At 41.4% G+C, this 54140-nt stretch carries 57 protein-coding genes, 1 riboswitch and 1 other annotated feature; of the genes, 51 read left to right on the plus strand and 6 right to left on the minus strand.

Translation table 11 applies throughout. From position 1 onward, the window contains the following. From rpoD to AB5754_RS05190, 12 genes are all read left to right on the plus strand, one after another. Window positions 1-896, plus strand: an 896-nt coding sequence (gene rpoD, locus AB5754_RS05135) for an RNA polymerase sigma factor RpoD (RefSeq protein ID WP_368259496.1), incomplete at its 5' end; no start/stop codon positions are given. Window positions 897-1264: 368 nt separating this feature from the next. Beyond that, the gene (locus AB5754_RS05140; RefSeq protein ID WP_368252317.1) at window positions 1265-3352 is read left to right on the plus strand and encodes a cell division site-positioning protein MapZ family protein; all 2088 of its coding nucleotides are present in this window, start codon (window positions 1265-1267) and stop codon (window positions 3350-3352) included. Window positions 3353-3517: 165 nt separating this feature from the next. After that, window positions 3518-4171, plus strand: coding sequence for an AzlC family ABC transporter permease (locus AB5754_RS05145; protein WP_368252322.1), 654 nt, complete (start codon window positions 3518-3520; stop codon window positions 4169-4171). Further along, the gene (locus AB5754_RS05150; protein ID WP_368252316.1) at window positions 4168-4491 is read left to right on the plus strand and encodes an AzlD domain-containing protein; all 324 of its coding nucleotides are present in this window, start codon (window positions 4168-4170) and stop codon (window positions 4489-4491) included. The genes AB5754_RS05145 and AB5754_RS05150 overlap by 4 nt, the downstream gene beginning before the upstream one ends. 31 nt (window positions 4492-4522) lie before the next feature. After that, window positions 4523-5380, plus strand: a complete 858-nt coding sequence (locus tag AB5754_RS05155; RefSeq protein ID WP_368259497.1) for a S1 RNA-binding domain-containing protein — start codon at window positions 4523-4525, stop codon at window positions 5378-5380. 109 nt (window positions 5381-5489) lie between these two features. Next, window positions 5490-5951 (plus strand): Fur family transcriptional regulator, encoded by a 462-nt coding sequence (locus AB5754_RS05160; RefSeq protein ID WP_311833425.1) that lies wholly within the window; start codon window positions 5490-5492, stop codon window positions 5949-5951. A 198-nt stretch (window positions 5952-6149) separates the two neighbouring features. After that, entirely contained in the window at window positions 6150-7040 is an 891-nt protein-coding gene (gene xerD / locus AB5754_RS05165) for a site-specific tyrosine recombinase XerD (RefSeq protein WP_368251519.1), read from the plus strand. Window positions 7041-7055: 15 nt separating this feature from the next. Next, window positions 7056-7820 carry a segregation/condensation protein A gene (locus AB5754_RS05170; protein WP_368251518.1) on the plus strand — a complete coding sequence of 255 codons (765 nt, stop codon included), beginning with the start codon at window positions 7056-7058 and terminating at the stop codon, window positions 7818-7820. Next, window positions 7804-8436, plus strand: a complete 633-nt coding sequence (gene scpB, locus AB5754_RS05175) for an SMC-Scp complex subunit ScpB (RefSeq protein WP_368251517.1) — start codon at window positions 7804-7806, stop codon at window positions 8434-8436. Before AB5754_RS05170 ends, scpB begins: the two co-directional genes overlap by 17 nt. After that, window positions 8436-9152 carry a pseudouridine synthase gene (locus AB5754_RS05180; protein WP_368251516.1) on the plus strand — a complete coding sequence of 239 codons (717 nt, stop codon included), beginning with the start codon at window positions 8436-8438 and terminating at the stop codon, window positions 9150-9152. The genes scpB and AB5754_RS05180 overlap by 1 nt, the downstream gene beginning before the upstream one ends. Before the next feature lie 62 nt (window positions 9153-9214). Continuing rightward, a riboswitch (FMN riboswitch) is annotated at window positions 9215-9334 on the plus strand. A gap of 148 nt (window positions 9335-9482) precedes the next feature. Beyond that, window positions 9483-10079 (plus strand): ECF transporter S component, encoded by a 597-nt coding sequence (locus AB5754_RS05185; RefSeq protein WP_311833430.1) that lies wholly within the window; start codon window positions 9483-9485, stop codon window positions 10077-10079. A 235-nt stretch (window positions 10080-10314) separates the two neighbouring features. Then, window positions 10315-11658, plus strand: a complete 1344-nt coding sequence (locus AB5754_RS05190) for a M20 family metallopeptidase (RefSeq protein WP_368251515.1) — start codon at window positions 10315-10317, stop codon at window positions 11656-11658. Between the two features lie 76 nt (window positions 11659-11734). Here AB5754_RS05190 and AB5754_RS05195 read toward each other — a convergent pair whose 3' ends face one another. After that, window positions 11735-11959 (minus strand): ferredoxin, encoded by a 225-nt coding sequence (locus AB5754_RS05195; protein ID WP_311833432.1) that lies wholly within the window; start codon window positions 11957-11959, stop codon window positions 11735-11737. Window positions 11960-11987: 28 nt separating this feature from the next. On the opposite strand from AB5754_RS05195, the gene AB5754_RS05200 reads away from it, so the two are divergent. The 15 genes from AB5754_RS05200 to AB5754_RS05270 all read left to right on the plus strand — a co-directional run bounded on the left by AB5754_RS05200 (window position 11988) and on the right by AB5754_RS05270 (window position 29218). Beyond that, a complete protein-coding gene (locus tag AB5754_RS05200; protein WP_368251514.1) occupies window positions 11988-12998 on the plus strand; it encodes a helix-turn-helix domain-containing protein in 1011 nt (336 codons plus the stop codon). Then, window positions 12989-14371, plus strand: a complete 1383-nt coding sequence (locus AB5754_RS05205; protein ID WP_368251513.1) for an ATP-dependent DNA helicase RecQ — start codon at window positions 12989-12991, stop codon at window positions 14369-14371. Before AB5754_RS05200 ends, AB5754_RS05205 begins: the two co-directional genes overlap by 10 nt. Before the next feature lie 84 nt (window positions 14372-14455). Further along, window positions 14456-15124 (plus strand): SAG1386/EF1546 family surface-associated protein, encoded by a 669-nt coding sequence (locus tag AB5754_RS05210; RefSeq protein WP_368251512.1) that lies wholly within the window; start codon window positions 14456-14458, stop codon window positions 15122-15124. A 123-nt stretch (window positions 15125-15247) separates the two neighbouring features. Continuing rightward, complete coding sequence (gene cmk, locus AB5754_RS05215; protein ID WP_311833436.1) at window positions 15248-15919, plus strand: (d)CMP kinase; 672 nt, start codon at window positions 15248-15250, stop codon at window positions 15917-15919. 173 nt (window positions 15920-16092) lie between these two features. Beyond that, window positions 16093-17310 carry a 30S ribosomal protein S1 gene (gene rpsA / locus AB5754_RS05220; RefSeq protein ID WP_368251511.1) on the plus strand — a complete coding sequence of 406 codons (1218 nt, stop codon included), beginning with the start codon at window positions 16093-16095 and terminating at the stop codon, window positions 17308-17310. 144 nt (window positions 17311-17454) lie between these two features. Next, complete coding sequence (gene der, locus AB5754_RS05225) at window positions 17455-18765, plus strand: ribosome biogenesis GTPase Der (RefSeq protein ID WP_311833438.1); 1311 nt, start codon at window positions 17455-17457, stop codon at window positions 18763-18765. Window positions 18766-19095: 330 nt separating this feature from the next. Further along, window positions 19096-19371 (plus strand): HU family DNA-binding protein, encoded by a 276-nt coding sequence (locus AB5754_RS05230; RefSeq protein ID WP_311833439.1) that lies wholly within the window; start codon window positions 19096-19098, stop codon window positions 19369-19371. A gap of 558 nt (window positions 19372-19929) precedes the next feature. Next, window positions 19930-21612 carry a dihydroxy-acid dehydratase gene (gene ilvD / locus AB5754_RS05235; protein WP_311833440.1) on the plus strand — a complete coding sequence of 561 codons (1683 nt, stop codon included), beginning with the start codon at window positions 19930-19932 and terminating at the stop codon, window positions 21610-21612. A 36-nt stretch (window positions 21613-21648) separates the two neighbouring features. Beyond that, entirely contained in the window at window positions 21649-23352 is a 1704-nt protein-coding gene (gene ilvB, locus AB5754_RS05240) for a biosynthetic-type acetolactate synthase large subunit (RefSeq protein WP_368251510.1), read from the plus strand. Then, on the plus strand, window positions 23353-23829 hold the full coding sequence (ilvN, locus tag AB5754_RS05245) for an acetolactate synthase small subunit (RefSeq protein WP_311833442.1): 477 nt from the start codon (window positions 23353-23355) through the stop codon (window positions 23827-23829). It abuts the gene before it with no gap. A gap of 53 nt (window positions 23830-23882) precedes the next feature. Next, window positions 23883-24878: a ketol-acid reductoisomerase gene (gene ilvC, locus AB5754_RS05250; protein WP_368251509.1), complete on the plus strand. Its 996-nt coding sequence runs from the start codon at window positions 23883-23885 to the stop codon at window positions 24876-24878. Between the two features lie 25 nt (window positions 24879-24903). After that, window positions 24904-26160 (plus strand): threonine ammonia-lyase IlvA, encoded by a 1257-nt coding sequence (gene ilvA / locus AB5754_RS05255; RefSeq protein ID WP_368251508.1) that lies wholly within the window; start codon window positions 24904-24906, stop codon window positions 26158-26160. 170 nt (window positions 26161-26330) lie between these two features. Continuing rightward, a complete protein-coding gene (locus tag AB5754_RS05260; RefSeq protein ID WP_368259498.1) occupies window positions 26331-27374 on the plus strand; it encodes a hypothetical protein in 1044 nt (347 codons plus the stop codon). Between the two features lie 2 nt (window positions 27375-27376). Beyond that, window positions 27377-28633, plus strand: a complete 1257-nt coding sequence (locus AB5754_RS05265; protein ID WP_368251506.1) for a tetratricopeptide repeat protein — start codon at window positions 27377-27379, stop codon at window positions 28631-28633. A 24-nt stretch (window positions 28634-28657) separates the two neighbouring features. Further along, a complete protein-coding gene (locus AB5754_RS05270; protein WP_368251505.1) occupies window positions 28658-29218 on the plus strand; it encodes a ReoY family proteolytic degradation factor in 561 nt (186 codons plus the stop codon). Between the two features lie 176 nt (window positions 29219-29394). On the opposite strand, the gene AB5754_RS05275 is transcribed toward AB5754_RS05270, so the two are convergent. Next, window positions 29395-30300 (minus strand): YitT family protein, encoded by a 906-nt coding sequence (locus tag AB5754_RS05275; protein ID WP_311833448.1) that lies wholly within the window; start codon window positions 30298-30300, stop codon window positions 29395-29397. 173 nt (window positions 30301-30473) lie between these two features. Between AB5754_RS05275 and AB5754_RS05280 the strand changes: the two genes are divergently transcribed. The 5 genes from AB5754_RS05280 (at window position 30474) to rpmG (ending at window position 33377) form a co-directional block, all read left to right on the plus strand. After that, entirely contained in the window at window positions 30474-30809 is a 336-nt protein-coding gene (locus AB5754_RS05280) for a nucleotide pyrophosphohydrolase (RefSeq protein WP_311833752.1), read from the plus strand. Further along, window positions 30806-32017 carry a CCA tRNA nucleotidyltransferase gene (locus AB5754_RS05285; protein WP_368251504.1) on the plus strand — a complete coding sequence of 404 codons (1212 nt, stop codon included), beginning with the start codon at window positions 30806-30808 and terminating at the stop codon, window positions 32015-32017. The genes AB5754_RS05280 and AB5754_RS05285 overlap by 4 nt, the downstream gene beginning before the upstream one ends. Beyond that, complete coding sequence (locus tag AB5754_RS05290) at window positions 32017-32379, plus strand: thioesterase family protein (RefSeq protein WP_368251503.1); 363 nt, start codon at window positions 32017-32019, stop codon at window positions 32377-32379. Before AB5754_RS05285 ends, AB5754_RS05290 begins: the two co-directional genes overlap by 1 nt. 85 nt (window positions 32380-32464) lie before the next feature. Beyond that, entirely contained in the window at window positions 32465-32920 is a 456-nt protein-coding gene (locus tag AB5754_RS05295) for a hypothetical protein (protein WP_368251502.1), read from the plus strand. Window positions 32921-33227: 307 nt separating this feature from the next. Beyond that, entirely contained in the window at window positions 33228-33377 is a 150-nt protein-coding gene (rpmG, locus tag AB5754_RS05300) for a 50S ribosomal protein L33 (protein WP_010753318.1), read from the plus strand. A 223-nt stretch (window positions 33378-33600) separates the two neighbouring features. On the opposite strand, the gene AB5754_RS05305 is transcribed toward rpmG, so the two are convergent. Then, entirely contained in the window at window positions 33601-34527 is a 927-nt protein-coding gene (locus AB5754_RS05305; protein WP_368251501.1) for an ABC transporter substrate-binding protein, read from the minus strand. A gap of 172 nt (window positions 34528-34699) precedes the next feature. Between AB5754_RS05305 and AB5754_RS05310 the strand changes: the two genes are divergently transcribed. The 8 genes from AB5754_RS05310 to AB5754_RS05345 all read left to right on the plus strand — a co-directional run bounded on the left by AB5754_RS05310 (window position 34700) and on the right by AB5754_RS05345 (window position 40484). Continuing rightward, window positions 34700-35497, plus strand: coding sequence for an ABC transporter ATP-binding protein (locus AB5754_RS05310; RefSeq protein ID WP_368251500.1), 798 nt, complete (start codon window positions 34700-34702; stop codon window positions 35495-35497). Next, window positions 35497-36486 (plus strand): FecCD family ABC transporter permease, encoded by a 990-nt coding sequence (locus AB5754_RS05315; protein ID WP_368251499.1) that lies wholly within the window; start codon window positions 35497-35499, stop codon window positions 36484-36486. The genes AB5754_RS05310 and AB5754_RS05315 overlap by 1 nt, the downstream gene beginning before the upstream one ends. Next, on the plus strand, window positions 36486-37457 hold the full coding sequence (locus AB5754_RS05320) for a FecCD family ABC transporter permease (protein ID WP_368251498.1): 972 nt from the start codon (window positions 36486-36488) through the stop codon (window positions 37455-37457). The genes AB5754_RS05315 and AB5754_RS05320 overlap by 1 nt, the downstream gene beginning before the upstream one ends. Window positions 37458-37537: 80 nt before the next feature. Next, complete coding sequence (locus AB5754_RS05325) at window positions 37538-38098, plus strand: 5-formyltetrahydrofolate cyclo-ligase (protein ID WP_368251497.1); 561 nt, start codon at window positions 37538-37540, stop codon at window positions 38096-38098. Next, a complete protein-coding gene (locus tag AB5754_RS05330) occupies window positions 38099-38797 on the plus strand; it encodes a rhomboid family intramembrane serine protease (protein WP_311833457.1) in 699 nt (232 codons plus the stop codon). It abuts the gene before it with no gap. 18 nt (window positions 38798-38815) lie between these two features. Then, window positions 38816-39031 carry a YqgQ family protein gene (locus tag AB5754_RS05335; RefSeq protein WP_311833458.1) on the plus strand — a complete coding sequence of 72 codons (216 nt, stop codon included), beginning with the start codon at window positions 38816-38818 and terminating at the stop codon, window positions 39029-39031. A gap of 26 nt (window positions 39032-39057) precedes the next feature. After that, complete coding sequence (locus AB5754_RS05340) at window positions 39058-40020, plus strand: ROK family glucokinase (RefSeq protein ID WP_368259499.1); 963 nt, start codon at window positions 39058-39060, stop codon at window positions 40018-40020. Window positions 40021-40073: 53 nt separating this feature from the next. After that, window positions 40074-40484, plus strand: coding sequence for a rhodanese-like domain-containing protein (locus tag AB5754_RS05345; RefSeq protein WP_311833460.1), 411 nt, complete (start codon window positions 40074-40076; stop codon window positions 40482-40484). Window positions 40485-40645: 161 nt separating this feature from the next. On the opposite strand, the gene AB5754_RS05350 is transcribed toward AB5754_RS05345, so the two are convergent. Next, window positions 40646-40813 (minus strand): DUF3042 family protein, encoded by a 168-nt coding sequence (locus AB5754_RS05350; protein ID WP_311833461.1) that lies wholly within the window; start codon window positions 40811-40813, stop codon window positions 40646-40648. Between the two features lie 195 nt (window positions 40814-41008). Here AB5754_RS05350 and AB5754_RS05355 point away from each other — a divergent pair, with 195 nt between their 5' ends. From AB5754_RS05355 to argS, 11 genes are all read left to right on the plus strand, one after another. Next, window positions 41009-42172, plus strand: a complete 1164-nt coding sequence (locus AB5754_RS05355; RefSeq protein WP_368251495.1) for a galactokinase — start codon at window positions 41009-41011, stop codon at window positions 42170-42172. Window positions 42173-42210: 38 nt separating this feature from the next. Then, on the plus strand, window positions 42211-43200 hold the full coding sequence (galE, locus tag AB5754_RS05360; protein ID WP_368251494.1) for a UDP-glucose 4-epimerase GalE: 990 nt from the start codon (window positions 42211-42213) through the stop codon (window positions 43198-43200). 11 nt (window positions 43201-43211) lie between these two features. Next, window positions 43212-44693: a UDP-glucose--hexose-1-phosphate uridylyltransferase gene (galT, locus tag AB5754_RS05365; protein ID WP_368251493.1), complete on the plus strand. Its 1482-nt coding sequence runs from the start codon at window positions 43212-43214 to the stop codon at window positions 44691-44693. 16 nt (window positions 44694-44709) lie between these two features. Then, a complete protein-coding gene (locus AB5754_RS05370; RefSeq protein ID WP_311833465.1) occupies window positions 44710-45693 on the plus strand; it encodes a LacI family DNA-binding transcriptional regulator in 984 nt (327 codons plus the stop codon). A 105-nt stretch (window positions 45694-45798) separates the two neighbouring features. Further along, the gene (gene tsaB / locus AB5754_RS05375; RefSeq protein WP_368251492.1) at window positions 45799-46518 is read left to right on the plus strand and encodes a tRNA (adenosine(37)-N6)-threonylcarbamoyltransferase complex dimerization subunit type 1 TsaB; all 720 of its coding nucleotides are present in this window, start codon (window positions 45799-45801) and stop codon (window positions 46516-46518) included. Beyond that, window positions 46502-47044: a ribosomal protein S18-alanine N-acetyltransferase gene (rimI, locus tag AB5754_RS05380; RefSeq protein WP_368251491.1), complete on the plus strand. Its 543-nt coding sequence runs from the start codon at window positions 46502-46504 to the stop codon at window positions 47042-47044. The genes tsaB and rimI (AB5754_RS05380) overlap by 17 nt, the downstream gene beginning before the upstream one ends. Continuing rightward, window positions 47034-47498: a ribosomal protein S18-alanine N-acetyltransferase gene (gene rimI / locus AB5754_RS05385; RefSeq protein WP_368251490.1), complete on the plus strand. Its 465-nt coding sequence runs from the start codon at window positions 47034-47036 to the stop codon at window positions 47496-47498. Before rimI (AB5754_RS05380) ends, rimI (AB5754_RS05385) begins: the two co-directional genes overlap by 11 nt. A 14-nt stretch (window positions 47499-47512) precedes the next feature. Beyond that, window positions 47513-48529 (plus strand): tRNA (adenosine(37)-N6)-threonylcarbamoyltransferase complex transferase subunit TsaD, encoded by a 1017-nt coding sequence (tsaD, locus tag AB5754_RS05390; protein WP_311833469.1) that lies wholly within the window; start codon window positions 47513-47515, stop codon window positions 48527-48529. 110 nt (window positions 48530-48639) lie between these two features. Further along, window positions 48640-49860, plus strand: a complete 1221-nt coding sequence (gene arcA / locus AB5754_RS05395) for an arginine deiminase (RefSeq protein WP_368251489.1) — start codon at window positions 48640-48642, stop codon at window positions 49858-49860. Window positions 49861-49917: 57 nt separating this feature from the next. Then, entirely contained in the window at window positions 49918-50934 is a 1017-nt protein-coding gene (gene argF / locus AB5754_RS05400; RefSeq protein ID WP_368251488.1) for an ornithine carbamoyltransferase, read from the plus strand. Window positions 50935-50997: 63 nt separating this feature from the next. Further along, window positions 50998-51187: a binding site (T-box leader), on the plus strand. Between the two features lie 94 nt (window positions 51188-51281). Continuing rightward, window positions 51282-52973 (plus strand): arginine--tRNA ligase, encoded by a 1692-nt coding sequence (gene argS / locus AB5754_RS05405; protein WP_368251487.1) that lies wholly within the window; start codon window positions 51282-51284, stop codon window positions 52971-52973. 344 nt (window positions 52974-53317) lie between these two features. On the opposite strand, the gene AB5754_RS05410 is transcribed toward argS, so the two are convergent. Continuing rightward, window positions 53318-53530, minus strand: coding sequence for a hypothetical protein (locus AB5754_RS05410; RefSeq protein ID WP_368251486.1), 213 nt, complete (start codon window positions 53528-53530; stop codon window positions 53318-53320). A 23-nt stretch (window positions 53531-53553) separates the two neighbouring features. Beyond that, window positions 53554-54024, minus strand: coding sequence for an arginine repressor (locus tag AB5754_RS05415; protein WP_368251485.1), 471 nt, complete (start codon window positions 54022-54024; stop codon window positions 53554-53556). Between the last annotated feature and the right edge of the window lie 116 nt (window positions 54025-54140).

Here is a 54140-nt window from a genome sequence, read left to right on the forward strand (position 1 = left end):
GTTTAAAGAGCAATGAGAAAAAAGCCGAACAAGCCAAGCAAGAAGATCTTTCTGCCCCAACCGGTGTGAAAATCAATGATCCTGTGCGGATGTATCTAAAAGAAATCGGTCGGGTACCACTATTGACCGCTGAAGAAGAAGTCGCTTTGGCATTGAAGATTGAAGAAGGCGACCAAGAAGCAAAACAACGTCTAGCGGAAGCCAACTTACGTCTGGTTGTTAGTATTGCCAAACGTTATGTGGGACGAGGCATGCAATTCTTGGATTTAATCCAAGAAGGAAATATGGGGCTAATGAAAGCCGTGGAAAAATTTGATTACCGCAAAGGATTCAAATTCTCCACTTATGCTACTTGGTGGATTCGGCAAGCAATCACTCGGGCGATTGCCGACCAAGCTCGAACCATTCGAATTCCTGTGCATATGGTGGAAACCATTAACAAATTAATTCGAATTCAACGACAATTATTACAAGATTTAGGACGGGAACCAACGCCAGAAGAAATCGGTGCGGAAATGGATTTACCAACAGAAAAAGTTCGGGAAATCTTGAAAATCGCTCAAGAACCAGTTTCATTGGAAACACCAATTGGGGAAGAAGACGATTCTCATTTAGGAGACTTCATTGAAGACCAAGAAGCCACCAGCCCCGCTGATCACGCGGCATATGAATTGTTGAAAGAACAATTGGAAGATGTTTTGGACACTTTAACGGATCGTGAAGAAAACGTCTTGCGCTTGCGTTTTGGTTTAGACGACGGTCGGACGCGTACGTTAGAAGAAGTAGGGAAAGTCTTTGGGGTTACCAGAGAACGGATTCGACAAATCGAAGCGAAAGCCTTGCGGAAATTACGCCATCCATCTCGTTCAAAACAATTGAAAGATTTCTTAGAATAACAGATAAGCGCTGGCCAACTTGGTCAGCGTTTTTTGTAGACTTGATATTACGATGTTGGACTTTATAAACTAGCCTTATTCGATTAAGTCAAAGTCGACTTCTGATAAAGAGAATCATGTGTCAGTTTTGCCTTAATTCTCGAAAGGGTAACGAGTTTGTTCTGCCTTTCTTATGGGGCAATGATTTTTTGCCTGTTTCTTTAATTTAAGGAAATCGTAACCTTCCTAATATTGGCGAACTCCTGAGATTGTGATAGATTTACTGTTAGGTATGTTCAATTAGCTAACGACAGTTCTGTTATAATGGTAAGAGCGTTTGGCTAATACTTGAGGAAAACCTCGGTAGAATTAATGAAGGAGCAATCGATTTGATAAATACGTGTCCTCATTGTGGCTTTGAGCCATTAAATGGAAAACTAGTTTGTCCTCGCTGTGGTCAAGAAATCGAGGAAAATATCGCCCATAAATTACAAGATATTGATGAAAAAAATCGGAAAAATAATGATTCCATCGCTTGGAATGAATTTCAAAATGTCTCTTTAGGTGCTTTGATGAATCATTTGGAAAACAATTCGGATGAAAACAAGACTGACCTCAAAAAAGTTGTAGCCGATGAAGATGCTAGTAAAATAGAAGCAACTAAAACGGAAGAAATCACCGCAGAAGCTGTCTCTAAATCCGTTCATTCCTCTGAATCAGCAGACGAGTTAGCGGACAATCCGATTCTCTCGGCATATATTAAACGTCACAAAGAAGGCAAAGAAGAAGGGCCTAGTCTAGAAGAATTGGTGGCGGCTCAACAAGTTGCTGAGAAAAACATGGATTCAGAATCAAGTGAAGCGAAGACGGTAGAATTGGAAGCAGAGGAATTAGAGGAATTAGAGGAATTAGAGGAAACAGAGCATCTCGATGAAGAAGCTCGAGATAATACAATTGATTCCGATATACCAGAGCCAGTGGTAGAACCACAAGGACAAGCAACTTCTGAAGTGTCGACCGATTTTGAGGAAGAGCTACCTGAAGAATTGGTAAGTGAAGAGCTTCTCGTATCTGATTCCAAAGACCCATTGATTTCTGTGGAAGAAGAACCAACCAGTGAAGCAAAAGATTTACCTGTCAGTGAAAGTGCTGAAAATAATCTTAAAGAAGGAGAATCAGCTAGCTCTGATCTTGAAAAAGTAGCTGAGATGCAACCCGCTACAATCGCCGAAGAAATGCCAGCAGAATTGGCTAGTCCAGTTGAAGAAGTAGAGTCAGTTCCTGAGCCTGTAACAACTGCTTCAGAAGAAAAGAGCTTTGAAGCTGAACCAGCTGTATCAAAACCTAAAACAAGTCGCAAGAAGTGGCCGATTGCATTAGCTGCTGCTGTTTTATTAACAGGCGGGGGAAGTGCTTATGCCTATCACCAACATCAAGAAGTTCAAGCGCAAAAACAAGCTCAGGCTGAATTAAATGCTGAAATTAAAGACCTTCAAAAAGAAGTTGATGCTTTATACTTGGATGAAAACAAAGAGTATTTGAAAGCAGGCATTACCACTGAAGAAGTCAAAAAAACGATGGACAAAGTGACGGACTTAGGAGCTAATGAAGAAACAAAAGAACTCAAGGCAGAACTTGTTGACATTGAAGAAAAACTCGATTTGCAAAATCAAGTCAATGCACTTTTTGTAAAACCGGTTATTTCTGGGGATCAATTAGCAAAAGATGTATCGCTAGCTTCCCAAGAGGCGATTACATTAAAAGTGAGTGGTCCTGATTCTTTTGATCAATTATTGGCCCAAGGTGTGCAAAATGCCAAAGAACAGTTAGATCAGTTGAATAATGCCCAGGCGGCGGTAACAGCTTTAATCAAAGACGGCAAAGCAATTGCGAACCCTAAAGAAGTAGACTACCAAGCAGCGCAAAAGCTAGTGACAGCCTTAGTAGCTAGTGATGAAAAAACAGAACTGAGCGATAAACTGAAGCTGGTGGAAACAAAAATTAACGAAAACAAAGCTGCTGAAAAAGCAGCTCAAGAAAAAGCGGCTGCCGAGAAAGCTGCAGCAGAAAAGGCTGCCCAAGAAAAAGCGGCCCAACAAAATAGCACAAGCGCCAACAGTAGTTTACCGGCAGAAGCTTCACCAAATATGCAGACAAACTCTGCAAATCAACCAATTTTAGCCAATGATGCCGCTGATATTGCGGATACCGGAAATCCGGCTTGGACTTGGAATAGCGGGGTTTTGGACAAAGTACTCGCTACTTGTATCCAGCGGGGCTATATTGTAGCAGGTGGCTATAAGCTTGAACCTGTCCGTATTGAAAATGGCGAAGGCTACTATAATTTGTATGCTACTACGAATAAAGCACCGCTAACCGCAAACTATAAAGACAGTGATTTACCTTTGTATTTGGTGACCATTAATTGTAAAACAGGTTATTTCCGTGGTAATGGCAACGACCATACCATTCGTTAATCGGTATTTATAAGGATATTTTCTGAAAAATTCAAAAATTTTCTTGTGACCCCCTCTTTTTTTCGATATGATGATTTCAATCACACGAAAAAAGGGGGTTGCTTTTTGGAGTCAACTGTAGGGTATAGGAGTTTTCGTGAAGGAGTACAGGCTTGTATTCCCACTATGATGGGTTATTTAGGCATTGGTTTTGCAGCAGGTGTGGTGGAAAAAGGTGTGGGCTTATCATTGGTCCAAATTACCGCGTTGTCCTTATTGGTTTATGCAGGCAGCGGGCAATTTATTATTTGTGGTTTAATTGCTTTACAGGCACCGATTCCTTCCATTATTGTAACGGTTTTTTTGGTGAATTTTCGCCATTTACTGATGAGTTTATCGGTAGTTCCTTATTTTCGTAGCCGTGGGTTGTTAACTACCATAGGCATCGGTACCTTGTTAACGGATGAATCTTATGGGGTGTTGACTACTGCTTTACAAGCTGGCGAAAAAGTGTCTACTGCTTGGTGTCACGGACTAAATGTAGCGGCTTATAGCGTTTGGTTAGTAGCCAATCTTTTAGGAGGCTTATTAGGCCAATTCATCCCAAACCCAGAACGTTTTGGATTGGATTTTGCTTTAACTGCCATGTTTTTGGGGCTATGGCTTTTTCAAGTTCAACTCCCATTAAAAAAACGTCCGAGACAAAGTTTTCGCATTTTATTGGCGGTTGTCGTCACCTTACTTCTGTGTATGCATCTTTTTTCTGGCGAAGTTGCGGTGATTGCCGCAACTTTAGTCGGGTGTCTAGTAGGCGTTTTAACTGAAGGAGGGAAGTCATGAGTAATCAGCAATTTTTTCTATTGGTGGCTGGTTGTGCAATCGTGACTTGGATTCCTCGAGTTTTACCCTTTGTCCTTGCCAGTCGTTTGGTGTTTCCAGAAAAGGTCAATCAGTTTTTAAATTATTTGCCATTGTGTATTTTGACGGCTTTGTTAGTACAAAGCTTGTTGGTCTTTCACCAAGGGCAGTGGCCGTTAATTAAAGTACCTGAATTACTAGCGTGTTTGCCTGCTTTAGTGGTAGGCTATTATACGAAAGACTTGATGAAGATTGTGATTGTAGGCGTTGTGACCATTGCTTTGTTGCGTCTTGTTATGTAGAATGTGGGCATTAGCCCTTGGAGGAAAAGAAATGAATCAATTATTAGCAACTGTATTTACTGGTTTAATCACCGATGAAAATGAAAGTCATTATTTTGTACAAAAAAATGGCTTTACTTTTCGTTTAGCTAAGACAGAAGGAACCAAAGAATTAGGGGAAGCTGTGGAAGGCTTTGGCTATGTGAATCAAAAACAAGAACTAGCCTTTACTACAGCGATTCCTAAAAGTCGTCAAGGTCATTACGCTTTTGCCACAGTAATTGAAACGCGCCGGGACTTAGGTGCCTTTGTGGATATTGGCTTACCGGATAAAGACATTGCCGTCTCCTTAGATGAACTACCAACCATGCGAGAATTATGGCCTAAAAAAGGAGATCGCTTAATGGTGGCCTTACGAGTCGATTCAAAAGATCGGATTTGGGGAACATTAGCAGATGAAAAGATTTTTCGTTCGCTTAGCCGCTTAGGTACTCAAGATCTGATGAATAAGGATTTAAGCGGTACTGTTTATCGGTTGAAACTTGCGGGGACTTACTTGTTAACCGAGGATTACCGCATTGCCTTTGTTCATCCTTCTGAGCGTTATATGGAACCCCGCTTAGGAGAAGTCGTCAAAGGACGAGTAATCGGTTTGCGACCAGATGGCGTCTTGAATGTTTCTTTAAAACCACGAGCTCATGAAGTAATCAATGATGATGCGGAAATGTTGGTTGTCTATTTGGAACGTACCCCAAATAAACAAATGCCCTATACCGATAAATCAGATCCTGAGGCGATTAAACAGATGTTTGGGATTAGTAAAGGCCAGTTTAAGCGGGCCATTGGTCATTTATTAAAAGAAAAACGGATTGTCCAAGAAGACGGTGTGACAAAACTAGTTTCTAAATGAGAATAGCTTGTCTTATTGAAAAAATTACTTTATAATAAGTATGATTTAATTTATATTTGTGTATCTTTAATTATAATAAATATAAAGTAAGAAAAGAGGAGACCGGGTTATGAACACAGGTACTGCCTTAATGAAAATCAAGAAACAGCTTCATGAAGCCGGTTTTAAACTAACACCGCAACGGGAAGCTACATTGTTGGTGTTGTTAGAAAATGAGAAAGACCATCTTTCTGCAGAAGAAGTTTTTTTCTTTGTCAAGCGGAAAAGTCCTGAAATTGGTTTGGCCACTGTCTATCGTACGTTGGAGATTTTAACGGATCTTCATGTAGTGGATAAAGTTAGTTTTAATGACGGTGTAGCCCGTTATGACTTACGCAAAGAAGGGGCCAAACACTTTCATCATCATTTGCTTTGTCTGGAATGTGGCAATATTGAAGAAATCGAAGAAGACCTTTTAGGAGAAGTGGAAGAAGTAGTAGAAAGTCGCTATCATTTTCTTGTAAAAGATCATCGTCTGACTTTTCATGGGATTTGTCAAAGTTGCCAAGCAAAGCAAACAAAGGCCCAGTAATAGTTAGTTCGATTTGAGACCTGTCAAAGGGTCTCTTTTTTTATTATCAAGTTTTGACTATGTTTGACTTCACGAACTCGTTTTGTCTTTTTTATGAATTGGCAAAAGAAAACAGCTTCTGCTGGGGAAAAATCGGTTTTGACTATCACAATCTCTTGGAATTTGCTATGATAGGGAAGCGAAAGTTGAGGGAATAAGATGGAAGAGGTCATCATTGATTATTTACATTATCTATTGATTGAACGAGGCTTGTCTCAAAACACACGGCAAAGTTATCGTCGAGATTTGATGCAATATCTAGAATACTTGAACAAAAAGCAAATCACTTCATGGCAAGACGTGGATCGTTTTTTAGTTTTAGGTTTTTTACAAGAATTGCAACAAGCGGGTAAATCCACGGCGACTGTGACCCGGATGATTTCTAGCTTGCGTCGCTTTCATCAATACTTACGGCAAGAACGCTATACCGATCACGATCCTATGCAGCACATTGAAACGCCAAAGAAACAGCAAAAATTGCCGGACACGTTAAGTTTGGTAGAAGTGGAAGCGCTGATTGAAACACCGGACACGAAAGAGCCGTTGGGTTTACGGAATCGGGCGATTTTAGAAGTGATGTATGCTACCGGGTTACGGGTAAGCGAGTTGATCGGGTTAAAACTAAATGATTTGCATTTAACCATTGGCCTTTTACAAGCCACAGGTAAAGGAGATAAGGAACGGATTGTACCTTTAGGGGACTATGCTATTGAATGGGTAACGCGCTATTTAGATGAAGCGCGACCAACTTTGACGCAACATCATCCAGAAGAAGATCATCTTTTTGTCAATCATCACGGGACGGGGCTTTCTCGTCAGGGGATTTGGAAAAATCTAAAAGAAATTGTGAGAGAAGCGGGGATTCACAAAACGGTTACGCCCCATACTTTACGTCATAGTTTTGCCACCCATCTCTTGGAAAATGGCGCAGACTTACGTACAGTACAAGAACTGCTGGGTCATGCGGATATTTCCACCACTCAGATTTATACCCACATTACTAAAAAAAGAATGACCGATGTCTACAAAGAATACTTCCCTCGGGCCTAGGAAAGGAGCCAAGTTTTGAGCGAAATTAAGATAAAATTGGATGTCTTTGAAGGACCACTAGACCTGTTGTTGCATCTGATTAAAACATTGGAAATCGATATTTACGATATTCCCATAGCCCAAGTTACTGACCAGTACATGGGCTATATTCATGCGATGAAAACTTTGGAGCTAGAATTAGCCGGAGAATACTTAGTAATGGCGGCCACGTTAATGGCAATTAAGTCACAAATGCTTTTACCAAAACAAGAATTAGAGCCAGAAGACGAAGAAATCTATGAAGAAGACCCTCGAGATGCTCTGGTGAATCAGCTCTTGGAATACCGTAAGTACAAATACGCAGCAGAATTACTTTCGGAAAAAGCCGAAGAACGCAGTCAGTATTTCACCAAAGAACCGATGGACGTGGATGATTTCAAAGAAGAAGATCGTAGTTTACCGAAAAACCAAATTACCACTGTAGACTTGTTTTTGGCTTTTCATAAAATGTTGGAGAAGAAAAAGAAACGGCAAATTATTGAAACTACCATTAGTAGTGACGAAAATTCCATTGAAGATCGAATGGATGAAATCAAGCGTGGAATTGCCCATTTGTCCGCTCATGAAGGTCGTAGTTTAACATCTTTTATGGAAAGTTATAGTAAGACTGAAATCGTCACTACTTTTATGGCTATGTTAGAGCTGATGAAAAACAGAGAAATTCGCGTGGTGCAAGAAGATAATTACGGTGAAATTTTGTTATATGGTATGAAAGAGGGAGAATATGAACAAGAGCAGTGAACTGGAGGCCTTGCTATTTGTAGTGGGGGATGAAGGAATTGGCTTAGAAGAGTTAAGCTATTTGCTGAATCTACCTACAGAAGCGGTTTATCAATTGATTCAAGAGCTACAAGGCCGGTATCAAGTAAGTGAACAAACGGCTTTAAATATTTTAGAAGTAGGCAATCACTTTGTTTTGACGACTAAGCGAGAATTTGCCCCTCTATTAAAAAAATATGCCCAATCTCCATTGGCTAATCGTCTGTCTCAAGCAGCCTTGGAGACGTTGGCCATTATTGCATACAAACAGCCTATTACCCGGATGGAAGTGGATGAAATTCGGGGAGTTCAGTCCTCTGGCTCGGTACAAAAATTAGCCGCTCGTCAGTTAATTGAAGAAAAAGGTCGAGTGGAAGGGCCAGGTCGCGCGATTTTATATGGGACGACAAGTCACTTTATGAATTACTTTGGCTTAAAAGACTTGGCGGAATTACCTGATATTCAGTCCATGGAAAGTGAATTAGAAGAAGAATTACCCCTGGACTTGTTTTTTGACCGCTACCAAGAGGAAGTATCAGAAATGGTTGAAGCCACTGAAATTGACTTATCAAGTCAAGAAAGAGATGAGGAACAATAATGGAAAGATTACAAAAAGTGATTGCCCATGCTGGCATTGCATCCCGGCGAAAAGCGGAAGAATATATTTTAGCTGGGCGAGTAAAAGTCAATGGGGATGTGACGACTGAACTAGGAGTTAAGGTTTCAGCGAAGGATCTAGTGGAAGTGGACAATGTGCCCATTTACCAAGAAGAACCAGTACATTATCTTTTTTATAAACCTCGAGGCGTGATTTCTGCAGTCAGTGATGACAAGGGTCGTAAAGTGGTGACGGATTATTTCCCACAAATTTCAGAACGGATTTATCCAGTGGGGCGCTTAGATTATGATACTTCAGGATTGTTGTTATTAACGAATGATGGCGCTTTTGCCCAACGTTTAACCCATCCAAAACACGAGGTGGACAAACGCTATGTGGCCAAGGTCAAAGGAGTAGCCAATCAAAAAAATCTCTATCCCTTAACCAAGGGAATGAAAATTGAAGGCTACAAACTGACTCCAGCCCGCTATGAAATCATTTCAGTGGATGCCAAAGCCGAAACTAGTGTGGTTGCTTTAACCATTCACGAAGGGCGCAATCATCAAGTGAAAAATATGTTTAAAGCAGTGGGATTGCCAGTGCAGAAGCTGAAACGAGAAGGCTATGGTGAGTTGACTTTAGGCAATTTACGGCCAGGAGAATCCCGGAAACTTTCCAAACACGAAGTAAGTCAATTGTTGCAACAATCTAAATAACGAAACCAAAAGCTTGCAAAGGTTTACGAAAACTGTATAATAAGCTTGTAAACTAAATAAAGGTTCGTCTTCAGGGGCAGGGTGTGATTCCCGACCGGTGGTATAGTCCACGACCCACTTTTCAGTGGTTGAATCGGTGTAATTCCGATACCGACAGTATAGTCTGGATAAAGAAGATAGGGCTTATTTGCGTGTCTTTCACCAGATAACTCTACTCTGCTTTCCCCTGGGAAGCAGAGTTTTTTGTTTTTGGTAAAGCTGGCAAAGAGGTTCGTTTGAAGATGAATCCTTCACTATTAGGCAAAATGCCAAAAAGGAGAGGATTTCAACATGAAGAACACCAAGGTACAAAAAATGATTGCAGTCGCAATGTTTGCGGCAATGGCGGTAGTGCTCCAGTATGTAGCGTTTCCCGTAATTCCAGCTTTTAGCTTTTTGAAAGTGGATTTTAGTGATACGCCTGTGATGCTGAGCATGTTTTTATATGGTCCAGTAGCCGGGATTGCCACCGCTTTTATCCGTTCGGCATTGCATTTATTCACTACGGGCCTTGAGCCTACCAACATCGTGGGGGATGTAACCAGCTTTTTAGCTAGTACTATTTTCACTTTGCCAATGTATTATTTCTTTAATAAAGGCATGAACAAACGTAAAAATAAAGTTCTAGGAGTAGTTACCGGGATTGCTGCATTGACGATTTTTATGAGTGTGGCTAACTATTTTGTGATTACACCCTTGTATCTAAGCTTTTACGGCGTCACTGCAGACCAATTTTTAGGCACGTCTATGGCGCAATACATTGCCATTGGAATCATTCCGTTTAACTTGATTAAAGGGATTATTGTCAGCGGAGTATTTTTAGCAATTTATTTGAAGCTTTACCCATGGTTGGTAAAAAAGCAACACCGTGAAGCACAAGGATTATAAAGGATTATTCAAAAAAGCAGCTTCGGTTGAACCGAGGCTGCTTTTTTCTTTTGAAATGGGGCGTGTTAAAAAACAGGCAAGAAAAATTGACTAAGCTATCTCAAGGATTGGACTAGAGAGATTTCCAAGAAGGCGTTAGGGTTAATTTCCAAATCAAAACTAGACAAACGGCTTTTTCTCGGCTACCATAATTGCAGTGAGAAAAACCGGCTATTTTTAAATTGGAGGAACAAACATGGCTTTTATTACAAAGGAACATCAAGAAAAAGCAGTAATGGCATTGGCAGATTTAATTGCCATTCCCTCAGTATTAGATGAAGCAGATGCTAAAGCGGGACAGCCTTTTGGTGAGAACTGCTTAAAAGCGTTAGAACACACATTAGCGTTGTGCGAATCTTTGGGATTTACCACTTATCAAGATCCAGAGGGTTACTACGGTTATGCAGAAGTCGGTGAAGGAGAAGAACTTTTTGGGATTTTGTGCCACTTGGATGTGGTACCGGCTGTGGGACAAAGTGGTTGGGAATCAGAACCTTTCACTCCAATAATCACCGATGAAGTGATTATCGGCCGAGGCGCACAAGACGATAAAGGACCAACCGTTGCGGCTTTATATGGTGTAAAAGCTTTAATGGATGCAAAAGTGACTTTTAAGCAACGAGTACGCTTTATTTTTGGAACGGATGAAGAGAATCTTTGGCGCTGTATCAATCGTTACAATGAAAAAGAAGAGATGATTACCGCAGGCTTTGCACCGGATTCCAAATTTCCATTAATCTTTGCGGAAAAAGGATTATTGCAAGTTTACTTTGAAGGTGTTGGCAGTAATGAATTGTCAATTGAGGCGGGGGGATCATTAAATGTGGTGCCTGATCACGCCCTTTATTCTGGAGATAAAGTAGAGGCTGTGGCTACAGAACTTCTGAAACTTGGTTATTCTTTTGAAAAAGTTGACGACTGCATTACGGTACAAGGAAAGAGTGTTCACTCTAAACTAGCACCAGAAGGAATGAATGCCATTACCCGCTTAGCTGAAGCTTTGGTAAATACCAACTCCTTTACCAATTCAGTGTTAGACGTGGCAGGTAAAGTGATTAAGACAGATGCCACCGGAGAAAGTTTAGTAGGCTTGTTCCAAGATGAGGTTTCTGGTGTCATGACTTTAAATGTGGCCAAAATGGAAATCACACCGACGAGAAGCCGTTTAGGGTTAGATATCCGCTATCCGGTGACCTTGGAAAAAGAAACATTGGTGGCAGCTTTAAAAGATGCTGCCGCAAAATACGGTCTAACTTATCACGAACACGATTATTTAGCACCACTATATGTTCCAATTGAAAGTGATTTGATTCAAACTTTATTGTCTACTTATCGCCAGCTGACTGGAGATATGACGGAGCCCTTTGTCAATGGAGGGGCTACCTTTGCCCGGGCTATGAATAACTGCGTGGCGTTTGGGGCCATGTTTGGCGATACTCCAGACTATGTACATCAAGCTAATGAACAATGGTCTTTGGCAAGTTTTTATCAAGTGATGGAAATCTATGGGGAAACAGTGTATCGCATTTGTTGTGAGTAAAAGCCAAAAACGGCTGAATCATTTAAGGTTCAGCCGTAAGCTATGATAAAGATTTACGTATTTGCTAAAAAGAGGGTTAATCCTCTAGCTTTTCAATGAGGATTGCTCGAACAGGGCATTTGCCGGCCGCTTTTTTTAAGGCGGCCAATTCTGTTTCACTGATGAATTGTTGGCGAGCTTCTGGTTCCTGTTTAAAAAGCAAGATTCCTTCTTCATCATAGTCAAAAATTGTGGGGGCATAAACTGCACACAGTCCGCAACTAATACATAATTCAGGTTTGATTTTCGCTAAAGATGTCATAATAAGACTCACTTTCGGAGGAATTAAGATGGATGAGTTTATTTTAGCCTTGTTTGCGCCAGGAGACAAGCTGAAGGCTACCACATTGTATCAACTGTTAATCGGGAAAAAAACGACTTCCGTATTGCTCTTTGGTTGTTTGCACGATTTATTGCCTTTTGTGGGCTTGTTTCCCAAAGTATCGCAACGAGACTTTGAGATTCAATTACAAAAATTAGTGCAAGAAGGACATTTAATTGATGTAAAAGAAGGTTTTTATCAGCGAGGACAGGGGATAGAACTTACAAAAGAAAAACAGCAAGTTTTGAATCATCTCAATCATTTTCGTTATGGGAAAAGTGAGGCTGCAGCGTGGCGCATGTTGCAATTTGTCATTCAAGTGGCTTCTAATTATCACAGACAGCCGACTTTTATCCCTTTAGAAACCGCTCCGATGTTTACAGAACCGGTGCGTCTTTTGATTCGTCAACAGCAAGAGCATTTACGAGAAATTTTGAAAGAAGAGTTGACCCAGCTTTTAGGTCAGCTGGATCAAGAGATAGCAAATAAACTAGCTCAAAGTTTTTCTGGTTGGCAGGTGGTAGGTAAGACAAGCTATCAATTATTGCCACCTTGGGCGAGTGATGCGCCTTGGAATTACTTAGTGCCGCTAGCTTGGCATCAGGCTTTTTTTCAGGAAGTAGAAAGAGAAACCAACCTAGTTTGTTACCAACTATTGGCACCATTTTTCTTATGGGATCGCAATCAAAGTAGCTTAAGTACTCAAGCACTTTTTGAAGCGGGCTTTTCCTTTGAAGAAGTCTGTCAAAAGCGACAGTTAAAACCTGGTACGATTAATGATCACTTGATTGAGTGGGCGTTACGAGATGATAAATTTATCTTTGCAGATTTTATTGCCCCTGCTTCAGAGAAACTTTTAGCAAATAAACCTGGGGATCCTTTGACTTGGCGCTTTAAAGAAGTGGCTAGCTTAGAAGTGGATTTTTTGTCCTTTGCTTTGTATCAGATCAAGACAAAGGAGGAAAGAAAATGTTTTTAAAATTGGCGTTAAAACAATATTTTGGTTTTGATGAGTTTCATCCGGGACAAGAAGCGGTAATTGAAAGTGTCCTATCCGGTCATGATACCCTGGGAATTTTGCCCACTGGTACGGGGAAGAGCTTGTGTTATCAATTGCCAGGCTACTTGGTAGAAGGTCTTGTAGTGGTAGTCTCACCTTTAATTGCTTTGATGGAAGATCAAGTCTCTTCTTTACAAGCAACCGGTGAAAAACGCTGCATTTCCTTGACGTCTCACGTTGAACCTAGGGATCGCTATGCAATTTTGCAACGTTTAAAACAATACAAATTTCTTTTTTTAAGTCCCGAAATGCTGCGAACACCAGTGGTTTTAAAAGCTTTAACTCAAGTAAAACTCGCCTTTTTAGTAGTAGATGAGGCTCATTGTGTCTCCCAATGGGGAATTGAGTTTCGACCAGAGTACCGTCTATTACCAGAAGTCAAAAAGCAGTTGAACAATCCCGTGACTTTGGCGTTAACGGCTACGGCCACTAAAAAAGTAGCAAAAGATATTGAAAACTTACTGTTAAACGACCAGTGCCAAATTTTTCGCCATTCATCTGATCGGCCTAACATCGCTTATTTTGTAGAGCAGCCGGAAGATAAAACCGTTTGGATTGACCATTACCTTCAACAGACCCAGGCCAGTGGGTTGATTTATTGTGCCACGAGACAATCAGTGGAAGATTTGTATCAGGCTCTCTCAGGTAAAATTCCTTGTGGGTATTATCATGGAGGCTTAAGTCAAGACCAGCGGCGGTTGTTACAACAGCAGTTTTTACAAGGGCAATTGCAAGTGTTGATTGCCACAAACGCCTTTGGAATGGGGATTAACAAACCAGACTTGCGTTTTGTGATTCATTATGACTTGCCGGATAGCCCGGAAAGCTATTTGCAAGAAAGCGGTCGAGCCGGCAGAGACGGGAAAGCGGCACAAGGGATTTTACTTTATCAAACAGGTGACGAAAGAGTCCAGCAGTTCTTTCAACAAAAGCTTTGGGAAGAACGCAGTGGATTGCAAGCTTTGCTAGAAGGAAAGGCCACCGCAAAGACTGATTTACAAGAAAAATGGCTAACTTTAATGGATGAGACGAATAATCAAGAGCTACTTACAGAACTGGCGGACAATGCCCTCAGTAAAGACCAGCGTTTAAATAGTATGCTGGATTATGTGAAGACAAAAGGCTGCCGCCGTCAGTTTCTTTTAGCTTATTTTGGCGAGGATGTCACAGAGACTCCTGAGGTTTGTTGTGATTTTCATGGAGCGCAATTGGCTTTTTTTAAAGGGGAAGAGAAAACCGAAAGTACAACTGCTGTTACCGCTTGGCAAGAGATATTGCTAAAATTATTTTAAGAAAAAGGCAGTCTTAGATTTTTCAAGACAGTCAAGATTCACCTATGGTATAATAGCCAACGAATGACAACAGGAGGTATTACAGTGAGTAAACGAGACGACTTCAACAACAATGAGAATCAAGAACCATGGGAACAACCAATTTATGACACAGAAGGGGACGACTTAGGTTCTCGGAGCCAACGTCGAGGCCAAAAAAATGGCAACAAAGTATTTTTGATTAGTCTAGTAGTACTACTGGTACTTTGTATTGGTTTGATTATGGGCTTTTATGCAGTAGTGACCCGGGATACAGACCGTGCCGCCGTATCTGAAAGCACCACCGAAACAACTTCTTCAATTGCTAGCTCTACAAAAGAATCTTCTACTGTAGAATCTACAAAGGAAAGTTCTTCAGAAAGTTCCTCTTCTAGTTCTTCCAGCGAAACGGTGCCAAGTTCCAGTGAAACCGTACCTAGCTCTAGTGAAGAAACACCTGCTGCCGACGATACGATGCAACAAGCCGATGGCACTACCACAAACGGCAATACGGACGCATATGGCAATACTGTAGCGGATGGTACTCAAACACAAAATGACCAAACTACCCAAGAAGCTTCAAAAGATGGGGACTACACGTTGGTTCAATCCGGTGAAGGCCCTAACCAAGTAGCAGCACGCACTGGGGTTTCCGTTGATACTATCTTTGCTTTAAATGGTTTGGATCCCAACAACTATATGTTGTATCCAGGTATGCAATTACGCATTCGTTAAGATTTGTTATTAGGATGAAACAGCTTTGAAGTGCTACTGTTTAGTAGTGCTTCAAATTTTTAGGGGCTTATTCGGGCCTCTTTCTTTATGTAGGGAAATCAGTTACAAAGAGGAGCTAGTTCAGTGAAAAAAATCAATATCGCCATTGACGGTCCAGCGTCATCGGGAAAAAGTACAGTGGCTAAAATCATCGCCAAAGATCTCGGTTATATTTATACAGATACTGGGGCCATGTATCGCAGTGTGACGTATCTTGCTTTAAAACACCAAGTGGCTTTTGATGATGAAGCAGGGTTGGTAGCTTTAATTGAAAACTACCCCATTACTTTTAGTCAAACTTCCAAGGGACAAGCAGTTTTTTGTGATGGTGAAGAAGTCACATCAGATATTCGAAACCATGATGTTACGAATAACGTTTCAGAAGTTGCTGCCCACGAAAAAGTTCGGGAACGCTTAGTAGCCCAACAACAAAAAATTGCCGCTGAAGGTGGCGTGGTTATGGACGGCCGAGACATTGGCACCAAAGTCTTGCCTAATGCCGAAGTGAAAATCTTTTTAGTTGCCAGTGTAGATGAGCGGGCGGAACGGCGCTACAAAGAAAACTTGAGCAAAGGATTAGCCACTGACTTGGCGACTTTAAAAGAAGAAATCAAACATCGGGATTATTTAGATTCTCATCGGGAAGTTTCGCCATTAAAACAAGCGAAAGATGCTCGATTAATCGATACTACTGGAATGTCCATTGAGGATGTGGTGGCTGCGATTGAAAAGATTGTGGAAGAGACGCTTGCCTAATCTTTTGAGTCTTTTTGAGAAGAAATTTAGGAGTTTTTAGCAAAAAATTGGATGAAAACGTGATTATTCAAAAGAATTGAGCGAAATCGCTTTATTTTTCTTTCAGTTTATTTTACACTTAAAGTTGTAGCTATGCATTTATTTAATATGTGTTGGTTAGGAGGACATGAGTCATGACAGAAATGAACAATCAAGTAGAAGGCAATCAATCAATGGCAGACGCATTGGAGAACTTCGGTGAGGTGAAAATCGGTGATGTGGTCAAAGGTGAAGTATTAGCCGTTGAAGACAAACAAGCCGTTGTAGGAATCGAAGGCGCCGGTGTTGAAGGGGTTGTTCCAGCCAAGGAACTTTCTACTTTGCCAGTGGAAGACATCAACGAAATTGTAAAGGTGGGGGATGTCTTAGAACTAGTTGTCATCTCATCTATCGGCAAAGACAAGGAAAACGGTAGTTACCTACTTTCCAAACGCCGTCTAGACGCGAAAAAAGTCTGGGCTGACATTGAACAAGATTTTAAAGATGGAAAAATCATCGAAGCCCCTGTTACCGATGTGGTCAAAGGTGGTTTGGTCGTTGACGTAGGTGTTCGTGGTTTTGTACCGGCATCTATGGTAGAAGATCATTTCGTTGCTGATTTTTCTAGCTATAAAGGCCAAACCTTGGCATTTAAAATTGTGGAAATCGAACCATCAGAAAACCGCTTGATCTTATCTCACAAAGCGATTGTGGAATCAGAAAAAGCTGGTAAAAAACAAGAATTATTGGCTTCTCTTCACGAAGGGGATGTTGTGGAAGGTGCCGTTGCTCGTTTGACTGACTTCGGAGCTTTCGTAGACCTTGGTGGCATCGATGGCTTAGTCCATGTATCTGAGATTTCTCACAGCCACATTGCCAAACCAAGTGATGCTTTAAAAGTTGGCGACCAAGTACAAGTTGCTGTTTTAAGTGTTGATCCTGATCGGGAACGGATTTCTCTATCGATTAAAGATACATTGCCTGGGCCTTGGGATCATATTGAAGAAAAAGCAGCACAAGGCACTGTTTTAGACGGTGTAGTGAAACGTCTGACAAGCTTTGGTGCTTTTGTGGAAGTCTTCCCAGGAGTTGAAGGGTTGGTACACATTTCCCAAATCTCTCACAAACACATCGCGACTCCTCATGAAGTGTTAGCAGAAGGAAATCAAGTTCAAGTAAAAGTCTTGGAAGTCAATCCTGAAGAACACCGTATTGCCTTAAGCATTAAAGCATTGGAAGAAAAACCAGCTGATGCGAAAGAAGAAGTGGAAGAAGTTGAAGAGTATGTCTTACCTGAAGAAACGACTGGTTTCTCCATGGGGGATATCTTGGGAGCTGCTTTAAAAGACAACGACGATAATGAAGAAGCGTAAGCGAAATTGAGTGAGAACCCTTTGCAGCTTGAAGACTGCAAAGGGTTTTTTAACTTGCAACTTGATGATAGATTGGGTAAACTAACGTAGGTCGGAATGTATTAGGTAAATAAAGAAAGCAGCGAAGAAAGGTAGGAGAGCGCAATGGCAAATCCAACAATTGCAATCGTCGGGCGTCCCAATGTGGGCAAGTCCACGATTTTTAACCGGATCGCCGGAGAACGCATCTCTATCGTAGAAGATACTCCGGGGGTAACCCGAGATCGGATTTATGCGACAGGAGAATGGTTAGGACGGGAGTTTTCCGTCATTGATACCGGGGGAATCGATCTTGGGGATGAACCCTTTATGGATCAAATCAAGCATCAAGCAGAAATCGCAATTGATGAAGCAGATGTAATTATTTTAGTGACCAGTGCTAGAGAAGGGGTCACTGACGCGGATGAACTGGTGGCGCGAATTTTGTACAAGAGCAATAAACCAGTGATTTTAGCCGTGAACAAAGTAGACAATCCCGAAATGCGAGCCGATATTTATGAGTTTTATGCACTAGGTCTGGGAGATCCATTCCCGGTTTCGGGTAGTCACGGTTTAGGAATCGGTGATATCTTAGATGAAGCAGTAAAAAATTTCACTACAGAAATTGAAGAAGAAGACGACAGCATCATCAAGTTCTCATTAATTGGACGACCAAATGTAGGCAAATCTTCTTTGATTAATGCTTTATTAGGAGAAGAACGAGTTATCGTTTCTGATGTGGAAGGTACTACCAGAGACGCCATTGATACTCATTTTGTAGCGGAAAATGGTCAAGAGTTTACTATGATTGACACTGCGGGGATGCGTAAACGAGGTAAAGTCTACGAAAACACCGAAAAATATAGTGTTATGCGGGCAATGCGGGCAATCGAACGCTCTGATGTCATTTTAATGGTACTAAACGCCCACGAAGGGATTCGGGAACAAGATAAAAAAGTCGCCGGCTATGCTCATGAAGCTGGTAAAGGGATCATTATTTTGGTGAATAAATGGGACTTGGTGGCAAAAGAAACCAATACGTTACGGGACTTTGAGGAAGAAATCAGAGATGAGTTCCAATATTTGGATTATGCACCGATTTTATTTGTTTCTGCAGTGACCAAACAACGATTAAACAAGTTACCTGCACTAATCGAAGAAGTCAGCATGAATCAAAATATGCGGGTGCCTTCTGCCTTGTTAAATGACGTAATTATGGATGCAGTCGCCATTAATCCTACACCAACGGACAAAGGCAAACGGTTGAAAATTTTCTATGCCACACAAGTTGCGGTAAAACCACCAACATTTGTAATCTTCGTCAATGAAGAAGAATTGATGCACTTTTCTTATGCACGCTTTTTGGAAAATCAAATTCGCAATGCCTTCACCTTTGAAGGGACGCCGATTCGGATTATTCCTCGGCGACGAAAATAGGCTTGTAGAGATGGAAGATTTCCATCTCTTTTTTTGAACTTTATGCTTGACAGAACAAGGTTTTCGTGAACTTTTTTGCGGATTTTTGAAGTCAAAAATGACTTTCTTAAGGTAGATTTTTGACTATTTTGGACAAAATTGTAAAAAAGTGGGAAATACGCGAAAAAAAAGCCGGAGAATCGGTGTTATCCTTGATATTACAGCATTCTTGTGATAACGTATTAACAGAATATTGATGGGAATCAATATTTGGCGAGGAAGTTTGGACCACTCAAATTTCCTTACTTGATGTTTCTACATCAAACCACGTGTTGAGGAGGTGAATCATTCATGGCAAATAAAGCAGAATTGATCGAACAAGTTGCAAAAGCGACTGACTTGACTAAGAAAGACGCAACAGCAGCTGTTGAAGCAGTCTTTTCAACCATCCAAGAAGCTTTAGCTAACGGTGAAAAAGTTCAATTGATCGGTTTCGGTAACTTCGAAGTACGCTCTCGTGCAGAACGTAAAGGACGTAACCCACAAACTGGCGAAGAAATTCAAATTCCTGCAAGCAAAATTCCTGCATTCAAACCAGGGAAAGCGTTGAAGGATGCTGTTAAATAAGACAGTTTTGCGAACCTCTGAGAAATCAGAGGTTCTTTTTTATAAACAAGGGAATGTTTAGTAACGAAAAATAAAAAAGCTGAGGACTTCTTTTGGAAAAGGAGTCTTTTTTGCATTAGAGTTTTTTGACCATTTATTAGCAGGAACAGCGTACTTACTTAGAGAATTAAGTGGTCTAAACACACCATAAATTAATTTATCTCATTATAATTTCATTTAAAAAGAATTCATGCTATACTTTTAAGTAACAGGAATGGTTTAAAACGATTTGTGTAAAAATAAAAAAAATTCAGAAAATTTGTTGACTTTGCTTACAATTAAAGATATAGTAAAAAAAACATTCTTTTAGAAATCTTGACGAAAGGGGCGATTGAAATGCAAATGAATCAAAAACAGCAAGAAATCGTCATTTTAGTCATTTACCAGAGGACTTGAAACGTAGGGAAACCTGATCGTTTGAGTCCTGTTTGCGTTACGAATGGGATTCTGTCAAGCATCCCATTCTCTAATATGGGATGCTTTTTTATACGCAAAAATGCTGGAGGGGGAGTTAGATAGATGCGAAGTGATCAGATTAAAAAGGGAATTGATGCGGCGCCGGCAAGAAGCTTACTGTATGCCACGGGACAAGTAAAAAATATTCAGGACATGAATAAGCCCTTTATTGCGATTTGTAATTCTTACATTGATATTGTCCCGGGACATGTGCACTTACGGGAATTAGCGGATGTAGCCAAAGAAGCAATCCGGGAAGCTGGGGGGATTCCTTTCGAGTTCAATACCATTGGGGTAGATGACGGGATTGCCATGGGGCACATTGGCATGCGCTATTCGTTGCCAAGTCGGGAATTAATCGCCGATGCAGCCGAAACGGTGATTAACGCTCATTGGTTTGATGGGGTCTTATACTTACCAAACTGTGACAAGATTACTCCAGGGATGATTATGGCAGCGGTACGCACCAATGTTCCAGCGGCCTTTGTCTCCGGAGGGCCGATGAAAGCAGGGGTAGATCCACGGGGGCATCAGACTACCTTATCTTCCATGTTTGAAGCGGTGGGAGCATATAAAGAAGGACAGATGTCTGAGGTAGATTTTCAATTTATGGAAGAAAATGCTTGTCCAACTTGTGGTTCTTGTGCCGGTATGTTTACAGCCAACTCCATGAATTGTCTTTTGGAAATTTTAGGATTAGCTCTACCGGGCAACGGAACGGTGCTAGCAGTTTCTGAGGAACGGCGAGAATTGGTAAAACAAACAGCCAACCATTTAATGGAGCTTGTGAAAAAAGATATTAAGCCGCGAGATATTGTTACCAAAGAAGCCATTGATGATGCTTTTGCATTGGATATGGCGATGGGGGGCTCCACGAATACTGTCTTGCACACCTTGGCTATTGCCAATGAAGCAGAAATTGAGTACCAGCTAGAAGAAGTCAACGAGATTGCCAAGCGCGTACCGTATTTATCAAAAATCGCACCGTCTTCTGCTTATTCTATGCACGATGTTCATGAAGCTGGCGGGGTTTCGGCCATTATCAATGAACTGGTTTCCATTGAAGGAGCAATTCATCCAGACCGAATGACGGTAACAGGTAAAACCATTCGAGAAAATGTAGCCACAGCCAAAATTAAAAATCCTGAAGTTATTCATCCTAAAGAAACCCCCTATAGTCCAGTGGGAGGGCTGTCCATTCTCTACGGTAATTTAGCGCCAAAAGGTGGGGTCATCAAAGTCGGGGGCGTTGATCCAAGTGTGAAGCATTTTACAGGAAAAGCGATTTGTTTTGATTCTCATGATGAAGCAGTAGCGGCCATTGATGACCATCGTGTGCAAGCAGGACATGTGGTGGTGATTCGTTATGAAGGGCCAAAAGGAGGCCCGGGAATGCCGGAAATGCTGGCTCCAACTTCTAGTATTGTAGGACGCGGTTTGGGAAAAGACGTAGCACTCATTACCGATGGTCGTTTTTCCGGAGCAACTCGAGGAATCGCCATTGGTCACATTTCTCCGGAAGCTGCGGCGGGAGGGCCATTAGCTTTGGTGCAAGATGGGGATGAGATCACCATTGATTTAATCAATCGTCGTTTGAATGTGAATTTAACTGAAACAGAGATGGCTCAGCGAAAAGAACATTTGCCGAAATTTACATCGAAAGTGAAAAAAGGTTGGTTGGCACGCTATTCCGCATTGGTGACTTCCGCTCATACCGGGGGGATTATGCGGTTGCCAGAAGAATAGCAGTTTGAGGTCTTTGGTTTTAAAAGGAGGGAGCGTATGTCCATTTTGGGAGAAACAATTAAGGAGCAGAAAACGGGTGCTCACCTGTTGTTAAAAGGACTGTTGGAACAAAATGTAGAACTGATTTTTGGCTATCCGGGAGGGGCGGTTTTACCTCTCTATGATGCGTTGTACGATGCGGACATTCCTAATATTTTAACTCGCCATGAACAAGGGGCAGTTCATGCAGCTCAAGGCTATGCCAAGGCTACAGGAAAACCGGGAGTAGTGGTGGTGACCAGTGGACCGGGAGCCACCAATGCAGTAACGGGGATTGCCGATGCGAATTCGGATTCTGTGCCATTAGTCGTCTTCACGGGGCAAGTAACCACTGACGGAATCGGCAAGGATGCATTTCAAGAAGCAGATATTTTAGGCATAACCGTGCCTATTACCAAAACCAGTTATCAAGTGCGGGATGTGAATGAATTACCTAAAATTATCCAAGAAGCTTTTCATATTGCAGTAACAGGACGGCCTGGGCCTGTGGTGATTGACTTGCCAAAGGATATGACGGTTTGTGAAGGAACACTGTGTCCGACACCTAAACTGCATATTCCTAGCTACCAACCGAATACTACGCCTTCGATTTTACAGGTGCAGCGACTGTTAAAAGTCTTAGGTGATAGTCGCAAGCCGGTGCTTTTAATCGGTGGGGGTGTAATCAGTGCCAAAGCAGAACAAGAAGCTCGCGCCTTTGCGGAACGCTATCAAATTCCGGTAGTAAGTACTTTGCTAGGATTAGGGGTAATGCCCACTACTCATCCATTGTTTTTAGGAATGGGCGGCATGCATGGCTCATATAGCGCCAATCTAGCCCTGATGGAATGTGATTTGTTAATCAGTTTAGGGGCTCGTTTTGACGATCGCTTGGCAACTTCACCAGCAGATTTTGCCAAAGAAGCGATTATTGCCCACGTGGATATTGATCCAGCTGAAATTGGTAAAATTATTCAAACGGATATTCCCATTGTAGCTGATGTGAAGGAGTGTCTGGAAAAACTTTTGGAACTAGAAACTCAACAGCCAGATACCGCTCAATGGCTCGCTCTTTGTCAAGAACGGAAAGCTGATAAGCCCTTTACTTATGATCGTAATAATCAAGATGAAATCAAACCACAAAAAGTGGTGGAAATTGTAGGAGAGCTGACCAAAGGAGAAGCCATTGTGGTTACTGATGTCGGACAACACCAAATGTGGGCTGCTCAATTTTATCCTTTTCAATTTGCCAAACAGTTGATTACTTCAGGAGGCCTTGGCACCATGGGCTACGGTATTCCGGCCGCAATTGGGGCTAAATTTGGACATCCTGATAAAGAAGTGGTGGTCTTTGTCGGCGACGGTGGGTTCCAAATGACCAATCAGGAATTGGCCATTTTAAATGAAAATGGTTTAGATATAAAATTTGTTTTGCTGAATAATAGCTCTTTAGGCATGGTGCGTCAGTGGCAAGAAGCTTTCTTCAATGAACGGCGCTCAAAATCTGTCTTTTCCAGTCAACCAGACTTCATTAAAATGGCAGAGGCTTACGGGATTGCTGGGGTACGCATTACAGAACCGCAACAATTAGAGGAACAACTGACGGTAGCGTTTAAGATAAAAGGACCCGTCTTGATTGAAGTGGTGACTTCTACTACTGAACACGTGCTGCCCATGGTACCACCTGGCCAAGCCAATGATCGTATGATAGGGGTGGAGTAGATGAAACGAATGATTTCCCTAGTAGTAAAAGATCATGTGGGGGTGTTAAGTCGGATTACAGCCGTCTTAAATCGTCGTCAAGTAAATATTGACAGTATTTCAGTCGGGCCAACGGAAACCCCGGGCTTATCCCGTATGACCATTATGATCAATGCTGAAACCTTACCTGAGGTGGAACAAGTTACTAAGCAATTGAATAAACAAGTCTCCGTGTTAAAAGTTCGGGATATTACCACTGAACCTCATTTGGAGCGAGAGTTAGCATTAGTGAAAGTCAATGCTCCTGTGGCGATTCGCTCAGAAATCAAAGCGGTAATTGATCCTTTTCGAGCAGATATCGTGGATGTGGGCTTAAAAAATATCGTTGTTCAAGTGGCCGGGACTCAAGATAAAATCGACGCTTGCATCGATATGTTAAAACCTTATGGCATCAAACAGTTAAGTCGGACGGGAGTCACCGGCTTTACCCGTGGTTAATGGACCGAAGTTTTCGGCTATTGATAGATAACAACAATTTGGAGGGAAAATACATGGTAAAAGTATATTATGAAGATTCAGTAACGACAGATGCTTTAGCAGGGAAAACAATTGCAATTGTGGGGTATGGTTCCCAAGGTCATGCCCATGCTCAAAACTTACGAGATACAGGACATGAAGTGATTATCGGCATCCGTCCTGGGAAATCTGCTGATGCAGCCAAAGAAGATGGTTTTGAAGTTTTCCCTGTGGCAGAAGCAGCAAAAAAAGCCGACTTAATCATGATTTTAGCTCCAGATGAAATTCAAGGGGACCTTTACCAAAATGAAATTGCTGACAACTTAGAAGCTGGCAATGCTTTGGCCTTTGGTCATGGATTTAACATTCATTACGGTGTTATCACACCGCCTGAAGATGTAGATGTTTTCCTAGCTGCACCAAAAGGTCCGGGACATTTGGTTCGTCGTACCTTTACGGAAGGCTTTGCGGTACCTGCTTTATTTGCCGTTCATCAAGATGCTACTGGCAATGCAAGTGAAATTGCTTTGTCCTATGCAAAAGGGATTGGGGCGACACGAGTAGGCGTTTTGGAAACGACTTTTAAAGAAGAAACAGAAACAGACTTGTTTGGGGAACAAGCTGTCTTGTGTGGTGGCTTGACTTCTATGATTGAAGCTGGTTTTGAAACTTTGGTTGAAGCTGGCTACCAACCAGAACTAGCTTATTTTGAAGTTTGCCATGAATTGAAATTGATCATTGACTTGATTTATGAAGGCGGCTTTGGCAAAATGCGTAACTCCATTTCCAATACGGCAGAATATGGGGACTATGTTTCTGGCCCACGAGTAATTACCGATGTGGCCAAAGCCGGTATGAAAGATGTCTTAACCGATATCCAAAACGGAAAATTTGCAGAAGGATTTATTAAAGACAACAAAGCTGGCTTCCCAGAATTTAAAGCCATGCGGGAAAAAGCAGCCGGACATCAAATTGAAGCAGTGGGGGATGAACTGCGTAAGATGATGCCTTTTGTAAATAAAAAGGACTAAGCAACAAAGTTAAGGGGGGATTTTTGTGGCATTAGTAACCGATGTACAAGTGCGCCAAGCTTATCAACTGTTGAAAAAAGCAGTGAGTCGTACGCCATTACAATATGACCGGTCGTTATCAGAAAAATATGGGGCGACGATTTTATTAAAGCGAGAAGACTTGCAAAAAGTTCGTTCCTTTAAACTGCGTGGGGCTTACTATGCCATTACGCAATTAAAGTCTGAACAATTGGCCAATGGTGTGGTCTGTGCCAGTGCAGGCAACCATGCTCAAGGCGTGGCGTACACCTGTCAAGAAATCGGGTCAAAAGCGGTTATCTTTATGCCTACTACTACTCCTCAGCAAAAAATATCCCAGGTACGCTTTTTCGGTGGAGCACAAGTAGAAATTCAATTGGTGGGAGATACCTTTGACCGCTCCGCCCAAGCCGCCCGGGAATATGCAAAAGAACATGGGATGACTTTTATTGATCCATTTAATGATCCAGATATTATTGCGGGACAAGGCACGTTAGCCTTAGAGATGATGGCAGATGCAGCATCAGAAGGCTATCAAGCAGACTATGTAGTAGCGGCCATCGGTGGTGGTGGTTTAATCAGTGGTGTGGGAGCCTACGTGAAAAACACCAGCCCTGCAACGAAAGTCATTGGGGTGGAACCTTTGGGAGCAAGTTCCATGCAAGCGGCCTTTGACAATAAAGGACCAATACCTTTAACTAAAGTCGATAAATTTGTAGATGGGGCAGCGGTAGAAGAAGTGGGGAGCCTGACTTATGAGCACGCCTTAGCCTACGTGGATGAATTAATCGCAGTGGATGAAGGGTTAGTCTGTTCTACGATTTTAGATCTTTACAGCAAACAAGCTATCGTTTGTGAGCCAGCAGGTGCGTTAAGTGTAGCAGCTTTGGATTTGATGCAAGAAACGATTCGGGGGAAAACCGTGATTTGTGTCATTTCTGGAGGCAATAATGATATCAATCGCATGGGAGAGATTGAGGAACGCTCGTTAGTCTATGAAGGATTGAAACATTATTTTGTGGTGAATTTTCCCCAACGTCCTGGAGCATTAAAAGAATTTGTGTCACAGGTGTTAGGGCCAGATGATGATATAACAAGATTTGAATATACAAAGAAAATCAATCGGGGGACTGGTCCGGTAGTTATTGGCATTTTGTTAAAGGATCCGAAATCTTTGGCGCAATTGCTTAAAAACTTAGCCGATTTCGATCCAGAATACATTAATTTGCGGGATAATGCCTCTTTGTATACGTTATTGGTGTAGAAAAAATCAAAGAATACTTTAGCCAAGATACCTAGTGAGTTTTAGGTGTCTTGGCTTTTTTTCATTTTTACCATAAAAGATAGGAGAAAATGGCGCTTTTTCCTGAAAGTTAGGGATATTCTTTTGGATTCAATAAGATTAGTGATAAAATTAAGTAAGGAGTGATGGTCATGGAATTGGTTTATGAGAAAAATCACCGGCAGTCTCTGGTAACCTTTGGCGAGCCTTTGAACAAGGCGATTCCAGTTGATTTTGGCAAAGATTGTCACGTAATTATTTTAACCAATCAGAAATACTATGACCGTTCCTTTGAAAAGATTACGCAGTTGTTTCAACAGAGCTTGGATATTGATTGGTACATTTGTCGTAACCAGCTCTATAGCAATAATATGCAAGAGTTTCAAGAGGTATTAGCCTTTGTGGAGCGTTTTTCTAAAAATCAAAAGTATCTTTTTTGTAGCTATGGCAATGAAGGGGTAACGGCTTTAACCGGTTTTTTGGAAAAGACTTCGGTTTTATCCAGTGAATTTTGTTGTTTTAGCGTTTCATTGCGTTCATTAGCCCAGTCTTTGGTCAGTCGTTGTGAACTAGTAGGCATGCAGGGTCAAGGTGTGTTAGCAGTTGAAAACTTGCCGCGCTGGGTCTTTTTTGATCAGACTATGACTGAAGCGCAAGGGGAAGGGAAATTGGTAGATTTTATCCTATTATTGCGCTGTGGTTTAGTTTGTGACAGTCAATTTTTGCAAAATCTCTACCAAAATTTTTCCAATCGTCAAAAGGTGTATAGCCGTTCCTTTGTAAGCTTTGTGCCCCAGTTGGCTCACTTTTATGAAGAGCGCCAAGAAGAGATCGAAGCCTATGGAAAAGTTTTTGAATTGGCTTTTTATCAGACGGATAAAGGGCATCTATTGTCAGCGAATATGAAGCGCATGTGGGGGATTTTGTTTCATTTATTGTGGAATCAGCAAGTGACACCTTTGGACTTGGACGTAGTTAAATTTTTCCAATGGTTAAAACGGATCGGGTTGCCAATGGATTTACCGGAATATTTTTCTTTAACTGATTACAGTATTCAAGTGTTACAAGTTGCCAAAGACTTGCCACCTGCAGGAATTTATCATAAGATTGGCAAGTTAAAAGAAAAAAGACAACCGGAAAGCCCAGAATTATTACGCTTGACGGAATCTTATCAAGAAATAATGGAGCGAATTTGATCATGAATAATTCTTATAGTATTCAAATGTTACAAGCCTTGGAAAAGGAAGATTTGCCGGGAGCTCAAGTTGCTTTACAAGAAGCTTTGGCCCATGATGATAACGATGTTTTGTTTCAATTAGGAGATCAATTGGTGCAAATTGGTTTTTTAGAAGAGGCTAAGGAAGTTTTTCATAAACTTTTAAGCCGCTTTCCGGGCCATGAAGAAGTCTTGTTGGCGTTAGCAGAAATCGCCATTGAAGACGATCAAATCGACGAGGCCTTTACCTATATTGAAGAAGTGACAAAAGACAGCGATTATTATCCACAAGCACTATTGCTTTCAGCGGATTTGTATCAAATGTTGGGAATTCCCGAAGTCAGTGAAGCCAAGTTAGAAGAAGCGGCTAAAATTTTGCCTGATGAGCCCTTGATTCAGTTTGCCTTAGCTGAATTGTATTTTACTACAGATCGCTTTGGTGATGCGGCGACGATTTATCAAATTCTCTTAAATTCTAAAATTACCGAACTTGGGGGGATTCAATTAGAAGAACGTCTGGGTACAGCCTTAAGTATGGAAGGAAAATTTGAAGAATCTTTACCCCACTTAGAACAAGCTTTGAAAGACAGCGATAGTGATGATTTATTGTTCCACACGGCCTTTGTCTATTTACAGTTAAAGGAAAATCAACAAGCCATTTTGTATTTACAAAAATTACGGGCACTAAATCCTCATTATCAATCGACTTATTTGTATTTAGCTGAAGCGTTGCAAGAAGACGAACAATTAGAAGAAGCTCAAGACGTGATTGAAGAAGGAATTCACGAAAACCCTTATCAAGTGGACTTCTATCAGTTTGCATCGGAAAATATCTACCGACTAAAAGATGCCAAAAAAGCTGAAGAGTATTTGCAACAAGCCTTAGAAACCGGTGAAAAACTTGATGAAACCTTGTTTATGCTCAGCAATCTTTATTTAAAAGAAGAGCAATACGATCAAGTAATCACCACCGTTGAACAGATGGAAAATCCCGATGATGCTTTTGCCCAATGGAATTTAGCCAATGCCTACAACCAGTTGGAAGATTTTGACGAAGCGGCCATTCACTATGAAAAAGCGGCCATTGAATTGGATCACGAACCGGAATTTATGAAAGAATACGGGATTTTCTTACGGGACGAAGGACGTCTAAAAGAAGCCCTAAACTTGTTGAGCCATTATTTGGAACATGAACCGGGAGATTTGGAAGTGCAATCCATCATCGATGCCCTGCAATAGTCAAAGAAAGGACAGGTGAGGAATATGGATGTAGATGTTCGGGAAAAGAAAAGCTTTTTGGATTGGCTAATTCAAAATGTGACTTTTAATCGCCGGGAGGTTTCCTGGATTTTAAACTACCTGGCCAATCACGAAGCCATTTTAGCCAATGTCCATTTTGTAGAACACGCAGAAGCCACCAAACGAGGAATCGTCATTCGGGATCTTTCCGTGGTAGGAGAAGCACTGACCTTGTATTTAGAAGGTAAAAGCTTTACCGATAGCGATCAGATTTTCCACGAAATTCGTTTGAATTGGAAAGAGCCCATGTACATTGAATGTTTCTTTGCCAATTCATGGGAGCACCCTAGCTATTTGTCGATTTTAGAAGACAATCCTTATCTGACTTGGAATGAATCGATTGACCAAGAAATTTTGACCGCAATCGAGGACTATCTAGCCGCAGAAGAGCGTCAAGCCCAAGTCCAAAAACTGTACCAACAGATTGACGAAGCCTTGGAAAAAGGGGATAAGGAGACATTTTTCCACCTTTCACAAGAAGTCAATGAAGTATTAGGGGAACCCCAAAAGAAAACCGTGGAATAAGAAAAGCCAAAGGAACTCCTTTAGCTATAATCTCTTAGTCCATAAAAAAAGCGATTCTCGTTGATGAAAAATCAAAACGAGAATCGCTTTTTGAGTAAGCAAATAGTGCAATTGGATTTCATGGAATTTGATAATTACTTATCGGGTATTCCATAAAATCTTGACAAGAAGTTCGGCTAACTAGCTTTCTTTTTTGCAAAAAGTTTTTTCTTAGGTCGTAAGTAAGTGAATCCTTCTCCTTCTACTTCATGGACATTGATCACGGAAACAAAGGCTTGCTCATCATATTCATGGATAATCCGTTTGACCTCAGAGACTTCACGAGCACTGACTACCATGTAAATGATCTTCTTATCCACGCCAGAATAACCGCCTTCTCCGTGGAGGAAACTAACCCCTCGTTCCAATTCATTCATCAGTTTCGGCGCAATTTCTTCAGATTTATTGGAAATCACTAAGACACCTCGAGCAGAATAACCACCATCGAGAATCGCATCTACAATATGAGAAAAGACATAAGAAAAAATCAATGTGTACATCATTCGTTTTAAATCAATATAAGTTAAAGAAGCAGTCAAAATCAAAATATCTAAGAGAAACAAGGTTCGTCCAACCGAAACGCCAAATTTTTGTTCCAAAATCCGGGCGATGACATCACTACCGCCAGTGGTTCCACCCACGCGATAGATAATCCCACTACCAAAACCACCTAAAAGTCCGGCAATTAATGCAGAAATCAATAAATCATGATCTAAATCAATGTTGAAAGGAACTTTTTGCCAAATAAAAAGCCAACCGGATAAAGCAAAGGTGCCGATAATGGTATAAAAAAATGAACGGCGACCAAGAATCCGACCTCCTAAGGCGATGATGGGAATATTTAAGAGTAAGGTGCTCAGGGCTGGATTAATGCCAAAGAGCGCTCGGAAAATCAAGGTAATCCCGGTTACGCCACCTTCTGCCAAATGATTGGGAATGTTTACAAAGACTAAGCCAAAGGCATAAATACACGTTCCTAATAAAATGACAAAAATATCACGACCGATGCGATCTAATTTCAATATAATTCCTCCATTCTCCATGTCTTAGTAGTTACAGACACCCTTGTAAATGTATCATGAATTTTCATTTCTCACAATTGTTCACTGCTAGGAAAAGCGCCCATCTTTTGTTAAGATAAAGCAGAGGCATTCCATTCCTATGAAAGGAGAGCCTAAAGGAGGGACTTGATTTGCAAGAACGTTCATTGGCGTCGATGCAGCAAGAAGTAGATGACTACATTCAACAATTCAAAGCCGGCTATTTTAGCCCCTTGTCTCAAATAGCTCGCTTAACTGAGGAAGTCGGGGAATTGGCTAGAGAAGTCAATCATTATTATGGAGAGAAACCGAAAAAAGCTACGGAAGCAGAAAAAACGGTGGCAGAAGAATTAGGGGATGTACTCTTTGTTACTTTGATCATGGCCAATTCATTAAATATCGACTTAACAGAAGTCTTTGAAGAGAATATGGTAAAATTCAATCAACGGGATCGTTTTCGTTTTGAACGAAAAGACGGCCGCAAACTCGAGCAAGAGGAGCAACAAACATGAAATTAAGGACTTTACCCATTGAATTTCAACAAGCGCTACCGGTGATGGCGCAAATCCAAGCATCTGGCTATGAAGCGTATTTTGTGGGGGGCAGTGTACGGGATGTATTGCTAGGTCATCCGATCCATGATGTGGACATTGCCACTAGTGCATTTCCCGCTGAAATCAAGGCTATTTTCCCGCGTACGGTGGATGTGGGCATTGAACACGGCACGGTTTTGGTTTTGACTGATGAAGAACAATATGAAATCACCACTTTTCGGACGGAATCCACTTATCAGGACTTTCGTCGTCCAGATCATGTTTCTTTTGTGCGCTCTTTAGCCGAGGATTTGAAGCGTCGGGATTTCACCATTAACGCCTTTGCAGTACAAGAAGACGGCACGGTAATTGATTTGTTTGAAGGTTTGGTGGATTTAGAAGCCAAAATTTTGCGAGCAGTAGGAAATCCCCATGAACGATTTCATGAAGATGCGTTGCGCATGATGCGAGGGTTGCGCTTTGTTAGCCAGTTAGGCTTCACTTTTGAAAATGAAACTTTTGCGGCAATTTTAGAGAATCATGCTTTACTGGGAAAAATTTCCGTGGAGCGGATTTTTATTGAATTTACGAAATTACTATTAGGGGACTACCGTAAAGACGCCATTGAGAAATTTGTGGCTACAGAATGTTACCAATATTGTCCCGGGTTACGGGAAAAAGGTGCGGGACTTCTGAGCTTTGCGGCATTACCCACTGAAGTCTTTGCCACGCAAGAAGCTGCTTGGACGGTCTTGTTAGATCAATTAGGACTTAGTGAAGAGCTAGTCGGGCCATTTTTACGCCAGTGGAAAGTTTCCAATGAGTTTCGTCGGACTTGCCGGGAACTTCTCTGGGGCTTACAAAAAAGAAAACAGGCTAGTTTCACACCGATGGAACTCTATCGGTTGCAAGAAAAAGCTTTAGTGGTGGAAAGTCTATTGCCTTATTATGGATTAAAAACCCATTTTGCCAATGTAAAAGCAGGCCTTGAAGCATTGCCGATTCATTCACTAAGCGAGTTAGGGGTAAACGGCCATGATTTATTGCAACATTTTCAAAAGAAACCTGGAATTTGGCTCAAAGAAGTATTAGCCTATTTGGAACAAGCAGTGGTAGAAAAAAATTGCCAAAATGAAAAAGTACCGTTGCTAGCATTAGCGACGGCCTATTTAAAGGAGCAAGGATAATGGAACAAACATTTGCAAAAGAATATACAGTTACAAAGGAAATCACAGCAGAAGCATTAGGCTCTGGTGGCCTGGCTGTTTTAGCTACTCCGGCCATGGTGGCCATGGTGGAAAACGCCTGCTACGAAGAGTTACAACAAGAACTGCCAGAAGGAAAAACTTCAGTAGGAGGTTTTTTATCCATTGAACACTTAGCGCCTACTGCAGTTGGGGCGACTGTTACCGTACGAGTAGCAGTGTATGAACATGCGGGCACAAAAGTTGTCTTCTCTTTCACGGTTTATGAAGGAGAAAAACTAGTAGGCAAAGGCAATCATGAACGCTTCATTGTAGAAAAAGAGCGTTTCTTGAAAAAACTCTAAAAGGGAGTAGGAAGTCATTTTCGTGTGAACTACTGCGACTTTGTGCTACACTAAATGAGTAAAGTCATTTTAAGGAGCGATGAGTATGTCAAGAGAAATGAAAGCGTTAAAATTCCATTTTCGCAATGGGGAAACTTGGACCATTGAACGTCGATATATAGGGGATTTGTGGATTAAGCAAATCACCACAAGCTTTGGTCGTATTAACGGCAGTAGCTTTGTGGAAATCCATCCTTGTGCTGGTTTCAAGATTGAAATCTACCAAGAAGGCGATCACGTAGCAACCCAAGACATTAACTTAGGTGGCCTGGAATTAGGCATGTTTAACCGGGCATTGAAATACCAAGATATCGAAAAAATGGAAATTTTATTCCAATCCGGCAAGCCTGATATGGTCTACTTCCCATATAAAGATTTGGATACAGAAGGTTTGGACAATGAATATCAATCTACGCGGATATCAGAAAAGACCAAGAGCCTTTACATCGTAATCAATCCAGAGCAAACTGTAGATGAAGTCTATGCAGACCAATTGAACTAAGTCGAATATGGAGAAAGCCGAGGGTTAATGATGATCCTCGGCTTTATTTGTAGTGATTGGTTAAGTTGGAACGATGATGCAAATCACCTTTTTTTAGCGAATAAAGGTGCAGACAGTTATCTTGAAGCAAGAGAGAGCCTTTGATTTAGCGAGATAGCATTATTCTAGTTTTTTTGAAGTTTCTTTCGTCAAGTAAAACTACTTAACAAAATTGCTAAAAAGACTAGCCAGAAAATAGAATTCATGGTATTATAATTTGGTCTGAGAGAAATCTTAGTTGGATTTTAGTAGCAGGGGAGGGAATAAAATGCGCGTAAACATCACATTAGAGTGTACTTCTTGCAAAGAACGTAACTACTTAACAAGCAAAAACAAACGTAACAACCCTGATCGCTTGGAAAAGAAAAAATATTGCCCACGCGAAAGAAAAGTTACTTTACATCGGGAAACAAAATAAGCTTTGTTTGAACCCTTTGAGACTACGGTTTCAGAGGGTTTTTCTTTTTTTTGACCCAGTTTTCCCAAAAAAAGCATTTTTTTACTCAGAAGAAGCGGAACAAAATGTTTTTTTGATAATGACATCATGACAAAAACGCGTCGATAGGGGGTATCGACGCGTTTCGGAAATGAAAAGTATTTTTGGAATGAGTAAAGAATAGTCTCGAAAGCTTAATTGAAGATTAATTTAATTTTTCTTGTACATCTTCCACCATTTTGGTGTATGCGATGGGACCGTTGTAAAGCCAGCTTTTTTCAGGACCAAATTCCCAGACTTGCTGATTTTTTACCGCAGGAATGTTTTGCCAAATTTCATCTTGGAACATTGCAGCACCTTGATCGGAGTTTACTAAAATCAAATAATCAGCATCTAGTTGGGCTAATTTTTCCAAGGAAACTTGAGACCAGTCGGAGGTTGCTGATTCGCTGATTTCAGCGGTGAGGTTAGGTACGTCAAAACCTAGTTGATTGTACAAAAGGTCACCACTAGAACGGTCTTTTGCCACCATAAAGGCTGTGTTATTGGTAACCCATAAAACGGCTACGGAATGTCCTTCAATCTTAGTAGCCAATTTAGACTTCGTTTCTTCAATCAAAGAATCATAATCTGCTAAGACTTTTTCAGCTTTGGATTCCTTTTGTAAGACTGTTGCAATATCTGTTAATTTTTCTTCCCAAGAGATATCTGAACCATTTTTTACTACATAAGTTGGCGCAATTTTATTGTATTCATCATATTTACCACCTTCTACAGTGGCATTGTCCCCAATCAATAACAAATCAGGTTCGAATTCTAAAACTGACTCATAAGGGAGGTCGTAATTGATTGTAGGGATATCTTTTAGTTCATCTTGTAAATAGCCTTGGATCGAGCCGGAGCCAACTGTCCATTGCGCCACCGGTTTTTCATCCAGTGCGACAAGATAGTCTTCTAAATAGCTTGCGATAATCCGTTTGGGGTTGGCGGGGATTGTCACTTTGTGGTCCAGATTATCTGTGAGGGTAATGTCGTTAGCACTTGTGCTTGTTTTGGTGGTGGAATCGGTATTGCCGCAAGCAGATAATAAAGCTGTAATCAGTAGTAAGGGAATCAAAGCAAATCGTTTCATATCAGAAAAATTCCTTCCATAATTAATTGAGAATGATTATCAATTGAAAGAATAACAGATTAATGCCCATTGTCAATATGAAAAATAAGCCTTAGATTTTGGATTTGTGTTGACGAATCATTTCGGAGTAGTCATAATTGAAAATGATTATCAATTGGAAGAGGGCAGAAAAATGACACAGCTAAAAGCTCATAACTTATCTGTAAGTTACGAGAAGCGCCGGATTATTCAAGAATTAAATGTTACTCTCCCAGAGGGGAAAATCATTGGGTTGATTGGACCTAATGGCAGCGGTAAATCGACTTTTTTAAAAGCCTTGGCGCGTATTTTGACACCAGAGGCAGGGCAAATATGGTTGGATGATCAACTAATTGAGAAGTATCCTTCTAAAGAAGTTGCCAAAAAAATTGCCATGTTGGCCCAAGGTTCAGTGGCTAATCTTGTCCTTAGTGTTAAAGAAGTGGTGAGCTATGGTCGCTATCCTTATGTTAAGGGCTTTCGACAGCTGAGTTTAGCTGACCACCAACAGATTGAGTGGGCATTACAAGCTACCGGTTTAACTAAGCTGGCAGATCGAAATATCAATGCTTTATCCGGGGGACAACGCCAGCGGGTTTGGATCGCCATGGCGTTGGCTCAAGATACGGAGATTTTGATACTAGATGAGCCGACTACCTATTTGGATCCAGCCCATCAACTAGAAGTTTTGAACTTATTGGAAGAAATCAATCAAAAAAATCACAAGACTATTTTGATGTCTATTCATGATTTGAATTTAGCTTCTCGTTTTTGTGATTATCTGTATGGTATGAAGGATGGGCACCTAATTTTAGAAGGGAGTCCTAATGAAGCTTTGACCAAAGAAGGGATGGCTCAACTATTTGGGATTGACGCTGAAATAGTTCAGCTGCCTTCTGGTAAGCCGGTAATTTTAACCTACGAAATCCAGGCAGAGGTAGGTGAAGTTTAATGCAGAAGCGCAGTCTATTTTTTTTGCTAGGAATTTTATTAGCTGCCCTTTTAGGCTTTTTTTTGTGGAGTCTTTTTTGGGGAGCAGCAGAGATACATTTTGAAACGGTGCTCAAAGCACTGACTGATTTTGATTCTGGAAATCAAGAACAACAGATCATTCGCAATATTCGCTTGCCACGCTTGTTGACGGATTTGTTAATTGGTGGCTCTTTTGCAGCGGGGGGATGTCTGATTCAAGGGGTGACTCGTAATCCACTAGCTGACTCTGGTTTGTTGGGAATTAATGGAGGCGCGGCCTTGGGGTTGGCTTTAAGTTTTGTATTTTTTCCGACAGCTAGTGCCAATAGTGTGGCCTTGTTTTCTTTTTTGGGGGCTTTAGTGGCGACGTTGTTGATCTTTTGTATCACTCAATTTAGCCAAAATGCTCGTAGTGAAGTAGGACTGGTTTTAGCTGGGGTCGCCATTAGTGGCTTTTTTCAAGCGGTGAGTCAAGGGCTAGGCTTGTATTTTAATTTACAGCAAGATCTAGCTTTTTGGTTTATCGGCGGAACGGCCAATGTCACTTGGCAACAACTTTTGACCGTAAGTCCGCTGATTGGCGTAGCATTGTGTTTTAGTTGGCTTTTGACTCGGGAAGTCAATATTTTGTTATTAGGTGAAGAGACCGCAATTAGCCTAGGGAGAAATCCTGCTTTAATCCGAGGAAGTGTTTTATTTTTGGTAATGGTAATGGTTGGTGGCAGTGTTTCTCTAGTAGGGCCAGTCAGCTTTGTAGGCTTGTTAGTTCCTCATGTCATGAGACATTTTACTGGAAGTGATTACCGTCTATTATTACCCTTTAGTTTTTTAGGTGGTGCTTTGTTAGTCTTAGTGGCTGATTTTGCTGGACGTATGATTAATCCACCTTTTGAAACGCCCTTTGGCATTTTGTTATCGGTAATTGGCGTTCCCTTTCTACTGTATAAAGTTTGGCAGGTGACAGACTGATGAAAAAAAATTATAGTTTGGCTTTTTTGTTGCTGTTAGTGGTTTTTATCATAAGTCTTTCGTTAGGACAGCGGATGATAACCTTGCCTGACTGGTTGAGCTTAATTAGTGGCAAGGCCAGTCGTAGCTTGAATTTGACTTTCTGGAATTTTCGCTTGCCCCGTAGTTTGGTAGCTCTTTTATCCGGGGCTGGTTTGGCTTTAAGTGGTTACTTGCTTCAAGGGGTGACCCGCAATGAATTGGCAGATGCCAGCTTTTTAGGGATTAATAGCGGGGCGGGACTTTTTGTTATGCTTTATTTAGGTTTATTTGCCCAAGGTTCACCCTTTCTTTTACCTGTACTTGCCGTAGTAGGAGGGCTTATTAGTGCGATTTTAGTCTATTTCATTGCTTTTGCTAGTCGCGTAAATGGCTTATCCATGAATAAGTTGTTGCTTTCTGGGATTGCGGTTAATGCGGGAATGGGGGCTTTGACGCTGCTGTTGACCATTAAAATTGCCAAAGAAAGTTATCAATTTGTGATGAGTTGGTTGGCAGGGTCAATTTGGGGTGTAACGTGGGAACATGCAGGAATTCTGTTTGTCTGGATTAGTTTTCTAGGGGTGCTAGGGTGGTGGCGCCAACCTGTTTTACGCTTATTGAGTTTGGGGCGAGAAAATGCCTTGAGCTTAGGTGTGGCAGTCGATCGTGAACAAACTTATCTATTGGCAATTGCGGCGATGTTAGCCTCTGTTTCAGTGGCGTTTTCTGGGAATTTGGCCTTTCTTGGTCTTTTGGCTCCCCATATTGCAAAAGCGCTAAGTCGCAATTTTTCTTATTCTATGACGGCTCTTTGCGGGGGCATTATTGTATTATTAGCAGATACCCTAGGACGAATGCTTCTTACCAATGGTGAAGTGCCCGCAGGAATTTTGATAGCTATCATCGGTGCTCCTTATTTCTTAGTCATCCTCTTGAGACGTAATTTTTGAGGAAATCTCCCTATGTTTGCCATTTAAGCTTTTTTTCGTTACTATTTTCATATGAATGTATACTACTGGAGGTGTAGCGGTTGGAAAAAGCAGAATTGCGTAAAAAAGGCCAAGCCGTTTTAAAGAAACTCAGCCAACAACCTAAGCGCAAAGAAGATAAAGAATTGATAATCCGTCAGCTGCTATTTGCCAGTGAAGCTTGGCAAAAGGCACAAACAATCGGTTTAGTGCGTTCTACAAAAGAGGAATTTAACAACGAGCTGATCTTTTTCCATGGATTTGCCCAAGGAAAACGTCTGGTAGTACCAGAAGTGCTACCTCAGCGACAATTACTCTTTCATGAGGTGGGATCTAAAAGTATCTATGCTAAATCAGCTTTTGGTATTGAAGAGCCTGTAGATAAGCAGCCAGTACTCAAAGAAGAAATTGATTTGTTGCTAGTGCCCGGGTTATTATTCTCACCTGAAGGGTATCGCATTGGCTACGGTGGTGGTTACTATGATCGCTTTTTAACTGATTTTTCTGGGAAGACGATAAGCTTGGTCTTTCAAGAACAGCTGGCAAGTGGCTGGCAACCAGATACGTTTGATGTACCTGTTCAGCGAATCATTACGGATTGCTTAGAAAAGAGAGGAAACTAGATGAATCAGACCATCAAGCAAACAGTGAAGCATTGGCGCACAGGCCCTTATATCACGTATAGTTTAATTGCGATTCAAACCATTGTCTTCTTATTAAATTATTTGCTACCAACTTTACAACTACAAGAAAAAGGGGTTATGTTTGGTCCTTTTGTAGCCTACTATCAACAATACTGGCGTTTTATCACGCCGATTTTCTTACATTTTGGTTTGAGTCACTACGCCATTAATTCGATTGTTTTATATTTTATAGGCCAACAAGTAGAAGCTTTGTACGGCCATAGTCGTTTTTTATGCCTGTATTTGCTCAGTGGCGTGTTAGGCAATGCTTTTAGTTTTGCCTTTAATACAGCAGGGATTCAGTCTGCAGGCTCTAGTACCGCTATATTTGGGATTTTTGGTGCTTTCTTGATTTTGGGAATCTATTTTCGTCGCAATCCGGCAATTCAAGGAATGGTGCGACAATTTGCCTTATTTGTCTTGTTAAGTCTGGTCTTTGGCATGTTTGATCGCTCCATTGACATTTGGGGACACGTGGGCGGCATCATTGGTGGGCTTTTATTAGGCAATACGATTGCTTTACCCAATAATCCTGGTCGTTACTCGATTCATACCCGAATTCTTACCGGTTTTGTTTATGGATTTCTTTTTGCAATTTGTCTTTTCTATGGTTTAAAAAAATACGGAATACTTGTATAATGGTTAGGTGTGTTGAAAATGGAAAGTCTTTATGATGTACAACAATTATTAAAGCGTTTCGGTATTATTGTCTATGTGGGCAAACGAATTTGGGATATTGAGCTTATGCAGATTGAACTAAGAAAGCTCTATGATAGCAGCTTAGTGGATCGAGATACGTATATGACTGCCTGGCATATTCTCAGACGGGAGCATCACATTGAAGAAGGCCGAGAAGCGCAAAAAGAGGAATAGAGTAATCAGAACAGGAGTGTAGCAAAATGGACAAAAAGATTATCGGCATTGACCTGGGTGGGACGACAGCGAAGTTTGCGATTATGACCCTAGAAGGTGAGATTCAACAAAAATGGAGTATTGAATCCAATGTATTAGATGACGGCAGTCACATTGTTCCCGATATTGTGGAGTCAATTAATCATCATTTAGGATTATATGGTATGCAGCCAGAAGATTTTATCGGCATTGGCATGGGGACTCCAGGTAGTGTGGATCAAGAAGCAGGAACCGTAATCGGTGCTTATAATTTAAACTGGACAACTTTACAACCAGTACGGGAACAAATTGAAACGGGTACAAAGATTAAACTAGCCATTGACAATGATGCCAATGTGGCCGCACTAGGTGAGCGCTGGAAAGGTGCTGGAGAAAACAATCCAGATGTTATCTTTATCACTTTAGGCACTGGTGTTGGTGGTGGGATTGTAGCTGCGGGACAACTACTGCATGGCGCTGCTGGCTGTGCTGGGGAAATCGGTCATATTACTGTAGATCCAGAAGGTTATGAATGTACTTGCGGCAAGCGGGGCTGTTTAGAAACGGTTTCTAGTGCTACTGGTGTGGTACGGGTAGCTCGGACGTTAGCAGAAGAATACGCTGGGGATTCTGAATTGAAACAACACCTTGATGATGGGGAAGACATTAGCTCAAAAGATGTCTTCGAACTTGCCCAAGCAGATGACGCCTTAGCGTTAATGGTGGTAGACAAAGTTTGTTTTTATTTAGGTCTTGCTTGTGGGAATCTAGGAAATACATTAAACCCAGCAAGTATCGTCATCGGTGGTGGCGTTTCTGCGGCTGGAGAATTCTTACGTAGTCGAGTGGAAAAATACTTTAACCAGTTTACCTTCCCTCAAGTTCAAGAATCTACTAAAATTAAATTAGCTGAATTGGGCAATGAAGCAGGTGTGATTGGCGCCGGTTCATTAGCGTTACAATTTGCGTAAATGAAAAAATTACTTTAGCTTTTCGCTAAGGTCAAATGAGGAAGGAATTTGGCATGAAGGTATTAGCAGCAATCAACACCATGTGGGTTATCAACGGCATTTTGGCCTTGATTTTATTAGGAATCGGACTTTATGAATTGTACATTTACATTCAAGGTCGTCGTTCTTCAAAAATGTTAACAGAAGAAGAGTTCAAAGAAGGCATGCGCAAAGCTCAAGTTTTAGATGTGCGGGAACGGGATGAATTTAATGCAGGACATATTTTAGGCGCTCGGAATATTCCTTATTCTGTCTTGACGAATTCCTATAACAGTATCCGTAAAGATCAACCGATTTATCTTTACGAACGGAAAAAAGCTTTGGCTGTCCGTACTGCGATTAAATTGAAAAAACAAGGTTACCAAGATATTTACATCTTAAAAGACGGCTTCACCGAATGGACGGGAAAAACAAAATCAAAATAAAAGTAAGTTTATAGCGACTGCCAAAAGTTAGATTTTTAATCTAGCTTTTGGCAGTTTTTTTTGATGGGAGAATTGAGTCCGCGAAAAAGAGGGAACGAATTTTTTCAGTCAAACAAAGTCTAAAAAAAACCTCGAAGTTTCCTTCGAGGCGTAAGCTACTATTAGCGAGCGACACGTTTGCGCATAGCTTTTTTACGATTTTCTTCAATCATAGCTTCTTTTTCATCGATGGGGTCGATGACTTGTTTTTTTACAGCAACGGCAAAACCCGCAGCAGCTGCCACAGTAGCCAAAGTGCCTACTACTAATCCGGAAACGAATTTTTTCATATTGATTCACTCCTCTTGATTATTTGCTTCTCTGTTTATTATGGAACAAGCTTCTCAAAATGGAAAGGAAAAACCCTTAAAATCGGCAATTCTACTAGGAAAAAGGGATTCTTTTAAGATTTGATTCTTCTCTTGAAAATATTTAGTAAATATTGTAGAATGAATTTACTAAAATACAAAGAAGAGGTGTCCATCATGGAAAAAGACTTGCAAGGGATTTTCCAAGAAAAATTTGCTGAGAAAGCTACAGGAGAATATTTTGCTCCCGGACGAATTAATTTAATTGGAGAACATACGGACTATAATGGAGGTTATGTTTTTCCGGCCTCAATTACCATCGGGACTTATGGCTTGGCAAAAAAACGTGAGGATGACCGGGTGCGCTTGTATTCCGAAAACTTCCCAGAAAAAGGCGTGATTGAGTTTTCCATTCATGATTTGGAATTTCGTAAAGAAGACGATTGGACTAACTATCCAAAAGGCATGATGAAATTCTTGAAATCCGATGGGTATACGATTGCTAGTGGCATGGATATTTTATATTATGGTACAATTCCCAATGGTGCCGGTCTTTCTTCGTCTGCTTCCATCGAATTATTAACTGGGGTAATCTTAAATGACCTTTTCGACTTAAAGGTAAAAATGATTGACCTTGTTGAAATTGGCAAACGAGTAGAAAACAAGTTTATTGGTGTGAATTCTGGTATTATGGATCAATTTGCCATTGGAATGGGCAAAAAAGACCATGCGATTCTTTTGGATACCAATACGTTGGAATACGAATTGGTACCCGCTGAGTTTGGGGAATATGTGGTAGCTATTATGAATACGAATAAACGTCGGGAATTAGCCGATTCCAAGTACAACGAACGGCGAGCGGAATGTGAGGAAGCCCTAAGTCGTCTGCAAACCAAATTATCCATTAAATCATTGGGAGAATTGGATGAAGCAACTTTCAATGCTAACAAAGACTTAATTGGAGATGAAATCTTAATTAAGCGGGCCAAACATGCGGTAACGGAAAACGAACGGACGCTAAAAGCGAAGGCAGCCTTAGTTGCGGGCGACTTGGAAGCTTTTGGGAAATTGTTAGATGCTTCTCATGCGTCTTTGCGAGATGATTATGAAGTTACAGGTGTGGAATTGGATACGTTAGTGGCAACGGCTCAAGTGCAGCCGGGAGTTTTAGGAGCACGCATGACGGGCGCTGGTTTTGGTGGTTGTGCCATTGCGTTGGTACACAATAGCCAATGGGAAAACTTTGTGAACAACGTGAAATCTGCTTATGAAGAAGTCATCGGCTATGAAACAGATATTTATCGGGCATCGATTGACGATGGGGCACGGAAGTTAGGCTAAGCAATCTAGACATAGGAAACCAAAAAGGAGGAAAAACAATGGCAATTTTAGTATTAGGTGGAGCGGGTTATATCGGCTCCCATGCAGTGGATCAATTAATTAATAAAGGATATGAAGTAGTGGTAGTGGACAGCTTGTTTACGGGCCACAAAGCAGCGGTTCACGAAAAAGCCAAATTTTATGAAGGGGACATTCGGGATAAAGAATTTTTGAACAATGTCTTTGAACAAGAAACAATCGACGGTGTCATGCACTTTGCGGCTTTCTCATTAGTGGGCGAATCTGTAGAAAAACCATTGATGTATTTTAATAACAACGTCTACGGCATGCAAGTTTTATTAGAAGTCATGAAAGACCATGATGTGAAGCACATTGTCTTTTCTTCCACTGCCGCAACTTATGGGGAACCAGAAGTAGTACCGATTTCTGAAGATATGCCTACAAATCCTAAAAATCCTTATGGCGAAAGCAAATTGATGATGGAAAAAATGATGAAATGGTGCGACAACGCCTATGACATGAAATACGTGGCATTGCGTTATTTCAACGTAGCGGGAGCGAAATCTGATGCTTCTATTGGCGAAGACCACAATCCGGAAACTCATTTAGTTCCGATTATTTTACAAGTAGCCCTAGGACAACGGGATTCTCTAAAAATCTTTGGAGATGACTATGCTACACCAGATGGCACTTGTATCCGGGATTATGTGCAAGTAGAAGATTTAATCGCCGCTCATATCTTAGCCTTGGAATACTTGAAAGCCGGTAATTCCTCTGATGCCTTTAACCTTGGCTCTAACGATGGCTATTCCGTAAAAGAAATGCTTGATGCCGCTCGTGTGGTGACGGGTAAAGAAATTCCCGCTGAAATCGTTCCTCGTCGGGCAGGGGATCCTGCTCAATTGGTTGCTTCTAGTGAAAAAGCGCGCAACATTTTAGGTTGGACACCAGAATACACTGATATTAAAGAAATTATTCGTACCGCTTGGAATTGGCATGTGAGCCATCCTCATGGCTACGAAGACTAGGAGGCAGTTTCATGACACTGAGTCAAACTATTTTTGATTTCACCACCTTAGCCATTCATTTTGGTGGCTGGATGGATATGGATCGTCTCTACTTGCAAAATCGTCTTCTAGGCTTGATTGGCGAAGACGCTTTAGGTGAAGTGGAAGTGAAGTCTTGTGAACGGACTTCGGTGGAGTTATTGGATGAACTAATTGCCCAAGCCAAAGAAAACGGCGTAATTGGCGATACTTTAGCTGAAAAAGAAATTTTGGAAGCCCAAATTATGGACTTAATGACGCCACCACCTTCTGTAGTCAATGCTTTGTTTGCTCAACATTATGCCAAAGACCCTAAAGAAGCTACCGATTATTTCTTTGAGTTGTGCAAAACCAATGACTATATTAAAACTCGGGCCATTGCCAAAAATATCCTTTTTCCTGTAGAGACAGAATATGGCACATTGGAAATCACCATTAATCTTTCGAAACCAGAAAAAGATCCCAAAGAAATTGCCGCTCAACGCAATAGTGTTTCTGTAGATTATCCGAAGTGTATGCTTTGTATGGAAAATGAAGGCTACAAAGGACGGTTGAACTATCCGGCCCGCACCAATCACCGGATTATTCGTATGAATTTAGACGGGGAGGCTTGGGGCTTCCAATACTCTCCTTATGCTTATTACAACGAGCATTGTATCGTGTTAGCGGCTGAACATCGGCCAATGAAAATCAATCGGCAAACTTTTGAACGCTTGTTGAAAGTGATTAAAGTCTTGCCTCATTATTTCGTAGGCTCTAATGCGGACTTGCCGATTGTAGGCGGCTCAATTTTAAGCCACGATCACTATCAAGGTGGTCGTCATGACTTTGCCATGGCAAAAGCACCAGTGGAACGCAGCTTTGACTTGTCAGGCTTTACCCAAGTCAAGGCTGGCATCGTCAAGTGGCCGATGTCCGTGATTCGTTTGCAGTCAAAAGAAACAGCGCAATTAGTGGCAGCTAGTGAGTTTGTTTTGGAAGCTTGGAAGGGGTATTCTGATCCTAGTGTGGACGTCAATGCCTACTCAGCAGATGGCACGCCGCATCATACGATTACGCCGATTGCCCGGAAAAATGGGGAATTTTATGAGATGGATTTAGTCTTGCGAGATAACAATGTCTCTCAAGAATTTCCAGAAGGGATTTTCCATCCCCATCCAGAAGTGCAACACATTAAAAAAGAAAATATCGGTTTAATCGAAGTGATGGGATTAGCAGTCTTGCCACCGCGTTTGGCCACTGAGTTAGTAGAAGTGCAAAACTATTTATTGGCTAGTGACAATCACATTGCTGATTACCATCTTCCTTGGGCAGAAGAATTGAAAGCTCGCTATCAGTTCACTGCTGAAAATGTTCAAGAAATTGTTCAAAAAGAAGTCGGTTTGGTCTTTGCCAAAGTTTTAGAACATGCCGGCGTCTTTAAACGGGATGAAGCTGGTCAAGCTGCTTTTAGTCGGTTTATCGAAAGTTTGTAGTAAAGGAGGCTGGCAGATGGCTACCATTAAAGATATTGCCAAACAAGCGGGGGTCTCGCCGGCCACCGTTTCTCGGGTTTTGAATTATGACTCGTCTCTTGCTGTGGGGCAAGAGACGAAAAAGCGAATTTTTGAAGTAGCAGAGGCGTTAAATTACACCAAACACCAGAAAAAACAAAAGGTAGAAAAACAAGTCATTCGCCTGATTATGTGGTATGACTCCGAAGAAGAACTGGATGATTTGTATTATTTGGCGATTCGGCTGGGAATTGAAGAAAAAGCCGAAGAGTTGAATATCCGCTTAATGAAAGAAAGTTTGGATGAGTTAAGTGAAGAAAAGACCGATGGCATTATTGCACTGGGAAAATTTGATGCAAGAGAAGTCAAAGTCTTGCAAAAACGGGAAGAGCCGGTTTTGTTTGTGGATTTTGATGGGATGAATTACGGTCAAGATTCCTTAGTGGTGGATTTTCAAATGTCTGTGGATGCGGTCATTGATCACTTTGTCAAAACCGGTCACGAGAAGATTGGCATTTTAGCTGGTTTGGAATACACCAAGGTCAACCATCATGAAATTGCGGATCCTCGTCGGCAATACTTCCAACAGCGCATGAGTCAGTTGCGCTTGTATAATCCAGACTTTGTATTAGCCGGTGACTTTACCGTAGAGGGTGGCTATGAAGCCATGAAAGATTTTCTAGCTACAGGGAAGGAGATACCCACAGCTCTCTTTGCTTCCAGTGATGCCTTGGGAGTAGGAGCCTTGCGAGCAATTCAAGAAGCGGGACTTAAAGTGCCAGGGGATATTTCGGTGATTGGTTTTAATGATGTTTCTGTAGCCAAATACGTGATGCCCGCCTTGTCCACCGTTCACGTTCCTACAGAGTGGATGGGGGAATTGGCTTTAACCACAATCTTGGATTTAGCCAAAGAAAAGGCCCCCGTGCCACGGAAGATTACCATTGGCACGGAGCTAGTCTTACGCGACTCCACAAATTAACAAAGAGGCTGACTAAGGGGTACTCCTTGTCTAGCCTCTTTTAAAATACATAAGCTTATGCTATAATACTCTATTTGTAAGTATCTGAAAGAAGGACCATAATCGATGAAAATCTTGGCATTTGACACCTCCAATCAAACTCTAGCAGTAGGTTTACTGGAAGCTGGTAAGCTGGTGGGGGAAGTGACGACTACTACTAATAAAAATCATAGCACGACTTTGATGCCCGCCATTGATCAGTTGATGAAACAAGTAAATTGGCAGCCAAAAGATCTCCAGCGCATCGTTGTAGCAGAAGGTCCGGGTTCTTATACGGGCTTGCGCATCGGTGTGACCACGGCGAAAACCTTGGCGAAAACGCTAAAAATTGATTTAGTGGGAATTTCTAGTTTAGAAACCTTAGCGGCCAATGCAGTAGGCTATCAAGGGTTAATCGTGCCTTTATTTGATGCGCGTAGGCAAAACGTCTATGCTGGAGTCTATCGCTGGTCCAATAAAAAGTTGGTCACCGTTTTACCAGACCGTCATGTGGCCTTAGCGGAACTCTTAGAAAAACTACAATCTGAAAAAGAAGTCTTATTTTTAGGCTTGGATCGGCCAAAATTTCAAGACGCGATTTTAGAAGCACTGCCTCAAGGAAAATTTGCTCCTACGCCGACTTGGGATGTACCTAGTGGCATTACTTTAGCTACTTTAGGAGCAAAAGCTAAACCAGTTTCAGAGATTGATGGGTTTGTGCCGCAATATTTAAAACGGGTAGAGGCTGAGGAAAAGTGGCTGATGACCCATACACCGGGGAATGAGGCGTATGTTGAAAAGATTTAAGGAACTTTGGCAAAATCTAGGAGTCAAAGAAGCCCCTCAGTTTGAACGAGTTGTGGCTACTATCGGTCAAGAACATTTTGTGATTCGAGAATTGACCACGGAAGACATTAAAGAATTGATTGAAGTACAGCGAGCTGTTTACTCAGGGAGCTTACCTTGGGCACGTTCTGCTTTTGTTTCAGAGTTGGTCTCTCCATTGTCTCATTTGTATCTCTGTGCGGAAAAAGAACAAGAAATTGTGGCTTTTTGTGGCTGTCGTATTATTGGAGAGGACGGTCATGTGACCAATGTGGCAGTCTTGCCTGAGTTTCAAGGGGTGGGAGTTGGTACTTTTTTGTTGCAACAAGTAGAAGACTTTGCCAAAAAGCGTGGCTGTCGGACCATGTCACTGGAAGTGCGATTAAGTAATCGAGATGCCCAACGTCTGTATAGGAAACTAGGCTACGTATCAAGAGCGATTAAAGAGGCTTATTATGATGAAAGTAATGAGGATGCTTTGGATATGGTGAAATACCTTGAAGAATAAATTAAAAATTCGACGCTATTTTAAACACGAAGACCCTCAAGTCTTATTTGATTTAGCAAAAAATGCTTATGGAAAAAGCCCTTGGCGTTTTGATCAGTTTGCTGGAGATCTACGAGGAGAACGAAGTCTGTATTTTTTGGCGGAGATTGAAGACGCGGTGGGGTTTATCAGTTGTCATCAAATATTAGATGAAGTAGAAATCACCAACCTAGGGGTTCATCCTAATTGGAGCCGTCAAGGCGTTGCCAAAGCTTTATTGGCCACGTTATTTGAAAATGTGGCTAGCAATCAAGAGCTGACCAAAGTTTTTTTGGAAGTTCGTCTTAGTAATGAAGCTGCCCAGAAATTATACATAGCCAGCGGGTTTGAAGTGATCAGTCGTCGAAAACATTACTACGAAAATCCACCAGAAGATGCTTTAATTATGTGTAAAATAGTGCCTAAGTTACCTTGAAAGGAAGTAGTACTTTGAACGAGTCACCGGAATTAATCTTAGCCATCGAATCTAGTTGTGACGAAACCAGTGTCGCAGTGGTGAGAGATGGTCATGAGATTTTAAGTAATATTGTTGCTTCTCAAATCAAAAGTCATCAGCGTTTTGGCGGAGTGGTGCCAGAAGTCGCCAGTCGTCACCATGTGGAACAAATTACGCTTTGTATAGAAGAAGCTTTATCAGAAGCCAATGTCACTCCAGAGGATTTAACAGCGGTGGCGGTTACTTATGGTCCTGGTCTAGTGGGCTCACTTTTAATCGGTCTGTCTAGTGCCAAAGCTTTTGCCTGGGCTCATAACTTGCCTTTGATTCCTGTTAATCACATGGCAGGTCATATTTATGCGGCTCGCTTTGTGGCCCCTTTACAATTTCCACTAATGGCTTTATTAGTCAGTGGCGGCCATACGGAATTGGTGTATATGAAAGCAGATGGGGAATATGAAATCATCGGGCAAACAAGAGATGATGCGGCAGGAGAAGCCTATGATAAAGTAGGGCGAGTTTTAGGTTTGACCTATCCTAGTGGTAAAGAAATTGATGAATTGGCTCATCAAGGAGAAGATATGTATCATTTTCCTCGGGCGATGATCAATGAAGACCATTTTGATTTTAGTTTTAGCGGCCTTAAAAGTGCCTTTATTAACTTGGTTCATAACGGGGAACAACGGGGAGAGACCTTTGCAAAGGTTGACTTAGCCGCAAGCTTTCAAGCAAGTGTTTGTGAAGTCTTGATTACGAAAACTCTCCGTGCCTTACAGGCTTACCCGGTAAAACAATTGATTGTAGCTGGAGGGGTGGCAGCTAATCAAGGGCTGCGCGCTGGCTTAGCACAAGCTTTGGCAGAAAGTGATTTGGAGACAGAATTAGTAATTCCTCCATTGCGTCTTTGTGGAGATAATGGTGCGATGATTGGTGCTGCGGCCCATGTGCAGTTGCAAAAAGGAGAATTTGCTGATTTGAGCTTAAATGCCAATCCTAGTTTAACATTTTAATAAAACAGCCAGAACAAGAGGGAGTAGTCCGCTTATTCTGGTTGTTTTTGTATGGTCTTGTAAGTGGTTACGGTATAATAAAAAAAGAGAGTCAAAGGAGTGTGAAGCAGATGTCAGCCATTCAAGTTTTTTCTGAAATCGGTTCCTTAAAAAAAGTTCTCTTGAAGCGACCGGGTTTAGAAGTGGAAAACATGACCCCAGAGAGCATGAACCAACTGCTTTTTGATGATATTCCCTATGTCAAAACCATTCAACAAGAGCACGATGCTTTTGCGAATTTATTACGAGCACAAGGGGTAGAGGTCTTGTATTTGGAACAATTAGTCACAGAAGCACTACAAGAAAAATCTGTCAAAAAAGACTTTTTGCACATTTTTTTAAAAGAGTCAGGGATTTCCTCACTGGCGTTAGCCCAAGGATTGACTGAATACTTACTGAGCTTTGAAACGAAAACTTTAGTCGAAAAGTTAATGGCAGGAGTGCGAAGAACAGAACTTTTATTTCCTCCTAGTTCATTGGAAGAAGTTTCGCAAAATTCCCAGGAGCCTTTTTATTTAAAACCATTGCCTAGTTTGTATTTTCCCCGAGACGTGTTAGCTTGTATTGGCAACGGCCTGAGCATTCACCCTATGTTCTTTGAAGCCCGTAAGCGAGAATCCCTTTTTGTGGAATCTCTTTATCACCATCACCCGCTGTTTGTTGACCAAAAAACGCCAATTTGGTTAAACCGAGATTTTCCGGCTTCCATTGAAGGTGGGGATATTTTAGTGTTAAGTGAAGAGGTTTTGGCGATAGGAATTAGTCAAAGAACCCAAGCCAAAGCCATTGAAGCCTTGGCTAAAAGTCTCTTTGCCAATAGTGATTTCACGAAAGTTTTGGCGATTCAAATTCCTAGCCAACGAGCCATGATGCACTTAGATACCGTCTTTACCATGGTGGATTACGACAAGTTTACGATTCATCCCGAGATTTTATCTCCAGAAGAAAAAATGGATATTTATGTGATGGAGCCAAATGGAGAAGAAATTCGCATCACCCCAAAACACAATTTACAAAAAGTCTTAAAAGAAAGCTTGGGCTTATCAGAATTGTTCTTGATTCCCACAGGTGGTGGTGATGCGATTGCTGCTTCCCGGGAGCAGTGGAATGACGGTTCCAATACCCTAGCCATCGCTCCAGGAAAAGTGATTACGTATGATCGAAACCATGTATCCAATGAGTTACTGCGAGAAGCAGGGGTGGAAGTTTTGGAAATCGCTTCTGGGGAATTGTCCCGGGGGCGAGGCGGTCCTAGGTGTATGAGCCAACCAATTTGGCGAGAAAGACTTTGAAATTCTGAGCAAATATGCTATCATTTTGTATAAATATACGTTTAAGGGGTTTTTGTGATGGAATATTCAGTTTTTCAAGGGAGAAGCTTTTTAGCAGAAAAAGATTTTACGAAAGCCGAACTGATGTACTTGATTGATTTTGCGGCTCATTTAAAAGCTTTAAAAAAACAAGGGATTCCTCATCCTTATTTAGCGGGGAAAAATATCGCTTTATTATTTGAAAAGACGTCCACTAGAACTCGCTCGGCTTTTACTGTGGCGGCGAATGACTTAGGCGCCCATCCAGAATTTTTAGGAGCGGGAGATATTCAGTTAGGCAAAAAGGAATCGGTGAAAGACACGGCTAAAGTTTTAGGGAGTATGTTTGATGGGATTGAATACCGGGGGTTTAGCCAAAGCGCAGTGGAAACTTTAGCCCAATATAGCACAGTCCCAGTGTGGAATGGCTTGACAGACCAGTGGCATCCTACGCAAATGCTGGCAGATTTTTTAACCATTAAAGAACATTTCGGTGCTTTAGAAGGGCTGACCTTAGCTTATGTAGGAGATGGACGCAATAATGTAGCCAATTCACTATTGGTTACCGGTGCCATTTTAGGGGTAAATGTCCATGTGGTAACTCCCGAAAGTCTCTTTCCCGAAGAATGGGTAATCAATTTGGCAAAAGACTATGGGAAAGATAGCGGCAGTGAGATTTTGATTACTTCTGACATTCCACAAGGAGTTAAAGGAGCGGATATTTTGTACACAGATGTCTGGGTGTCCATGGGAGAAGAAGCCGAGACCAAAGCGCGGGTGGAATTGCTTTTACCTTATCAAGTCAATCAACAAATGGTGCAGGCTACGGAAAATGACAATGTGATTTTCTTACACTGCTTGCCGGCATTTCATGATCAAGAGACCCTTTTTGCTAAAAAAATCGCTGAGGAATTTGGCATCACCGAGATGGAAGTGAGCGATGAGGTCTTTCAAGCAGAGTACGCCAAGCAGTTTCAACAAGCGGAAAACCGGATGCACAGCATTAAAGCCGTGATGGCAGCTACATTAGGAAACCTGTTTATTCCTCGAGTTTAAAGGTCATGGGATAATTACGCCTTGGCAAATTCCTGATTCTTTGCTATAATTTGTCCAACTTGATACTAAACGTTGAACAAGAGAGTAGCTTTGCAAGGCATTTGTAGCGAGTCCGGAGTGGTGGGAGCCGGATAATGTAAGCAAGGGGAAGCGCACTTGGGAGTTTCGCTTAGACGGCAGTCGACCGTTAACGACAAGGTGGCCTGGTGATACAGGCAACAAGAGTGGTACCGCGGGAATTCTCGTCTCTAGTGTCTTAGGACATTAGAGGCGTTTTTATTTGCCTAAGAGTCGGTCGGTCTCTTCGTATGGTAGAAGCAAGTCAAGAAAAAATAGGAGGATGGAAGATGAACAATAAAGAAATTGTAGCCAAAGAACTCTATGCAGTTGTGAAAGATGATTTAACCTTAGAACAAGTCCAAAATTTACTGGAAAATCCTAAATCGGCAGACCACGGGGATGTGGCTTTTCCCGCTTTTGCTTTAGCTAAAGTTTATAAAAAAGCGCCGCAACAAATCGCAGCAGATTTAGCCATAAAAATTGCTCCGGAAGCATTTGAAAAAATTGAAGTGGTGGGACCCTACTTAAACTTCTTTATGAGTAAAGGCAAAATCAGTGAAACCGTCTTAGGCCAAATCGTCAAAGAACAAGCAAATTACGGCAATGCTAGTATCGGGGAAGGCCAAACAGTACCGATTGACATGTCTTCGCCTAATATTGCCAAACCAATTTCCATGGGGCATTTACGCTCTACAGTAATTGGCAACTCCATTGGTTTTATTTTAGAAAAAATTGGCTACCAACCTGTGCGAATCAATCATTTAGGAGACTGGGGAACTCAGTTTGGGAAATTAATCGTGGCTTATAAAAAATGGGGTTCAGAAGCGGCAGTCAAAGAAGAACCAATTAAAGAATTACTACGATTGTATGTGGATTTTCATGAAAAAGCAGAAACGGAGCCAGCTTTGGAAGATGAAGCTCGGGCTTGGTTTAAAAAATTAGAAGACGGAGATCAAGAAGCCACTAGCTTATGGCAATGGTTTCGGGATGAATCTTTAAAAGAGTTTAATAAGATTTATGGCCTATTAGATGTTTCCTTTGATTCGATGAATGGAGAAGCTTTCTACAACGATAAGATGGCAGAAGTTGTTGAATTGTTGGAAGAAAAACACTTGCTTAAAGAAGACCAAGGTGCGGAAATCGTGGACTTGTCTGCTTATGATTTGAATCCAGCCTTGATTCGTAAATCTGACGGTGCGACTTTGTATATCACCCGGGATTTAGCGGCTGCCATTTATCGCAAGCGGACTTATGATTTTGCCAAAGCAATTTATGTGGTGGGCAATGAACAAAGTAATCACTTTAAACAATTGAAAGCTGTTTTGAAGGAAATGGGCTTTGATTGGTCCGAAGACATCTACCATGTACCTTTTGGATTGATCACGAAAGACGGCAAGAAACTTTCCACTCGTAAAGGGAAAATTATTTTACTAGAAGAAGTTTTACTAGAAGCGACGGCTTTAGCCAAAGCTCAGATTGCGGAAAAGAACCCGACTTTGGAAAATCAAAATCAAGTAGCTAGAGAAGTTGGTGTAGGCGCCGTTATTTTCCACGACTTGAAAAACGATCGCTTAAATAACTTTGATTTTGATTTAGAAGAAGTCGTGCGTTTTGAAGGGGAAACCGGACCTTACGTACAATACAGCCACGCTCGGGCCATGAGTATTTTAGCCAAAGCGCAATTTACGCCAGATGAAAAGGCAACTTATGCGTTAGCTGATGAAAACAGTTGGGAAGTCATCAAGCTTTTGCAAAAATATCCAGAAACGGTTATGCAAGCAGCGGATAAATTTGAACCTTCTGTCATTGCAAAACATGCCATTAAATTGTCCCAAGCCTTTAATAAATACTATGCCAACGTGAAAATTTTAACCGACGATGCTGAAAAATCAGCTCGTTTAGCGTTAGTTTACGCAGTCACTGTGGTATTAAAAGAAGATTTGCGCTTATTAGGCTTACAAGCTCCAGATAAGATGTAAAAAGTAAGCTATCATAAAGCATCAAAAAACTGGCGGCCCAATTAGGGTCACCAGTTTTTTGATTAAAGAAACCACAGCAAACTTAAAATTAAAAAAGCTAGAAACCGTGGTGGAAAGTAGCGAAGAACAAAGGTGCTAAAGGAGAGTATAACAATAGTCATGTCACCGTCCTCTGAACCGAACAATACTAAACGTGAGCCACGAGCAAAAGACAAGCAACTTCCCATTAAACGTCATGGGAAGTCGCTTGTCTTTTCATCGTTAAAAATTTCAAACACTGACTAACCTTGATTTCATCAAGCTAAGTCAGTGTAATTTGCTAGTTCAACTTAGCGATTTTTGCTTTAGTTGAACTGTACTAGGCGACTGAAAGGAGCGTAGCCACGTTTTTTCTCTTTAAACGTATGGTAATGTTCGTTTAAAAAGCGTTGGGGACTACGGGAGAAAAACAAGCCTTTTGTTTTTCTTATGGTAAAAGCCAGCAGCAAGAAAAAGCCAGTAATGAAAAGTCCCGCAAAAAGGATGAAATCAATAGGATCTAAAGTATTAAAATCCATGGAATCCCCTCCTGACAAGAAAATTAGCCCAGGATATGTTCCTTAAAGTAGCTTTCCAATTTTTCGGCATCTTCATTGGTGCGGCAAATGGTAATCACCGTATCAAAGCCGGCCAATGTGGTAACTTTTTCCGGAATGGGAACTTCATCCATGACCGCAGAGAGCAGTTGTGCGTTATCGGGCATAGTCGTGATAATCGTTAAAAATTGGACACGATCCACTTTGGTGACGACTTCTTCAATCATTCGTACCAAGCGTTGTTCTTCTTCTTGGCTGTCTTGCTCTGGATCGTAGTCACTGAAGAGTTCAAAGCGAATCTGTCCGTCTTTGTCTTGGGCTTTTACGATTTTCAAATCCCGAATGTCTCGAGAAATGGTGGCTTGGGTAGCGGTGCCGCCTCGTTCTTCAATTTTCTTTAAAAGCTCTTCTTGAGTTCGAACGGTTTCATTGGCGACAATTTGTTTAATGATGGCATGTCGTTCAGCTTTGCGCATGAGATTGCTCCTTCGTATATATATTCACGTCAATCATAGCAAAGATTATAAAAAAGGCAATTAAAAACTGAGGGAGAGTATCTTTTTTAGGAGAATGAAGGGAACATGGTATACTG

The sequence above is a fragment of the Enterococcus sp. 2201sp1_2201st1_C11_2201SCRN_220225 genome (assembly GCF_040925905.1).
Taxonomy (GTDB): domain Bacteria; phylum Bacillota; class Bacilli; order Lactobacillales; family Enterococcaceae; genus Enterococcus_C; species Enterococcus_C asini_A.

Bases quoted from the DNA above. Each gene is read 5' to 3' on its own strand.
- AB5754_RS05145 (WP_368252322.1), top strand. From the start codon at position 3,518: ATGATGGGTTATTTAGGCATTGGTTTTGCAGCAGGTGTGGTGGAAAAA.
- AB5754_RS05150 (WP_368252316.1), top strand. From the start codon at position 4,168: ATGAGTAATCAGCAATTTTTTCTATTGGTGGCTGGTTGTGCAATCGTG.
- AB5754_RS05155 (WP_368259497.1), top strand. From the start codon at position 4,523: ATGAATCAATTATTAGCAACTGTATTTACTGGTTTAATCACCGATGAA.
- AB5754_RS05160 (WP_311833425.1), top strand. From the start codon at position 5,490: ATGAACACAGGTACTGCCTTAATGAAAATCAAGAAACAGCTTCATGAA.
- xerD (WP_368251519.1), top strand. From the start codon at position 6,150: ATGGAAGAGGTCATCATTGATTATTTACATTATCTATTGATTGAACGA.
- scpB (WP_368251517.1), top strand. From the start codon at position 7,804: ATGAACAAGAGCAGTGAACTGGAGGCCTTGCTATTTGTAGTGGGGGAT.
- AB5754_RS05180 (WP_368251516.1), top strand. From the start codon at position 8,436: ATGGAAAGATTACAAAAAGTGATTGCCCATGCTGGCATTGCATCCCGG.
- AB5754_RS05185 (WP_311833430.1), top strand. From the start codon at position 9,483: ATGAAGAACACCAAGGTACAAAAAATGATTGCAGTCGCAATGTTTGCG.
- AB5754_RS05190 (WP_368251515.1), top strand. From the start codon at position 10,315: ATGGCTTTTATTACAAAGGAACATCAAGAAAAAGCAGTAATGGCATTG.
- AB5754_RS05195 (WP_311833432.1), bottom strand. From the start codon at position 11,959: ATGACATCTTTAGCGAAAATCAAACCTGAATTATGTATTAGTTGCGGA.
- AB5754_RS05200 (WP_368251514.1), top strand. From the start codon at position 11,988: ATGGATGAGTTTATTTTAGCCTTGTTTGCGCCAGGAGACAAGCTGAAG.
- AB5754_RS05205 (WP_368251513.1), top strand. From the start codon at position 12,989: ATGTTTTTAAAATTGGCGTTAAAACAATATTTTGGTTTTGATGAGTTT.
- rpsA (WP_368251511.1), top strand. From the start codon at position 16,093: ATGACAGAAATGAACAATCAAGTAGAAGGCAATCAATCAATGGCAGAC.
- der (WP_311833438.1), top strand. From the start codon at position 17,455: ATGGCAAATCCAACAATTGCAATCGTCGGGCGTCCCAATGTGGGCAAG.
- AB5754_RS05230 (WP_311833439.1), top strand. From the start codon at position 19,096: ATGGCAAATAAAGCAGAATTGATCGAACAAGTTGCAAAAGCGACTGAC.
- ilvD (WP_311833440.1), top strand. From the start codon at position 19,930: ATGCGAAGTGATCAGATTAAAAAGGGAATTGATGCGGCGCCGGCAAGA.
- ilvB (WP_368251510.1), top strand. From the start codon at position 21,649: ATGTCCATTTTGGGAGAAACAATTAAGGAGCAGAAAACGGGTGCTCAC.
- ilvN (WP_311833442.1), top strand. From the start codon at position 23,353: ATGAAACGAATGATTTCCCTAGTAGTAAAAGATCATGTGGGGGTGTTA.
- ilvC (WP_368251509.1), top strand. From the start codon at position 23,883: ATGGTAAAAGTATATTATGAAGATTCAGTAACGACAGATGCTTTAGCA.
- AB5754_RS05260 (WP_368259498.1), top strand. From the start codon at position 26,331: ATGGAATTGGTTTATGAGAAAAATCACCGGCAGTCTCTGGTAACCTTT.
- AB5754_RS05265 (WP_368251506.1), top strand. From the start codon at position 27,377: ATGAATAATTCTTATAGTATTCAAATGTTACAAGCCTTGGAAAAGGAA.
- AB5754_RS05270 (WP_368251505.1), top strand. From the start codon at position 28,658: ATGGATGTAGATGTTCGGGAAAAGAAAAGCTTTTTGGATTGGCTAATT.
- AB5754_RS05275 (WP_311833448.1), bottom strand. From the start codon at position 30,300: ATGGAGAATGGAGGAATTATATTGAAATTAGATCGCATCGGTCGTGAT.
- AB5754_RS05280 (WP_311833752.1), top strand. From the start codon at position 30,474: ATGCAGCAAGAAGTAGATGACTACATTCAACAATTCAAAGCCGGCTAT.
- AB5754_RS05285 (WP_368251504.1), top strand. From the start codon at position 30,806: ATGAAATTAAGGACTTTACCCATTGAATTTCAACAAGCGCTACCGGTG.
- AB5754_RS05290 (WP_368251503.1), top strand. From the start codon at position 32,017: ATGGAACAAACATTTGCAAAAGAATATACAGTTACAAAGGAAATCACA.
- AB5754_RS05295 (WP_368251502.1), top strand. From the start codon at position 32,465: ATGTCAAGAGAAATGAAAGCGTTAAAATTCCATTTTCGCAATGGGGAA.
- rpmG (WP_010753318.1), top strand. From the start codon at position 33,228: ATGCGCGTAAACATCACATTAGAGTGTACTTCTTGCAAAGAACGTAAC.
- AB5754_RS05305 (WP_368251501.1), bottom strand. From the start codon at position 34,527: ATGAAACGATTTGCTTTGATTCCCTTACTACTGATTACAGCTTTATTA.
- AB5754_RS05310 (WP_368251500.1), top strand. From the start codon at position 34,700: ATGACACAGCTAAAAGCTCATAACTTATCTGTAAGTTACGAGAAGCGC.
- AB5754_RS05315 (WP_368251499.1), top strand. From the start codon at position 35,497: ATGCAGAAGCGCAGTCTATTTTTTTTGCTAGGAATTTTATTAGCTGCC.
- AB5754_RS05320 (WP_368251498.1), top strand. From the start codon at position 36,486: ATGAAAAAAAATTATAGTTTGGCTTTTTTGTTGCTGTTAGTGGTTTTT.
- AB5754_RS05330 (WP_311833457.1), top strand. From the start codon at position 38,099: ATGAATCAGACCATCAAGCAAACAGTGAAGCATTGGCGCACAGGCCCT.
- AB5754_RS05335 (WP_311833458.1), top strand. From the start codon at position 38,816: ATGGAAAGTCTTTATGATGTACAACAATTATTAAAGCGTTTCGGTATT.
- AB5754_RS05340 (WP_368259499.1), top strand. From the start codon at position 39,058: ATGGACAAAAAGATTATCGGCATTGACCTGGGTGGGACGACAGCGAAG.
- AB5754_RS05345 (WP_311833460.1), top strand. From the start codon at position 40,074: ATGAAGGTATTAGCAGCAATCAACACCATGTGGGTTATCAACGGCATT.
- AB5754_RS05350 (WP_311833461.1), bottom strand. From the start codon at position 40,813: ATGAAAAAATTCGTTTCCGGATTAGTAGTAGGCACTTTGGCTACTGTG.
- AB5754_RS05355 (WP_368251495.1), top strand. From the start codon at position 41,009: ATGGAAAAAGACTTGCAAGGGATTTTCCAAGAAAAATTTGCTGAGAAA.
- galE (WP_368251494.1), top strand. From the start codon at position 42,211: ATGGCAATTTTAGTATTAGGTGGAGCGGGTTATATCGGCTCCCATGCA.
- galT (WP_368251493.1), top strand. From the start codon at position 43,212: ATGACACTGAGTCAAACTATTTTTGATTTCACCACCTTAGCCATTCAT.
- AB5754_RS05370 (WP_311833465.1), top strand. From the start codon at position 44,710: ATGGCTACCATTAAAGATATTGCCAAACAAGCGGGGGTCTCGCCGGCC.
- tsaB (WP_368251492.1), top strand. From the start codon at position 45,799: ATGAAAATCTTGGCATTTGACACCTCCAATCAAACTCTAGCAGTAGGT.
- rimI (WP_368251491.1), top strand. From the start codon at position 46,502: ATGTTGAAAAGATTTAAGGAACTTTGGCAAAATCTAGGAGTCAAAGAA.
- arcA (WP_368251489.1), top strand. From the start codon at position 48,640: ATGTCAGCCATTCAAGTTTTTTCTGAAATCGGTTCCTTAAAAAAAGTT.
- argF (WP_368251488.1), top strand. From the start codon at position 49,918: ATGGAATATTCAGTTTTTCAAGGGAGAAGCTTTTTAGCAGAAAAAGAT.
- argS (WP_368251487.1), top strand. From the start codon at position 51,282: ATGAACAATAAAGAAATTGTAGCCAAAGAACTCTATGCAGTTGTGAAA.
- AB5754_RS05410 (WP_368251486.1), bottom strand. From the start codon at position 53,530: ATGGATTTTAATACTTTAGATCCTATTGATTTCATCCTTTTTGCGGGA.
- AB5754_RS05415 (WP_368251485.1), bottom strand. From the start codon at position 54,024: ATGCGCAAAGCTGAACGACATGCCATCATTAAACAAATTGTCGCCAAT.